General features: G+C 33.7%; 46 protein-coding genes (1 of these 46 running past the window's edge). 24 read left to right on the top strand and 22 right to left on the bottom strand.

Annotated features, from left to right (window positions below; translation table 11 throughout):
* From BMX53_RS15175 to BMX53_RS15130, 10 genes are all read left to right on the top strand, one after another.
* Nucleotides 1-524, top strand: the 3' portion of a protein-coding gene (locus BMX53_RS15175; protein WP_038986630.1) for an ion transporter. Its footprint begins 331 nt before the window's first position; the window shows 524 of its 855 coding nt (coding positions 332-855); its start codon lies beyond the left edge, outside the window; the stop codon is at nt 522-524.
* Nucleotides 508-1,425, top strand: coding sequence for a tRNA (adenosine(37)-N6)-dimethylallyltransferase MiaA (gene miaA / locus BMX53_RS15170; protein WP_063176128.1), 918 nt, complete (start codon nt 508-510; stop codon nt 1,423-1,425). The genes BMX53_RS15175 and miaA overlap by 17 nt, the downstream gene beginning before the upstream one ends.
* Nucleotides 1,426-1,546: 121 nt before the next feature.
* Nucleotides 1,547-2,281 (top strand): acyl-[acyl-carrier-protein] thioesterase, encoded by a 735-nt coding sequence (locus tag BMX53_RS15165; RefSeq protein WP_063176129.1) that lies wholly within the window; start codon nt 1,547-1,549, stop codon nt 2,279-2,281.
* 543 nt (nt 2,282-2,824) lie between these two features.
* Complete coding sequence (locus tag BMX53_RS19400) at nt 2,825-4,240, top strand: 7TM diverse intracellular signaling domain-containing protein (RefSeq protein ID WP_083394425.1); 1,416 nt, start codon at nt 2,825-2,827, stop codon at nt 4,238-4,240.
* Between the two features lie 331 nt (nt 4,241-4,571).
* Nucleotides 4,572-5,849 carry a hypothetical protein gene (locus BMX53_RS15155; RefSeq protein WP_074747348.1) on the top strand — a complete coding sequence of 426 codons (1,278 nt, stop codon included), beginning with the start codon at nt 4,572-4,574 and terminating at the stop codon, nt 5,847-5,849.
* Between the two features lie 81 nt (nt 5,850-5,930).
* Complete coding sequence (locus BMX53_RS15150; RefSeq protein WP_074747346.1) at nt 5,931-6,425, top strand: hypothetical protein; 495 nt, start codon at nt 5,931-5,933, stop codon at nt 6,423-6,425.
* 10 nt (nt 6,426-6,435) lie between these two features.
* Nucleotides 6,436-7,230, top strand: coding sequence for a CsgE family curli-type amyloid fiber assembly protein (locus BMX53_RS15145; RefSeq protein WP_074747343.1), 795 nt, complete (start codon nt 6,436-6,438; stop codon nt 7,228-7,230).
* 5 nt (nt 7,231-7,235) lie between these two features.
* The gene (locus BMX53_RS15140; protein ID WP_038986635.1) at nt 7,236-7,637 is read left to right on the top strand and encodes a curli assembly protein CsgF; all 402 of its coding nucleotides are present in this window, start codon (nt 7,236-7,238) and stop codon (nt 7,635-7,637) included.
* Between the two features lie 7 nt (nt 7,638-7,644).
* Nucleotides 7,645-9,021, top strand: a complete 1,377-nt coding sequence (locus BMX53_RS15135) for a CsgG/HfaB family protein (protein ID WP_074747340.1) — start codon at nt 7,645-7,647, stop codon at nt 9,019-9,021.
* A 12-nt stretch (nt 9,022-9,033) separates the two neighbouring features.
* Nucleotides 9,034-10,533, top strand: coding sequence for a carboxypeptidase-like regulatory domain-containing protein (locus BMX53_RS15130; protein WP_074747337.1), 1,500 nt, complete (start codon nt 9,034-9,036; stop codon nt 10,531-10,533).
* A 112-nt stretch (nt 10,534-10,645) separates the two neighbouring features.
* Here BMX53_RS15130 and BMX53_RS19445 read toward each other — a convergent pair whose 3' ends face one another.
* Both BMX53_RS19445 and BMX53_RS15120 read right to left on the bottom strand, forming a co-directional pair.
* Complete coding sequence (locus BMX53_RS19445; protein ID WP_074747334.1) at nt 10,646-10,786, bottom strand: helix-turn-helix transcriptional regulator; 141 nt, start codon at nt 10,784-10,786, stop codon at nt 10,646-10,648.
* A complete protein-coding gene (locus tag BMX53_RS15120; RefSeq protein ID WP_133145901.1) occupies nt 10,774-11,529 on the bottom strand; it encodes a tetratricopeptide repeat protein in 756 nt (251 codons plus the stop codon). The genes BMX53_RS19445 and BMX53_RS15120 overlap by 13 nt, the downstream gene beginning before the upstream one ends.
* A gap of 456 nt (nt 11,530-11,985) precedes the next feature.
* Between BMX53_RS15120 and BMX53_RS15115 the strand changes: the two genes are divergently transcribed.
* The 3 genes from BMX53_RS15115 to BMX53_RS15105 all read left to right on the top strand — a co-directional run bounded on the left by BMX53_RS15115 (nt 11,986) and on the right by BMX53_RS15105 (nt 14,906).
* Nucleotides 11,986-12,687: a LuxR C-terminal-related transcriptional regulator gene (locus BMX53_RS15115; protein WP_063176137.1), complete on the top strand. Its 702-nt coding sequence runs from the start codon at nt 11,986-11,988 to the stop codon at nt 12,685-12,687.
* A 127-nt stretch (nt 12,688-12,814) separates the two neighbouring features.
* On the top strand, nt 12,815-13,654 hold the full coding sequence (locus BMX53_RS15110; protein ID WP_063176138.1) for a helix-turn-helix domain-containing protein: 840 nt from the start codon (nt 12,815-12,817) through the stop codon (nt 13,652-13,654).
* Between the two features lie 67 nt (nt 13,655-13,721).
* Nucleotides 13,722-14,906, top strand: coding sequence for a multidrug effflux MFS transporter (locus BMX53_RS15105; RefSeq protein WP_063176139.1), 1,185 nt, complete (start codon nt 13,722-13,724; stop codon nt 14,904-14,906).
* A gap of 219 nt (nt 14,907-15,125) precedes the next feature.
* On the opposite strand, the gene BMX53_RS15100 is transcribed toward BMX53_RS15105, so the two are convergent.
* The 3 genes from BMX53_RS15100 to BMX53_RS15090 form a co-directional block, all read right to left on the bottom strand.
* The gene (locus BMX53_RS15100; RefSeq protein WP_063176140.1) at nt 15,126-16,577 is read right to left on the bottom strand and encodes an ATP-binding protein; all 1,452 of its coding nucleotides are present in this window, start codon (nt 16,575-16,577) and stop codon (nt 15,126-15,128) included.
* 348 nt (nt 16,578-16,925) lie between these two features.
* A complete protein-coding gene (locus BMX53_RS15095; protein WP_063176141.1) occupies nt 16,926-17,651 on the bottom strand; it encodes a DUF6796 family protein in 726 nt (241 codons plus the stop codon).
* A gap of 61 nt (nt 17,652-17,712) precedes the next feature.
* Nucleotides 17,713-19,056, bottom strand: a complete 1,344-nt coding sequence (locus tag BMX53_RS15090) for an MATE family efflux transporter (protein WP_074747331.1) — start codon at nt 19,054-19,056, stop codon at nt 17,713-17,715.
* A 192-nt stretch (nt 19,057-19,248) separates the two neighbouring features.
* On the opposite strand from BMX53_RS15090, the gene BMX53_RS15085 reads away from it, so the two are divergent.
* The 6 genes from BMX53_RS15085 to BMX53_RS15060 all read left to right on the top strand — a co-directional run bounded on the left by BMX53_RS15085 (nt 19,249) and on the right by BMX53_RS15060 (nt 26,499).
* The gene (locus tag BMX53_RS15085; RefSeq protein WP_074747328.1) at nt 19,249-20,232 is read left to right on the top strand and encodes a helix-turn-helix domain-containing protein; all 984 of its coding nucleotides are present in this window, start codon (nt 19,249-19,251) and stop codon (nt 20,230-20,232) included.
* Between the two features lie 138 nt (nt 20,233-20,370).
* Nucleotides 20,371-21,102, top strand: coding sequence for a hypothetical protein (locus tag BMX53_RS15080; RefSeq protein WP_074747325.1), 732 nt, complete (start codon nt 20,371-20,373; stop codon nt 21,100-21,102).
* 109 nt (nt 21,103-21,211) lie between these two features.
* The gene (locus tag BMX53_RS15075) at nt 21,212-22,078 is read left to right on the top strand and encodes a helix-turn-helix domain-containing protein (protein ID WP_038986645.1); all 867 of its coding nucleotides are present in this window, start codon (nt 21,212-21,214) and stop codon (nt 22,076-22,078) included.
* 92 nt (nt 22,079-22,170) lie between these two features.
* On the top strand, nt 22,171-23,490 hold the full coding sequence (locus BMX53_RS15070; RefSeq protein WP_038986646.1) for a TolC family protein: 1,320 nt from the start codon (nt 22,171-22,173) through the stop codon (nt 23,488-23,490).
* 117 nt (nt 23,491-23,607) lie between these two features.
* Nucleotides 23,608-24,729: an HlyD family secretion protein gene (locus BMX53_RS15065; RefSeq protein WP_038986647.1), complete on the top strand. Its 1,122-nt coding sequence runs from the start codon at nt 23,608-23,610 to the stop codon at nt 24,727-24,729.
* 189 nt (nt 24,730-24,918) lie between these two features.
* Complete coding sequence (locus tag BMX53_RS15060; RefSeq protein ID WP_074747323.1) at nt 24,919-26,499, top strand: MFS transporter; 1,581 nt, start codon at nt 24,919-24,921, stop codon at nt 26,497-26,499.
* Between the two features lie 149 nt (nt 26,500-26,648).
* Here the strand turns inward: BMX53_RS15060 and BMX53_RS15055 are convergent, their stop codons facing one another.
* The 6 genes from BMX53_RS15055 to BMX53_RS15030 all read right to left on the bottom strand — a co-directional run bounded on the left by BMX53_RS15055 (nt 26,649) and on the right by BMX53_RS15030 (nt 31,833).
* The gene (locus BMX53_RS15055) at nt 26,649-27,005 is read right to left on the bottom strand and encodes a helix-turn-helix domain-containing protein (protein WP_074747363.1); all 357 of its coding nucleotides are present in this window, start codon (nt 27,003-27,005) and stop codon (nt 26,649-26,651) included.
* Between the two features lie 4 nt (nt 27,006-27,009).
* Complete coding sequence (locus BMX53_RS15050; protein WP_063176148.1) at nt 27,010-27,303, bottom strand: type II toxin-antitoxin system HigB family toxin; 294 nt, start codon at nt 27,301-27,303, stop codon at nt 27,010-27,012.
* Between the two features lie 400 nt (nt 27,304-27,703).
* Nucleotides 27,704-28,564, bottom strand: a complete 861-nt coding sequence (locus BMX53_RS15045) for an SDR family oxidoreductase (protein WP_074747320.1) — start codon at nt 28,562-28,564, stop codon at nt 27,704-27,706.
* 77 nt (nt 28,565-28,641) lie between these two features.
* A complete protein-coding gene (locus BMX53_RS15040) occupies nt 28,642-29,214 on the bottom strand; it encodes a Crp/Fnr family transcriptional regulator (RefSeq protein ID WP_074747360.1) in 573 nt (190 codons plus the stop codon).
* A gap of 602 nt (nt 29,215-29,816) precedes the next feature.
* Complete coding sequence (locus tag BMX53_RS15035; protein WP_074747317.1) at nt 29,817-30,875, bottom strand: NAD(P)-dependent alcohol dehydrogenase; 1,059 nt, start codon at nt 30,873-30,875, stop codon at nt 29,817-29,819.
* Nucleotides 30,876-31,011: 136 nt separating this feature from the next.
* A complete protein-coding gene (locus tag BMX53_RS15030) occupies nt 31,012-31,833 on the bottom strand; it encodes an AraC family transcriptional regulator (protein ID WP_074747316.1) in 822 nt (273 codons plus the stop codon).
* 309 nt (nt 31,834-32,142) lie between these two features.
* Here BMX53_RS15030 and BMX53_RS15025 point away from each other — a divergent pair, with 309 nt between their 5' ends.
* The 5 genes from BMX53_RS15025 (at nt 32,143) to BMX53_RS15005 (ending at nt 40,685) form a co-directional block, all read left to right on the top strand.
* Nucleotides 32,143-32,571: a hypothetical protein gene (locus tag BMX53_RS15025; protein WP_074747313.1), complete on the top strand. Its 429-nt coding sequence runs from the start codon at nt 32,143-32,145 to the stop codon at nt 32,569-32,571.
* A 382-nt stretch (nt 32,572-32,953) separates the two neighbouring features.
* The gene (locus BMX53_RS15020; protein WP_074747311.1) at nt 32,954-36,853 is read left to right on the top strand and encodes an efflux RND transporter permease subunit; all 3,900 of its coding nucleotides are present in this window, start codon (nt 32,954-32,956) and stop codon (nt 36,851-36,853) included.
* Nucleotides 36,840-38,330 carry a TolC family protein gene (locus BMX53_RS15015; protein WP_074747309.1) on the top strand — a complete coding sequence of 497 codons (1,491 nt, stop codon included), beginning with the start codon at nt 36,840-36,842 and terminating at the stop codon, nt 38,328-38,330. Before BMX53_RS15020 ends, BMX53_RS15015 begins: the two co-directional genes overlap by 14 nt.
* A 1-nt stretch (nt 38,331) precedes the next feature.
* On the top strand, nt 38,332-39,918 hold the full coding sequence (locus BMX53_RS15010) for an efflux RND transporter periplasmic adaptor subunit (RefSeq protein ID WP_074747307.1): 1,587 nt from the start codon (nt 38,332-38,334) through the stop codon (nt 39,916-39,918).
* Nucleotides 39,919-40,094: 176 nt separating this feature from the next.
* Nucleotides 40,095-40,685, top strand: a complete 591-nt coding sequence (locus tag BMX53_RS15005; protein ID WP_074747305.1) for a DUF3347 domain-containing protein — start codon at nt 40,095-40,097, stop codon at nt 40,683-40,685.
* A gap of 286 nt (nt 40,686-40,971) precedes the next feature.
* On the opposite strand, the gene BMX53_RS15000 is transcribed toward BMX53_RS15005, so the two are convergent.
* From BMX53_RS15000 to BMX53_RS19140, 11 genes are all read right to left on the bottom strand, one after another.
* Nucleotides 40,972-41,214 carry a hypothetical protein gene (locus tag BMX53_RS15000; RefSeq protein WP_074747303.1) on the bottom strand — a complete coding sequence of 81 codons (243 nt, stop codon included), beginning with the start codon at nt 41,212-41,214 and terminating at the stop codon, nt 40,972-40,974.
* A 193-nt stretch (nt 41,215-41,407) separates the two neighbouring features.
* Complete coding sequence (locus BMX53_RS14995; RefSeq protein ID WP_074747301.1) at nt 41,408-43,420, bottom strand: OmpA family protein; 2,013 nt, start codon at nt 43,418-43,420, stop codon at nt 41,408-41,410.
* Nucleotides 43,421-43,451: 31 nt separating this feature from the next.
* Nucleotides 43,452-44,384, bottom strand: coding sequence for a PorP/SprF family type IX secretion system membrane protein (locus tag BMX53_RS14990; RefSeq protein WP_074747299.1), 933 nt, complete (start codon nt 44,382-44,384; stop codon nt 43,452-43,454).
* A 561-nt stretch (nt 44,385-44,945) separates the two neighbouring features.
* Complete coding sequence (locus BMX53_RS14985; protein ID WP_074747357.1) at nt 44,946-45,395, bottom strand: hypothetical protein; 450 nt, start codon at nt 45,393-45,395, stop codon at nt 44,946-44,948.
* Nucleotides 45,396-45,666: 271 nt separating this feature from the next.
* Nucleotides 45,667-47,730, bottom strand: a complete 2,064-nt coding sequence (locus tag BMX53_RS14980) for a S8 family peptidase (protein WP_074747298.1) — start codon at nt 47,728-47,730, stop codon at nt 45,667-45,669.
* A 486-nt stretch (nt 47,731-48,216) separates the two neighbouring features.
* Nucleotides 48,217-48,936, bottom strand: coding sequence for an ATPase (locus BMX53_RS14975; protein ID WP_074747296.1), 720 nt, complete (start codon nt 48,934-48,936; stop codon nt 48,217-48,219).
* Between the two features lie 14 nt (nt 48,937-48,950).
* Nucleotides 48,951-49,175: a hypothetical protein gene (locus BMX53_RS14970; protein ID WP_038988497.1), complete on the bottom strand. Its 225-nt coding sequence runs from the start codon at nt 49,173-49,175 to the stop codon at nt 48,951-48,953.
* A 383-nt stretch (nt 49,176-49,558) separates the two neighbouring features.
* On the bottom strand, nt 49,559-50,353 hold the full coding sequence (gene nagB, locus BMX53_RS14965; protein ID WP_074747294.1) for a glucosamine-6-phosphate deaminase: 795 nt from the start codon (nt 50,351-50,353) through the stop codon (nt 49,559-49,561).
* Nucleotides 50,354-50,747: 394 nt separating this feature from the next.
* Nucleotides 50,748-53,468, bottom strand: coding sequence for a hypothetical protein (locus tag BMX53_RS14960; protein WP_074747292.1), 2,721 nt, complete (start codon nt 53,466-53,468; stop codon nt 50,748-50,750).
* Between the two features lie 55 nt (nt 53,469-53,523).
* Nucleotides 53,524-56,031, bottom strand: coding sequence for a carbohydrate-binding protein (locus tag BMX53_RS14955; RefSeq protein ID WP_074747290.1), 2,508 nt, complete (start codon nt 56,029-56,031; stop codon nt 53,524-53,526).
* A 26-nt stretch (nt 56,032-56,057) separates the two neighbouring features.
* Nucleotides 56,058-57,422, bottom strand: a complete 1,365-nt coding sequence (locus BMX53_RS19140) for a hypothetical protein (RefSeq protein ID WP_449406553.1) — start codon at nt 57,420-57,422, stop codon at nt 56,058-56,060.
* Nucleotides 57,423-57,671 lie beyond the last annotated feature (249 nt).

Below are 57,671 nucleotides of genomic sequence, written 5' to 3'. Positions count from 1 at the left end.
TTATTCCAGGCTCTAGAGTTCTTACTGTAGTGAGAGCACTTCGTCTATTGCGTCTATTTGGTATCCTTAATTTGGTACCTTACTTAGGACAACAATCACACTTAAAACTAGCATTGAAATCTAGTAGAACTAAGATTATTGTATTTGTTTACTTTGTCGTGGTTGTTTCTATTTTATTAGGTGCGTTGATGTATGTAATTGAAAGCAAAGAAAGTGGCTTTACGAGTATCCCTAGAAGTATCTATTGGTGTATCGTAACACTTACTACTGTAGGTTATGGAGATATTGCTCCACAAACTACGCTAGGTCAAATGATAGCATCTTTTATCATGATTATGGGGTACGGTATTATCGCCGTTCCTACTGGTATTGTGACAGCAGAATTCTCTAATATCAAACGAGGAAATCGCCTTGATGCAAAGAGAAGAAGAAACTGTTCTACTTGTACTACTACAATCTATGATGACGATGCAAACTACTGCTATAACTGCGGTCAAAAATTAGGAGATGTCTACGAAAAATAACAATTATCTTATTGTTGTGGTTGGTCCTACTGCTATCGGTAAGACTGCATTAGGAATCAAAATAGCACAACACTTTAATACCCATATTATATCATGTGATAGCCGCCAATTCTACAAAGAAATGGCTATTGGAACTGCTGTACCTTCTAAAGAAGAACTAGATGCAGCTCCACATCACTTTATTCAGAATATCAGCATTCACGACTCTTACTCTGTAGGAGATTTCGAAAGAGATGCTCTAACTAAACTAGATCAGCTCTTTAAAGAGAACCCTGTCCAAGTAATGGTAGGTGGATCTGGTTTGTTTGTCAATGCTATACTAAATGGACTTGATGATTTCCCTGATGTAGATCCTAGTATCAGAGAAGGATTAAATAAAGACTTAGAAGAAAAAGGTCTTCCTTACTTGCAGAATATGCTGAAGGAACTAGACCCAATACACTATGAAAAAGTAGCTATAGATAACCCTCAAAGAGTTACTAGAGCTCTAGAAATTTGTATTGGTACAGGTAAGCCTTATTCTAGTTTCTTAAATATCAAAAAACATATACGCAACTTCACTCCTATCGTTATTGGCCTAGAGGCTGATAGAGAGAAGATGTATGAACGCATCAATAAACGCGTGGATATTATGATGGATAATGGTCTTTTAAAAGAAGCTGAAGCATTATATCCTCACCGTGCCAATAATGCATTACAAACAGTTGGCTACCGTGAATTGTTTTCGTATTTTGACAAAGAGTTCACACTAGAGTTTGCTTTAGAAGAGATTAAAAAGAATACACGTCGTTTTGCTAAACGCCAAATTACTTGGTTTAAACGTACTCCAGATGTAATGTGGTTTGATTATATGACCGCTTCAGAAGAGATTATGTTGGCCATTGAAGAGAAGATGGGGTAATGATGTTGTTTCGTTTTTTTGTTTTTTGTATTTATGAAACTTAATTTTCTTACAGAAAGACAAAATAACGAAATCACAAAAAGACAGAACAATAGAATAACAAACCACAAAAAACAAAGCCATGCCTATATCACCAGACTTTACATCTATTTATACACAGAGTTTTGACATTGATTATTTTGATTGTGATACCAATGCACAATTAAAAGTTGTTGACTTGTGTAAGATGATACAGATGGCTTCTTCTACACATGCTGTATTAGGAGGTATTAGTTTTTGGGATTTACAAGAAGCTAACCAATCGTGGGTAGTTTATAAATTTAGAGTAGAGATAGCTAGAATGCCTAAATGGCAAGAACGCATTGATATCACTACTTGGATAGAGACACTAGATGGTATTCGCTCTGTGCGTAACTTTGAGGTACGTTGTAAAGGAGAACTTATCGCAAGTGCTAGTTCAATGTGGGTGATTATGAATACAGTAAGACGTCGTCCTGAGATGATGGCTATCCCTTCTGAGCACTTTACTAAACACGAGGGTAAAACAAGTATCAGTGGAGAGTTTTCCACATTTGACAAAAAGCCTGAGACTAACCACCTTGTAACAGATACCGTAAGATACTCTGATTTAGACATGGTTAATCACGTGACTAATATCAAGTACCTAGAATGGGTTATTAATGCCTTAAAAGCTAATAATACAGCTCCTGAGAGTATCTCTATTATAGATATGCACTTTAATAAAGAGCTTCGCTTTAATCAGCAGTATTCTATTGAACAATCTACTAATCAAAATAACCATTACTTAATTAGTTCAGAAGAAGGTAACCTTAGCTTTCAGTGTGTGATTGAGTAGTTCTAAATATAAAATCGCCTTAGTGACAGTCACTAAGGCGATTTTGTTTATATCTATATTATTACATAAACGATGGTTTATCACCATATACTCCTGGTTTATGTACACCAACATTAATTCTTAAGTCTTTCTTGAGTAGTCTCATAACTATCTTCTCCTTTAACTGAATTCTCATAGAAACATGGTAATAAAAGGATATTATCAATGCTATATATTTCATTTATTTAAAGCTTATATTTTGATTTTCTCTAATGGGTAAAAAACGATCCTAAAGCTCTTTTACTCACTAAAAAGTGATAAATATTTAAACAATAGATAACCTTTTAAAAAAAAGACATTAAACGGCATAAAAAATATTACTCAAAATAACTAACATCAAGCTATTAAAAATAAAACAAATGTTATTTAAATAACATTTGTACAAACATTTTTCATTTCTAAAGAATGAAAAGCAAAACTATTTTATGCTTTTAAAATTAAATATTATAAGTATAGTTGAATCAAATATTCTTTATTTTTAAACACCTAACTAATACTTTATTAATGAATTATAAATACATACAAGGATTTGTACTAAATCTTATAGTATTCATTTGTTTATTAACAACGTTAAAAAACCATGCACAAGTACCTTCGGTCAATCAAAAACAAATTGAATCATTAGTTTATCGTCCTTTAGAAAATAGCAATCTACATATAGCAACAGACTCTTTAAACAATACTTGGATTAGAGGTCATTTTAACCCAAATCAGTTACACTCACCAATTATTTTTCAAATACCAAATGCTCATATCTACTCTTACGATATGTATATTTACAATTTTGAAAAACTCCATCTAATACAACCTAATTTAGACAGTAGTGGTAACTTTGTAGAAACACGTTTCGCTCAACATTATATTATCACTGACAATCTGGTTTATTATTTAAATCTTCATCAAAACCAAGAAGATCATTTAAAGATATTAATTGCTGAGAGAGGTCAATTTGGAGCTCAAGAGGCTAAACAGCTATTGTTTTTAGGGCTTTACTATGGTATAGCATTCTTGTCTATTATCTTTAATATATTGTTTTACTTTATATTCAAAGACAAGCGCTTTTTATTTTATTCATTACTACAGATAGGAATATTTATTTCCTTATTCTATGAGGATGGAATGTTTTACTATATATCAGATGCTCAATGGCAAATGAAATATCTTCTTGCCTGGAATATGCCTTTAACTTCAATGCTAGCCTGTTTATTTACTATCCATTTTTTAGATATAAAATCAATCTATCAACATTATAAAATAGTTTTTGTCTCATTATTTATATTTAGTTTTTTAACCTCTTTACTATATACCTTCTACCCTAGCTATATTGTTTTTAGTATTACAATAGTACTTAGCTTTATTGCTCCACTATTTTGTTTGATACTTTCAGCTACACAGTTTAGAAAAAATATCTATGCCCGTTTTTTACTAATTACTTTTAGCGCTATAGTTATATTTGGTGTAGGTTATACCTTACAGGTAAATACAAATATTGATCAATTTAGCTATTTTAGCATTAATGTATTTAGACTTATCAGCGCAGCTGAAATAATCATTATTACTTTTGCTATTATATACAAAGTAAGGGATTTACAAAACCAAAACTCGGAATACCGTTTAGAAATAGAAAACTATCTACAAATCCTAGATCAGAAAAACTCTGAGGAGCTAACCCAAGAAAACATAGAATACAAAACAAAACATACTAATACATTAAACTCACTAAAAGAAAAATACAATCTTACCACAAGAGAAATAGAGGTTTTAGAATGTCTATGGCAAGGGTTAAGTAATAGCCAAATATCAGAAAAGTTATTTATTTCACTCAGTACTACTAAATATCATGTTAGTAATCTTTATACCAAACTAGAGATAAATAGCCGTACAGAAATCCAACAACTAAAAAAAGAAACTATAGATTAACCTCTTAATAAAGGTAAACCCCATATCAACCTTAGAGTAATGACTTAAAAAAACTAAAGTTATAATGTTTTAAAAAATCATTACCAATCAAACATAAAAAACTAAAAACCAACATAATAACCAAAAATTAATAGTGATAAAAAACTCCCTAAAGAGGCACTTTTAAGATAAAAAATCATAATTTTTTCTAAAAATCACCTAAAAAGGGTATTTCAAGAAATGATTTGTAATCCCAAATTTGCATAGTATCAAAAACGTATTTAATGTTTCGGTACAGTAAAGCATTTTAAAACAATCATTTTTTTAATAACACTTATTAATTTTTTTATTTATGAAAAAAGTAGTTTTAAGCCTAGCTGCGCTAGCAATCGGACTTACTGCAAATGCCCAAGAGAACAACAAGGCAACAGTAAAACAAAAAGGAGATACTAACTTATCTACAGGTATTCAGTTAGGAGAAAGAAATAGCCTTGAAGTTACTCAAACTAACGACAGAAACGTAAGTATGGTTTCTCAATTAGGTAATGAGAACACATCTACAGTTGATCAAGAAGGTGATAAAAACTTAGTAGGTAATGTTATCACTGGAGATTCAAACAGAACAATTACAGAACAACTAGGAGACGATAACGCATCTTTCATTGATATAAATGGAGATAATAACCTAAGCGTTGCATTTCAAAATGGTGATAGTAACACGGCTGTTGCATCAGTTAATGGAGGATCAAATGCTTCTCAAGTAGTTCAAGTTGGAACATTAAACGAGGCTGAGATCACTCAAGATGGTAATTCAAACTATGGTGTTACTTATCAAATTGGAGATGAGAATAAAGGTTTAACAGTACAGTATGGATCTGAAAACGAAGCTATTGCTTTCCAAACAGGAGATTCAAACAACTTTATAGCTGCACAAAATGGAGAAGCAAACTCTAATAATCTTACTCAAAACGGAGATTACAATGGAGCATATGCGTATCAATCAGGTACTGAAAACGTTATAGAAACAACTCAAACTGGAGAATACAACTATAATGTAACTGAGCAAGAAGGAGAAAGATCATATTCTTGGGTTAATCAAGAGGGATTCTTAAACATCAGTGATGTAAAACAAGAGGGAACAATCAACTATTCTACTATTAGTCAAGCAGGTGATCTTAACCAGGCTTACGTTGATCAATCAGGAGTAAGAAACATCTCTACAATTGACCAGTTAGGAGACGATAACTACGCTAAAGTTTCTCAAGCTCATGGTAGTACTTCTGATATCAAACAATTAGAAGGTGGAAACTACGCTGAAGTTACTCAAGTTGGACTTGGAAATAACAGTACTGTTAGACAAGAATCTGAGAACTTCGCTTTAGTATCTCAAAATGGTGAATTAAACACTAGTTTAGTAGATCAAAGATTATCTGGAAACTTTGCTAATATCGTTCAAGAAGGAGGTAGAAATAACTCTGTAGCATTACAAACTGGTGCTGAAAACTTGGTAGATGTACTACAAGATGGTATGGCTAATACAAGTGTAATTTCACAAATGTCTAACCAAAACAGTGGTATTGTTTCACAAATTGGAAACCATAATACTTCAGTTGTTGTACAAGGTAGATAATTACTATATACTATTAGTTGTCGCTACTTTGTTAGCGACAACTTCTTTTATTTTTTTAGAGATAATTTTATTGTTTACAAGATGAAAAACACAGTTTTATTATACATCTTATTGTTTTTAACTCCTTGTTCATTTATATGGGCTCAGAAAGAAAGAAACAATATTGTTCGTGATGAAAATTCATTTTTGATTAATCAAATTACAATCAGAAATGATAAAGCTATGCTTCAAGATCAGAAACAAGTCTATGTCACACAAATAGGAGATGATAATATTCTTATGTCTAATCTTTCAAACTCTACTTCAAGTGATGTCAATTACATGCAAATAGGAAATCATAATAATATAGATATCTTAACTAAAAGTCAGGAGTCAAACCAAACAATAAATCAGATAGGAGATCAAAACAAATACTCTAATTACAATTACAATTCGACGAAAGTAGAAAACATTAATATAATACAAAAAGGAAACAATCAAAATATAGATGTCTTTGGACAAAACTCAATGTCACAAGACTTAAAAATTACAATCATTGGTAGTGATAAATCACTTATAATAAGAAATTACAACTAGTATCTTCATTATGAGAAAGCTTGGGCAATCACATTTTCAGACTCTTTTGTTAGTTGTGTGCATTTTACTTACTTACTCTATAAATGCTCAAATCTTAAACACTAAGATTAAAGCTGATTTGAGTATTCAAGAAATCCCTGAGGATATAGTAATTACAGGTATTGCACATAATAAAACAGAAGTAACACAGAGTATTTCTTATAAGCTCTCTGTTATAAAATCAAATCTAGAAGATCCTAATGCTAATAAAGCTACCAATGTTCAAACAGGTCGAAAAGTATTAGAGGGATTTCAGACGATGAATCTATCTACAACTAGAATAAATAGAAATACAAAAGACAGGCTTATTATTTTATTACTTATCTATGATGAGAATGAAAAATTAGTAGGCACAAATAGACATGTTATCAATGATAATAAAGATAAGGAATTAATCAAACAAGAGTTTACAACCATGCTTGACTCTGATCTTGAGCAAGAAGATATTTCTTACAATAAAATAGAGCTCAAAGGAATAGTTGTTGATCAAACAAAAACCAAAGCAGGTAGAGATTTTTACCAAATCTTTTATTCAAACTACTTATCTTATAACATAAACTCTGAACATATTATAACTATTTCAGAGCTTATCACTCTTGGTAATAATACTAAAATCAATGTCAGTATTTTAGATCAAATCATTTTCACCTTTTTCGTTAAAACTCAATATGATTACTTAAGATCAATGAGCGATAGTACCTTAAATAGAACTATGAGGTACTTAGAAAGCTTAAAAAGAGATGAACAACGAATCAAAACATTTTAAAAATCATGAAAAATATATTCTATATAATTATACTGCTAGTCTCTACTATTTGTAGTGCCCAGCAATTAACCTATAAACCTATGAATCCTTTCTTTGGAGGAGAGGTGTTTAACTATCAAATGATGCTTGCTTCTGCCTCAGCTCAGAATTCATTCAAAGATCCTTCCGCTAGTAAATCAAACTCTGGTTCAAGCTTAGATCAGTTCTCAGAACGACTTAATAGTCAACTTCTGAGTCAAATATCAAGAAAAATATTCAATGATCAATTTGGTGGCGATCTAAAGGAAGGTACTTTTTCCCTAGGAAGTTTATCTGTTGAAATCTATGAGTCGAGTGAAGGAATGGTTATAAATATTCTGAACACTCAAACCGGGGAGCAAACACAAATTATAATGCCTACTTATTAAGCTAGCTATGAGTTTATTAAGATTCGCATTTATAGCACTCCCGGCTAGTTTACTAATAACTAGCTGTGGAGCCTACTTAAATCAACCGTATGCCAAACAGGTGGCAAGAACTGGTGAGACAAGTAGTACAAATAAGAACTTAAAAAATCTACCTAAACCATTAGAGCCTATTGTAGCTGGAATCTATAACTTTAGAGACCAAACTGGGCAATATAAAAATGTAGATGTTGGTAGTTCCTTTAGCACGGCTGTTCCTCAAGGAGGAACAACAATCCTTGCAAAAGCATTAGAAGATAGTGGTTGGTTTACAATTGTAGAGCGAGAGAATTTAGGCAATCTATTAAATGAGCGCAATATTATAAATACAACTCGTGAACAGTTCAGACAAGCAGGAGATAAGACTCAATCAGCACTACCTCCCCTATTATTTGCAGGTATTTTACTTGAAGGAGGTATAACCTCTTATGATTCTAATATTATCACAGGTGGAACTGGTGCTAGGTATTTTGGTGTAGGAGGTTCTACCCAATATAGAGAAGATCGGTTAACAGTTTACCTAAGAGCAGTTTCTACCACAAATGGTAAAGTATTAAAAACAGTATATGTATCTAAGACAATACTTTCTCAGGCCGTATCTGCTAATTTATTCAGGTATGTGAACTTTCAACGTCTCTTAGAGGTTGAGACTGGTTTTACATCTAATGAGCCTGTTCAATTAGCTCTTAAAGAAGCTATCGAGAAAGCTGTAGAAAGCTTAATTATAGAAGGTATCGCAGCTGATTTATGGAAATCTAAAGAAGAGAAATCTATCGATGATCAATTAGTTACTCAATACAATAAGCTTAAAGAGCAAGAAGAGTCAACATTATTATACAACAGAGAGCAATTCAACAGGACACAAAAAAATGAAGTTAGTGCTTCTAGTGGTGTGAATGTCCTTTTTGGAGATTATAAACAAAAAAAAGCAGGATACTCTTTTAGAATAAGCTATGCTAGAGAATTATCTAAGATATTTTCTGGTGAGATAAATTTCAATGCTTTTGAATTAGTAACTGGTAAAAGTTTTAAAAATCATGCCTTTAGTTTAGATCTTAATCTAAGAGCTAATCTACTGCCTAATGATAAGATATCTCCGTATGTTTATTTAGGCCCTGGTATGATTGGAACAAATACCTTGTTTGAAAGTAAAAGTGAAAAAGACAATCCAATATTTTGGAAAATGCAGTATGGTTTAGGACTAAACTATAACATCTCCAATTCATGGGGAGTGTTTGGTTTTGCTGAGCACAATCTTAGTTTTACCGATAAATTAGATAATTTAAAACTAGGAAAAAGAAACGACTACTATTTTAATTTTGGATTAGGTCTTAAATACTACTTTTAATACAATTGATAGATGAAAAATGTACTAACTAAATTTATATATTCCATTGCGATACTACTCGTATTTTACTCTTGTCAAGAAGATTATTTACAAGAAAGTACAACAGGAATACTCATTGGTAAGGTAGTTGCTTCTGATACCAACATACCTCTTGCTAATGTAAAAATAGAAACATCACCAGTATCTACTACTGTATTTACTGATGAGAATGGAGATTTTACAATTGATCAAATAAGTGTAGCTGAGTATTCGGTAAAAGCTGAATTAAAAGGATATACTACTTTGTTTAAACCTGCTGTAATTTACCAAGATAGAAAAACAAATATCGTTTTTGAACTTAAAACAGCTAAGGGCAGCGTAAAACCACCATCTAAACCTGTTCTTATAAGTCCATCAAGTAATGAAGTACTCAAAGGTATTGTCACTACTTTTAAATGGTCAGTAGAGAATCCTAGTGAATCAGAGCTTACCTATACTCTTAAACTTTATAATGACAAGGACTCTAATGTTGAGATATATGATAAATTAACGCAAAATTCATTTACGCATGAAAATCTAAAACTAGGAGTAAAATACTTCTGGCAAATAATAGTTGATGACAGTCATAATACACCAGTACAGAGTGAGGTAAGTAGTTTTCAAGTTTATAGTGCACCTAAAAACAATAGATATTTTTATACAAAGAACATTGATGGAAATTTTGCTATTTTCTCTTCGGATGAATCAAATACAACCGAATTTCAATTAACTAGCGAAAAGGTAAATAGTTTCAGACCTAAAAAGAATCCAACTGCTAACAAGGTTGCGTATTTACAAACCTCTGGATCTTATACCGACCTTTATACCATGGATACTGATGGGACAAACAAACAAAAAATTACATCAAATGTAAAACCTGGAGGTTTTAACTTAAATGAGTTAAGCTTTAGCTGGCCTGCAAATAGTAATAAAATCTATTTCCCTAGCTTTAATAAACTATATAGCATAAGCTCTAATGGTCAGGATTTAACTCTAGTGTATCAAACACCTGATAACTCCTTTATCTCAGAGGTAGATGTAAATATTGAGTATAACACAATAGCCTTAAAAACAAATAATGCTAATGGATATGATATTGCTATTTACTGTATAGACCTTAAGGGTAAATTCTTATTCAACGTCTTAACTAACGTAAAAGGAGCTAGTAGTGGTTTACATTTATCTAATGATGCCACAAAGATTCTGTATAGTTTAGATGATCAAGGTGCTCAAAATATGGAGTACAGAAGAATTGATTCCAATATCTATTTATTTGATAAGGCAACTAACAAGCACACTAAAATCTCAAGTGATAAAGAAAAAGGTACCAATGATTTAGATCCTAGGTTCTCACCTAATGAAGCCTCAGTTATCTTTACAAATACCTCTAATGACAATAGATCCGCTAAAAACATTTATACAAAGGAAACAAATACTGCAACAAAAACTAGGGTTTTAAAATATTTTAATGCGTTTATGCCCGAATGGATTTAGTAGGATAAAAATGTGATGCGAATCACACTATATTTTGATCACGATTTACACGTTTCCTATTTATAATGTAAATCACTTTCAAGTGGAAGGGCCGTCTTAAAGACGGCTTTTTCTATTTTAATAAATCTGCTTTTCCCTTTATCTGTAATATCTCATAGATAATTTTCAAGTGGTACTTTACTGTATTTTCTGAAATAAACAATGTCTCCCCTATTTCTTTATTTGTTTTACCTTTTTGAACTAAGTCAACAATCTGTTTTTGTCTTTCAGATAATCTCCAATATCTTTATAATAACGGCCTAATCCAGCATACATATTTAGTATATAGATATCCATATTGTGCTGTTTGGCGTAAGACAACCCCTTTTGAAAGCTCTCTAAAGCTTGCTCATGCTTATTCATCTTTTGATATAAATCAATCATCTTACTATATACCAAGGGTAAATGCTCCGAATCTTTCTTAGTTAATACCGCTATAGCATTATTATACACCTTCTCTGCTTCTTGAAAAAGACCTTCTCTGGTATGCATTGTACCTTTTACGATAAACCAAAAGGCAAGAGTACTTGAATCTACAAGTTCTAAATCCCTATCCTTGATAAGGTGTTGAAGTTTAGCTACTTTATCAAACTCCAATAAGTCAAAAGCAATAAATAACTCTTCAAATCTAATTTGAGCAATTATTTGTTCTTTATATTCAGTTTTAATTCCCTCTTTCAAAGCCAGATGTAAGTTATCTTCTGCATCCTTATAACTAAACACTCTTTTATAAGTAAGGTACTTTAAATAATAAGCACTATATCTATCATATGATGTTGATTGTTTATCTAATAAAACAGATTCTAAAAAAACAATGGTCTTCTCATACTCTGCTTGATTGTTATATTCACTAACCTTACTTGATAACTTTTTGTAATCATAAGCCTGAGCTATAGTTACAAAATATGATAACAAGCATAGCAAAAAAATACAATTATTGAGAAGTTTTTTCTTCATAATTTCTTAAAACTAGACTCAAAGTACTACTTTTTACTGTCAAATAAACATGTGGGGGTAAATTATCCCCTACCTTATGCCATATACTATTTAATAATGTAACAAATTGTCCACTTTATTATGTTAACATATCAAATAGCTTAATACATTTTTAAAATTCAAACCTAAACCTTTCAATAAATCACAAAAAAAACAAAAGCATTAAAAATCAATACATTACAATCAAAAAAAACTAAAAGTATAGGTAAAAGTATAGGTAAAAACAAGCGGGTAGGCACAAGGTAGGACAGCTTAATACTAGGGGACAAAAATCTCACTACCCATAATACTACCTGTCTTAAATTGTGAACTTTTTGGGGTTTTACACATCTTTGTAAATGACAACCAATAGCTTTTACAAGGCCCTGTATTTGTTAAAAGCTAACCTTTTTAACAAAACTCAAAAACTCAAAAAGTATGGAAACCATTAAAAACACCACATGGTTAAATCTGTATAATAACCATAGTACAAAAAACAATGTAAAACATAAAGAAACAGAAGAGCAATCTGTCTATTTCTTTATTTTGGATTATTCAAAAAATACTGTATTATTTGTTAATTCAGCTTTCACTACTATTACAGGTTACAACAATGAAAATTTTGATTTGAATTTCTTAACTGAGATTATTCATAAAGATGACTTGGACTATTTTTTAGAAAAAGAAGAGCAAGGAATAAATTTCACTAGTAAGATTCAATACAACGATCATTTCAGGTATATCAAAAAATATAGTTATAGAATAATTAAAGCTGATGGTAGTAGTGTAAGAGTCGCTCAAGAGAGTCAAGCTCTAGAGATAAATGAACACGGAAATCTATCAAAAGCTCTTATTATGCATAAGATTATTAATCCAGATGCGTTTTGTAAACATACGGACTATAAAATATTTGACAAGGTTCAAAATATGTACTTAGATTTAAATAACAATTTTAATTTAACAAATAGAGAATTAGAAATCCTCACTTTAATCAAACAAGGACTCTCCAGTAAACAAATTTCAGATTTATTAAACGTTAGCAATAATACTATTCAAACACATCGCAAAAATATACTAGCAAAAACTAATAGTAATAGTTTCATAGAACTAGTAAAAAAACTAAGTTATTCTGACTACTAATGACTAACTGGCTAAATAAAATTAAAACTGATAAATTCATTAAAAGATTCTGTATGCAAAAAGGGTATTGGTTATATCTGTTAAAACAAACCCTTATCTTTGTAAAACTAAAAAAACAAACCCTATAATGCCTAAACAAAAGATTGTAAAAGCTGAGCAATTCGACAAGGATGTGCCTATCGAATTCTTTATGATAGAAGATAATATCGAGCTATTTAATCTTGATTATCACTATCAGTGCAACTTTTATCAAATCTATTGGTTTACTAAGGCTAATAATACCCTGCAGCAAGTTGACTTTAAATCCTATGAGATCACTAAGGATCAAATCTGGGTTATCTACCCTGGTCAGATGCACAATATCAACCCTACAGGGGTAGAAGGATATTTCCTATCTATTAATAAGGATTACTTTAATCGAATCATTACACAAGAATTTAAAGAGCAATCCTTTAGGCTTAATCCTCCACTATGGTTTGAGTTATCCGAAGATAAAAAAGAGCTCTTTAAAGCGATAATGTTTTTGTTTAAACAAGAGTGGGATTCACAAAAACGCACTTTGGTATTAGAGAAATACCTAAGTATATACATCACTCATATCCAAGATCTAAAAGAACTTTCTAAAGAAAATCCACTGATAGACACTAGAGTGCACAAACTCCTTGAGCTTGTAGAGAAACATTACGCTAGTCACTCCCCTACCTCTTTCTATGCGGATAAAATAGCCCTATCAGTAAAACGCATGAATGAATTAGTAGTAAAGTCCACTGAATCAACACTAAACCAACACATTCATAATAGACTACTCTTAGAAGCCAAAAGGTTAATAGGATATTCTGAACTAAATATTCAACAAATCGCAGAGGAATTAGGCTATAGCGAGGTCAACTACTTTAACCGTTTCTTTAAAAAGAACAGTGGCCTTACTCCTCTTGAATTTAGAAAACAGGTGAAAAAAGTCCAATAATATACTCTCTTAAGATAATGTTTTGACCAGACTAGCAAACTACTTTTGCCCCTGTCAAAACAAGAATATGAATAAGTTAACAAAAGCTCAGTTTATAGTAGTGATAATATTGTCGTTACTATCTGCTATAGAACCCTTTAGTATTGATTTATACTTACCTGGGTTTCTAAAGATTTCACAGACCTTTAATACGGATCTAAAAAATGTCCAACTATCCCTTTCTTTCTTTTTAGGGGGATTTGCTGCTGGACAGTTATTTTGGGGAATTATCTCAGACCGCTATGGTCGTAAACTCCCTACTATAGCCTCACTGATCATCTTTATACTAGCTTCTGTAGCCTGTATTTACTCTGAGACTATCGAACAATTCTGGACAGCTCGTTTCTTTCAAGCCTTTGCAGGATGTGCAGGTGTGGTTATCGCCAGAGCAGTGGTAAACGAGTACTACTCAGCAGATCAGAGTATGAATGTATTCTCACTACTTGCTATTATCGCTGGTGTAGCACCTATTGTAGGCCCTGTAGCTGGTAACTTCTTAATTAGCCACTTTGTATGGCAATCTACTTTTGTAACACTTGTGGTCTTAGGGATTATTTGTTTGCTAGCTGTTATTTTCTTCTTACCAGAAACGCGTATTGTTACAGAGAAGGTAAACACTAATCTAATGGCTGACTTTAAAGAGATAGTAAAGAACAGTATTTTTGTTAAGTATACTCTTATCGGGAGTTTAACCTATAGTATCTTAATGATTTATCTAGCGAATGCTCCTTATCTGATTATGGAATACGGAGGTCTTTCTTCTAATACCTTTAGCTCTATATTTGCCTTTAATGCCATAGGGTTAATCTTAGGAGCATGGCTTGCCAATTCTGTATTATCGCGTTGGTGGACAGTAGAGCAGATTATTAAATACACTATCTATTTTGGTTTAGCTTGGACAGCAGCTTTTGTAGTAATGTGTCTACTTAAAGAGCCTATACAGGCATTATTAGTACCACTATTTTTTATTGTACTAACTCTAGGAGTGTTATTCCCTACTACGACTAAACTAGCACTAGCACCATTTACTACTAATAGTGGGTCAGCCTCTGCTCTTTTAGGAACCTTACAACTGTTATTAACCTTTATTATCTCAGCAGTGACTAATCTTATCCCATCTGATATTATGAGCTTAACAGCTTACTCCTTGCTAGCTTGTCATATATTATACTTGGCTTGCTACTTTATCAAAGAAAAGAAACAGAATATTTAATAAAACAAAAGGGCTTAACTGTGATGGTTAAGCCCTTATTCTTTTAAATAGTACTATGTAATAATAAGCTATACTTTCTTCAAGAGACTTCTTATTTGAACATAAAGTGTATAAATAAGCACATTCAAACCTATCTATTTATACATTTTTGTGCCTAATAAGCTTTTTTTATATCTATTTACTGCTTATTTATACATCACGTACTCCTACTATTGTTGTTTAATAACTTGTTGACTTCATTTTTAAGGTATTCTCTCCAATATTATATGCATAAACTGAGGCTGGCAGAAATGTAAGGCTTACTTCTCCTACTACTTTTTGTCCTTGTTTGTCTATTGAAGTTACTAATGCACTATTGAATTTATTTGCTTCACAGAATTGTATCAAGCTTTTCAACTCTTGGGGTTTATCGTAGTATCTATTACTCCATTTTATTTCCACTCCCCATACAGGCTTAAACTTCTTATCATCTACTAAAACTAAATCTACTTCTCCCTCAAACCTACCGTCTTTCCATCTAGCATAAGTTAAATCTAAATTCTCACGGTGCATCCATTGAGACAAAATAGCAGTCTCAACCATATTTCCCATTTCACTATCTAATTCTTTCACAGGAGAAAAAAGAGCAGTTCTCAAAGAAGGATTAGTTAGATATACTTTAAAACTTGTAATACGTTTTAATCTTTTAGCAACGACATCTACTTTGTTTAATACTTTAATTAAAAAAGCTGCCTCAAGATATTCGAGATATCTTCTAAGTGTCTCTTTTTGTATGCCACTTTCTCTAGACATTGTCTCATAAGAAAACTCATTACCTGTATTATAGGCTATGTAAGAAAAGAATCGATTTAACTCTTGTACATCTTTTACTCCATATAAACTTGGTAAATCACGCAATAGCACTTTGTCTACAATATCATTTTTTATATACCTTCCCATATCTTGTTGGATCTTCTCAGACATCACCACCTCTGGATATCCCCCAAAGTTTAGATACTGTACAAACTCTTTATTTAACTCTTCAATATTATGTGTTAAACAATGAGCTACTTTCATATCTCCATAATCAACCGTCCCTTTATGTATTAAATGATCTTTTGATTTTAGATGAATAAACTCTTGAAAAGTCAATGGTGGCAACATAAAATCTGTAAATCTACCTGCTCCACTCTCGGTACTATGCCACTTTAATGCTGCTGCTGCAGATCCAGATACAATGAATTTGGTATCAGAATAAGAATCAACCAAAACTTTAAGATGTCTTTCCCAATCTTTTAAATATTGTATTTCATCAAAAAAAACGTAACAATCTTCTAAACTCTCACTTTGTAAAGCCTCTTTACACAAAGAAAGAATCTCGTCTAAGCTTAAGTGAATATAGATAGGGTTATCTATACCAATAAAGAAAATACGTTGAGGATCTACCCCTTCTTCGATTAGCTTATCTATGCTATGAAACATCATCACAGTCTTTCCTACACGTCTAGGTCCCATTAATACTACAGCTCTCTTTACATCATGCTCTACAATAAATGGATAAAAGAGATCAAAATATAATCTCCTTGACATATCTTGATAAACATGAGGTATTTCTCTAGTCACCCACCAAGGGTTCTCAAACTGTAATCTCTCTATAATTTTATCTGTCGGAATAAGTCTTGATTTGTTCATAAAACTTCTTATTTGTACAAAAATAGTAAAAATAAGAATATCATAACATGCTTATTTTTACATTTTTGTACCTAATAAGCTTTTTTCATATCTATTCACTTCTTATTTGTACATAATTAAAAAGGGTTATTTCATCTATTTAAAAAAAGGGCTTAACCATCACAGTTAAGCCCTTTTGTTATATATAATGCCTTGTAATAATAAGCTATTTTTTATTCAAAAAACTTCTTATTTGAACATAATATGTACAAATAAACACATCACAGCATACTTATTTTTACATTTTTGTACCTAATAAGCTTTTTTTATACCTATTTACTGCTTATTTGTACATACTAAAAGAAGTCTTTACTTTTCTACTTCTTGCAACTGCTTTCTAAACAAGATAGCTAAGAGAATAAAGAAGATTAAGTAAGACAGATTAAATCCTGCTGAGATAAGATACCCTCTAAGTTCAGATTGAGGTAATGCCATGCGAATAGGCAATTGAAATATCGTTAAGAATACTGGTGATAACAGCCCCGCCCATCTTGGAAGTTTTGTCTTATTCATAAACACCAAAATAGAAAACATCAACCATCCTGCCAGCAATACAATAATAGCTGTTCCCCAAGCGATGTATAATACCTTAGTAAAACCTCTAGACATCTCAAGTAAATAAGGATGAGCAATAGGATCTGTATGATAGATTGCTTTAAATAACTCTCCACTATAATAAAAGTCAGAATGTCCTAAAGGCATTAATACTACACTTATAATTAACACAAAGTATGTAATCCATGCGTAAGGCTTAGTTTGATCTTTAAAATACTGAAACGCCAACCACACTCCTGGCAAAAACAAGAAAGCCGACATAGAAGCTATTAATCCTCCAAACATCAATCGATTGGTTGATCCCTCTAACATAAGCACTGCTAAATTCACATCTAACTCATTGGCATAAGTCTCAGAAAACAGCGGATAATCTGCTGGATTCACATCAAATCCTGCTACAAAAACATCTCCAATAACCCATAAAATGGAAGCAATAATACTTGAAATAAAAGACCATTTGATCTTCGTCGAATAATTCATTTTAAAATTTATTATGTTTAACTTATTTACTTTATATATAAACTCCTAACAACAAGCCTCCTTAGCTAACTGCTCTTAGTTTATTTGTACTTCTGTACACAGCATATAGAACCATAGCCAAAACTACCCAGTCAATAATTGCACTGGCCAAATAGATACTGCGAATACCATACAAAGAAGGTACAATAAGCATCACTGGAATATAAAACACGACTTGACGTAGAATACTAATTACAGTAGCTGGTTTGGCTTGTTCTACAGCTGGAAACCACACCATAGCCATAAACACAAAGGGCAAGCCTAAGAGTACACTCATATAGATTCTAAAGTCCATTAGTTGTGTAGGTAGAAACGTAACATGTGGTATCATCACTGAAAGAACACCTGAAGGATAACACATCACAATAAACCAAAACGGCAATAAGAAGGCTAAACCTACAAGAGAAAATAAGCGATATGCACTTATACTACGCTTGTATTGTTTGGCACCATAATTCATTCCTGCCACTGGCTGTAAAGCGCGCATTAACCCCCATAAAGGAGTATTGAGTAGAATATAAAAACGATTAACTGCAGTAAAGAAAGTAATATCCGAGGCTGAACCATATTTAGCTAAGGCATTAAACACTACAATATTCTGAATCACAATCATTACCATCATAATAAAACCTGGCATTCCTAAAGAAAGTGTCTCTTTTAAGATAGCCTTATCGCGTTTTAAAGACCAAAATTTAGTTTGAAAAGAAGCTTTTCCTTTTGCATAGTACCACACTCCTAAAGCAGTGTAAATTACCATCGAAATATTAGTCGCCCAAGCAGCTCCTGCCACTCCCCATCCTAAAGTATCAATAAAGACAGGTTTTAAAGCTAAATCAACTAATAAACCTACTGCTATCATCCAAGCCGCTGTTTTCATTCTTCCCTCAGCTCTAATAATCATATTTAAAGCCAGTCCATGAATCCAAAAGAAGCTCCCTATAATAGTAACCTTAAAATACTCTACTCCCGTAATTAGTATCTCATCACGCCCTCCCATCATATAGACTAATTCTTCTGCAAATACATAACATGGGACAGTAATTAACAAGGAGAAAACAAGAGTTAAGAAGTTAACCGTTCCAAAGGCTTTGTTTAGTTTTTCGGTATCCTTTGCTCCTATCCAAATACTAATAGCAGAACCTATACCTGTACCGATTAACGTCCCGAAACCTTGAGCGAACTGAGCCAAGGGATAAGCTATACCTACTGCTGCCAAAGCCGTATTACTTATCAGATGCCCTACAAATATTCCATCCAAGAAATTGTTTAATCCGTATAAGACCATCGCTACAATGGCAGGCCAAGAAAGTTGCCACATCACTTTGGGCAATCTATCGTTTAATATCATTTGCTTTTGCTGATTCATACAAGTAGTTACATTGAGTTTTATTTAGCTTATTCTAATATTTGTCCTTTTTTAAAAAGAAGAAAAACGCACACTTATTAAGAACAATTCTAAACAATTAATATATTTGTGCAAATGTAAACGACTCATTGTCTATCAATGTCTGTTAAACGGAGTAAAAAGTCCGCATAAAATGTTTTCAATACAAGAGCTATGAATTTACGATTATATGATATCAAGCACCAATATACCTTAGTAGATAAACAGTATCCTACTTCTTATTTTGACACAGATAATCTCCCTGTAAAAGAGAGCACAACTTATCTGGATACTTTTATGGGAAAGGGATATTATAAAGAAATATACTTTGAAGGCGTACACATTGGCTTTGGAGATGTCTCGTTAGCTAAGCCTATACTATTGGGGTTTGAAAGTGATTTTCAGACTATTGAGATGCATTTTACCTTAAAAGGAAAAAGTACAGCTACATCAACTAATTTCAATAAGGATATATCTTTTGGAGCACATTCTCATAATATTATTTATGCCAATAATATGACAGGTAAAATGCAATGGGAAGCTAATGATTTTCAGCTTTGTGAAATCAACTTAACCCCTACTTTTTTCAAAAAGTTCTTACCTTTAGATAATCATTTATTCGATGCCTTTAGAAATACAATAGAAAAGGGTAACTCTAGTCTGCTGCATCCAAATCACCAGTTTATTAGCCAACAGATGTATGATATTGTGCACCAGATTATCAAATGCGAGCGTCAAGGTCTTTTCAAAAAGATGTTCTTAGAAGCCAAAGTCATTGAGTTATTGCTCTTACAATTAGAGCAATTTAATACTGACACAACACCGAAAAGCACTATAAGCAAAAAAGATATAGATAAAGTCTATGCTGTTAGAGACTTTATATTAAACAATATAGATAGCACACATTCCTTAGCCGATTTAGCACATCAGGTAGGTACTAATGACTTTATTTTAAAGAAAGGTTTTAAAGAGCTATTCGGTACAACAGTATTCTCTTTTTGGGCAGATCAAAAGATGCAACACGCTAAAGAGTTACTTGAAAACAAAGAACTAAACATTAGCGAGATATCTGATATTATAGGATATAAAAATCCTCGTCACTTCTCCTCTGCCTTTAAAAAGAAGTATGGAGTATCTCCAAGTATGTGGATGAAGTAAAGTATTAAAGCCGTAATACTATTTCTTACATGAACACTATTAACAGATTTTGAGTAAGTTTCTCTAATTTTTCTAACCAACAATATATTACTACCTTAAGTAGTTAATATACATAACACAATTAATTAAATCTGTTATATGAAAAATCTACTATTGAGTATCACAGCCTTATTAGCTATTTGTTTTAGTTCAAAAGCTCAAATAAAAGAATTGGAAAAGAATCCTAACTGGAAGAAATACACTACAGTAATAGAGAAAACGCCTTATGGCAAAGATTATTGGAAAACGGAGTATACTTTAAAAGATGGACAAATTGATACCTTTAAGACTTTCTCTAAAGAAGAGTTAAGAGGGACTTTTAAATATGTTTATGATCAGCATGCTAACGTTTCACAAATGATAGTTATTGATACTGACAAAAAAACAAAAACTGTCGACATAGAAACAAAATATAATAGTGAAGGACTAAAAATAAAAAGTCAAAATACTAAATATAGCTATAACCAAAACAAGCAAATAGCTAAAGAAACTTCTAAAGAGTTTGAAGAATCTATTGGCAAAGAAGGTTGGTCAGTTTCTTATCAGTATGATGATAAGGGAAATATAGCACGCGCTGAACGCACAAGTTTTATAAAGAATAACAGACAAATAGATGTCGAAGAATTTACTTATGATAGTTGTGGTAATGTCTTAACTATAGATAGAAGTTCTACTCCAACAAGAAAATATCCTCTTATTGGGATTGGAGGTAGAAGTTTAGACCAACATGAAACATTCGAATATGAATACAATGATGACTGCCTTTGGACAAAGAAATACTTAGTCAAAAAAGGTAAGAAGATTCTACTTTTTGAGAGAGAAATCAAATAATATACAAGAGCCTTGGTTATACATCAAGGCTCTTTTTATTCACTCCTATTTCTATATGCTTTTTTAGTATCCTTTAGATTTACTACCTTGCCATATCTAAACCTACCCTATGATTCAAGGAGATATCGCGGCAGCTAACGCATCATTTATACACGTACAGATCTATGATCAACAAAACATCTTTGATCAGGCTAACTTTGGTCACCCTTATAGACCAACGCGCTCGTCATTCTTATTTGTCAAAAAAGGAAGGTTAAGAGTTAGAGAGCAGATTAATGAGTTTGAGATTATAGAGAATTCAATATTTCTTATTGATGTCAAGTATGTATATGAAATTATCGAGATTACTCCTGATGCAGAACTTCGTCTTTTGAGTTATGATAGAAACTTCTTAGAGACCTCATCCTTTAAGCTACACCGCCTAAAGGTATATAGAGATCTAAAAACGCAATTGCAACGCAACTTTCACCTTACTCAATCCGAGATAGATATCTTCTGGACTAACGTAGAGTCATTAGGTTACTATCTAAAGAACTTTAATGATGTAGAATACGGGCAATATATCATAGAAAATTACTTTAATATTATCTTATACCACCTAGTAAGTGTTGCCACACCTAGAAATGAGGAATCTATCAATCAAATGACCTCTCAACAAAAGATTACCTATAAGTTCGTCATGCTTGTCTCTGATCATTATCTAGAGACCAAGTCTGTACAGTTCTACGCAGATAGCTTACAGCTTTCTATCAGACATTTAAGTAGTGTGGTTAAAGAGACCTCTGGAAAAACCCCTAATGAGATCATCAATGAGTTTATCTTTAACGAGGCAAAAGCCCAGCTTTCTACTACCACTATTCCTATCAAACAACTGGCTAGTAAACTGAATTTCAGCGATCAATACGCTTTTGCTCATTTCTTTAAAAAACATCAAAGCATCAGCCCAACCCAATACAGAGGAATGTTTAAACTATAAAATCGTACTTTTAAACATCTTATTTGTAAATATCAATCATTTTATACCGTGTACTACTGACCTAACTTTGTCCTTTATAAAGTACAAATAAAATGAACAATACTATTCACAAATACTTCTGTGGATTAGGCTTACTTCTACTCTCATATACCTCAATGTATAGCCAGGTAAACCAACAATCTCTTAGTATAGAAGAAGCGGTAAACTTAGCCATGCAGAATCACCAGCAGCTAAAGGTTACTGCATTAAACAAAGATATTAGTGAAGGACAAACACAACTATTAAAACAACAAAGACTACCAAACCTTGCCTTTACAGCAAATGCCTCTTATATCGGGGATGCTCTTATATTAGACAAGGACTTTAGCAAGGTAATGACTAAAGACATGCCTCACTTTGGTAATAGCTATGCCCTGCAAGCTTCTGAGCTTTTGTTTAAAGGTGGTGCTATTAACAAGAATATTGAACTTGCCAAGATTGGAGAACAACTTGCTTCTTTAGACCTAGTGCAAGATCAGCAATCGATAAAGTTCTTAGTCGTTTCTAACTACCTAGACATGTACAAACTAGTGCATCAGGAGCAAGTATATCAAAACAATAAGAAACTCGCTCAAATCCGCTTAAAAAACGTTAATCGATACTATAAGGAAGGAATGATGACACGCAACGAAGTTATAAGAGGAGAATTAGTCTTGCAGAACATGGATCAAGCCTTATTAAGTGTAGATAACAATTTGTCTATCCTAAACTACAATCTTGCCATTGCCTTAGGACTGCCTACCTCAACAAAGATTGCCCCTAACGAAGCCTTAATACACAAAGCTTTAGAAGGAGATTATGCCTACTACTTAGACCTTGCTTATGCACAGCATCCTATGGTGCAAAAAGTAGAGAAAACCGTAGAAGCTGCTCAAAAAAAAGTAGAGATAGCTAATACGGACAAATACCCAAGTCTTGCAGCTGTAGGTGGATATAATATGGCAAGACCTATTACCACTACTAATCCTGTGATGGATATGTATTCTAACGCTTGGCAAGTGGGAGTTTCGCTTTCTTACAATATAGACAACCTATACAAGACTCCTAAAAAGGTAAAGCTGGAGAAACTGCAAAAATCAAAAGCTAAGGAAACACTAACTCTTGTAGAACAACAAATAGAAATGGGAGTTAATGCTGCTTATACAAAGTATGATGAAGCAATACAAAACGCCAATCTATTAAAGAAAAGTCAACAGTTAGCACAGGAAAACTACAAAATCATAGAAGCTAAATACCTCAACCAATTAGCTATACAAGCAGAAATGACTGATGCTACCAATGCAAAGCTTGAAGCAGAACTTCAATACGCCAATGCAGAGATTAATGTATTATACCAATATTATAATTTACTAAAAGCAACCGGAACGCTATAGTTAATTACTAATCTCAAATTACGCTACAGCTTGTGTACGCTCTTTGTGTGACAGTGCATATATGTAATTGTGTAAGCGTAGCAAGTACCCCATCATTACCTTACTAAAAAGTACAACATGGAAAATAAAGAAAATACAACCACTGAACCTCAAACAGTGCAGGCTCCAACTGAGCCAACAGCTACTGATAAAGCAAAACAAGAAAAGAAGAAGAAAGCAAAAGTGCTTTTAGTAAACACACTTACCTTTTTAGTAATCGGGATAGCCTTCTTTTGGTTATTAACCAAATACTTTCACATCAATGATAAGGACTATACCGAATCTGCACAAGTAGAAGAATACATCAATCCTATCAATACTCGTGTATCTGCGTATATTAAAGACATTCGCTTTATAGAACACCAACAAGTCAAAAAAGGAGACACTTTAGTTATCCTTGACAACAGAGAAATACTAACTCAGGTAGAACAAGCCGAGGCGGCTTATCTAAGCGCTTTAGCGGCTAAGAATGTTACAGCTTCATCTGTACAGACTGCCTCTAATAATATCGGTGTGTTTAGTTCTAATATCGAAGGAGCTAAAGCAAGATTGTGGAATGCAGAACAAAACAGCAAAAGATATGAGAACTTGCTTCAAGCTGAGGCAGTAACTCAACAACAATATGATCAAGTAAAAACAGAATACCAAGCAGCTAAATCTGCTTATGAAGGTCTAATCAAACAACAAAATACAACTAAACTTTCGGTATCAGAGATTCAAACTCGTATTGCGTTAAATGAAGCAGATATCAAACGTACCAAAGCAATGCTTGATATGGCTAATTTAAACTTGTCTTATACGATTATCACTGCTCCTTATGATGGAGTAATGGGAAGACGCTTAATTAATGAAGGTCAACTTCTTTCTCCAAGTCAACAGATAACAACAATCGTAAGAGATAACGAAAAATGGGTAACAGCTAACTTTTTGGAATCTCAGATGAACAATATACAAATAGGCGCTGTGATAGAAATGACAGCTGATGCGATAAAAGGAAAGCGCTTTATCGGTAAAGTAACTGCTATCTCTGCCGCTACAGGTTCGAGATACTCAAGCGTTCCTACAGACAATTCTACAGGAAACTTTGTCAAAGTACAACAGCGAATTCCTGTGCGTATCGAATTTACAGAAGAAAACGCTCAAGGAGATATCGCTGAACTTAAAGCGGGAATGAATATGAATATACAGTTAGCGAATTAGGAAACAGGGAATATAGGTAATAGGGAGCAGGAAGCAGAGAACGGGAAATAGGAAGTGCTGAGCGTAAATAAAATATCCATTGGATATTTTTAGTGATGGAACCAAGAGACGTATAAGGGCTTCAAACATAAAACCAGATTATCTAAATCTCCCTCTCTCCCTATTCCCTCTAAAAATGTAAACTCAAAAATGTACAACAAAGGACTTTTTCACTCTTGGGTACCTAAACCTGTGATGCTTTTGCTCATAGTGCTTATAGCAGCCTTATACTGTGGTATAAGTGGTATATATACTACTAATATCACTTATATAACAGGAAGTACTGGTGCGATGACAGAGTACTACCTATGGGCAAACTATGCCTATGCTATAGGTTTAGGTACAGTGATGCCGCTTATTGTAAGGATAAAAGCGCGCTTTAGAACCAAGGAACTACTTGTCACATCATTAACTATGTGTGGCGTACTGTTTATTATACAAGGAACTTCATACCAACCTTTTATCATCATTGCCTGTTCTTATTTGATCGGGGTATTTAAGATGATTGGGATGATGGAGGTAGTATTACCCCTAATGATGTTATTAAGCACAGGGGGAAACAGAGGAATATTCTACAGTATCTACTACTCTGCCCTACTGGTTATTACTCAACTATCAGGATATTACGTAGCGAAGATCTCTCATTTATACAACTGGCAAATAAGCTATATGTACATCGCGATGATTTGCTTTGTAGGAGCGATGATCTGTATTATCTTTCAGCATAATCAGCGCTTTATGCGCAAGGTTCCGTTTATCTATATCGATTGGATTAGTGTATTGCTATTCAATACCACATTTATGATCCTAGCCTACATTTTAGCCTTTGGGAAACAACAAGCCTGGTTTGAATCAGAGACTATTGGGTATGCCGCTCTTTCATTCTTTATTCTATTATTTGTTTTTGTGGTCAGACAGCAACTCATTAGAAGACCCTTCTTGCCCTTAAACGCATTTAAGAAAAACAATGTAAGACACGGAACCATTATGCTACTCTGCTTAGGTATGTACTTAGCCACAGCTACGATACAAAACATCTTTGCGGTAGGAATATTAGGTTATAATCCAGAGACAAATGCGTCTTTAAACCTACTTTTAATACCAGGACTGGTCTCTGCAGCTATTGTCTGTTATAAGTGGTTTAAGAATGAGATACCACTGCGCATGCTTGTTTTTTCTGGTTTCTCAGCCTTTTTGATGTACTCCATTATGATGTATTTATCCATGAGTACTACATTTAGCTACTCGATGTGGTATCTACCTATGTTCTTTAAAGGCTATGGTATGGGAGTCATCTTTGTTGCTACGTGGTATTATACCTTAGACAAATTAGACTTAGCCAGTATGCTTGGGCTTATCGGGTTTGCTATCCTTTGGCGTACGTTTATCGCAGTAGGGATATTCAGCGCTACTTACTCTTGGGTACAGTACCAATTCCAGATCCAAAGCTTAAACAACTTAGCGGTGTATTTAGACGACGCCATGCTATTAAGAGCAGGATCAGGTATTAGTCTGCCATTAGTTCAGCTAAACGGTGTGCTATCTGCTACTAAGTTAATCTATGGATATATCAACATAGCTGGTATAGGAGTATTACTCTATGTACTGTTCCATCACTACGGTAGAATACGCACCCTAAAAACACGTGTGTATATCAATAAACTCGGAACATTAATGATGAGCAAAAAAGACAAGGAAAGTATTGAAAAACAACTTCCTGATCATATATAAGGTTTGTACTTTTGAATCTCTAGGAACTTGGTGTTAATGGTTTAAGTGAGGTAACAAACCGTATTCTAACACATCGAACCCCTAGAGATTCTTTCTTAATAATACAAAAGGCCTTACACTAAAAATAGTGTAAGGCCTTCTATTTACTGTTAGTAATTTTGAATTAATACCTCTGAAGAAATATGCATTTTTTCTGCTATTTTTCTAATCATGTCAAGAGATAATTTTCTTTTTCGATTTAGAACCTCACTGGCACGACTTTTCTGCCCAATGATTTCTGCTAAATCATTTTGAGAAAAGCCCATTTGATCCATTCTAAATTTAATTGCTTCTATAGGATCTGGAAAATCAATAAAAAAGTGTTCATTCTCATATTTTTCAATTAAAACACCTAAAATCTCTAATTCATCTCCTTGCTCCGTACCTGGAATTGCATCAAAAATATCCTCTAATCTAATTAGAGCTTCTTGATAATCCTTTTCTGTTTTTAATAGTCTTAATTTCATATCTCTAAATATTATTTGCATCTATTTTATCATACTCAGCATGAGTTCCTATAAACCTAATCCACATCATTTGATAGTTAAAATTAATTCTAACAATTAACCGATAACTATTTCCTTTTATATTAAAGCAGATTCTATTAGTAGCTAAAATACTTGCACTAGGGTAATCTACTTTTAATTCATTAATATTTTTCCAAGTGCCTTTTTCACTTTCAAGATACCATGACTTTAATTGTTGTTCACAATCACCATGTTTTTCCCAAAAATCTCTTAGTATTTTCTTAGCTATAACCCTCATAATTAATTATTTCTATGCAAATATATGATTTTATTCCCAATACGGGAACTTTATTTATTATTTATCATTAATAAAAATCCTACTAAGCAATATTTGGACTAAATGGGAGTAAATGACCTAAATTCGGACTGTAGTCAAATCTAAAAAAACAACATTAAAATACTAAATACCAATACATTACATTGAATTAATTTCACTCATCTTTTACTTTTGTTTCCGAGTTCTTCCCAAAATCTCTGTATTTGCGGAACCTAATGGGATAAAAATGGGATAAAACCCGAACAAGACTCGAACAAGACTGCAACTGAGACAGAACAGAATTTTAAAAAAATACCTCGTTTTATGAAGATAATCTTCTATAAACATATAAGTATCTACCCTATTAATTTAGTATGTTAAACTAGATACTATTCTTTACTACCTGTTCGTTAAAGTAGTCCTTTAAATGGTATTCTCCATAAGTAGGAGCGATATTATCACTAGCCATCGCCGTTAAGAAAAATTCATAAGGGCCATAAGTCTTAGATGAGGTAAACAAGCGCAATAAAGCTATAATCCAAACTCTTATAAAGTCTGGCAAACACACTATCTTTTCCTTCTTATTAAGTGCTTTTAACGCTAAAGTAGCAAGTTCTCTTTGGCTCATCACATCAGGACCTCCTACAGAACATTCCTTCTTGTTACCTTCCATTTTATCAATACACACTTTGGCTAGATCTCTACCATCAATTGGGTTTAGTTTTTTATCTCCTTTCCCAAATAGAAACACTCTACCAGAGTTAGCCATCTTTAAGAAGTCTTTCATATCAGAAAAGAAACCATTGGGTCTTATCACTCTATAATCTAACCCCGATTCTTTTAGTTTGTCTACAAAACCTTCCTTAGCCTTAAAGATCTCAAGGTGACGGAGTTTATCTCCACCAATAGCTGATACATACAAAAAACGCTCTACATCTGTAATACACGCTTGATGAAGAAGATTAAGATTTCCCTTATAATCCACATCCATATACGTCATCCCTTCTTTCTGTCTAGTGATACCAATGGTAGAAAATACGTAATTTATACTAGCCATGCATCCAAGTAATGTTTCTGGTTTAGTCACCTCTGCGATAAAAACCTCATCTGCTAGAGATATTAATTCCTTTTGTTTTTCTGAACGAATAAGTGCTCTTACCCAATATCCTCTGTATTTTAACTCTTTTACTAGTTCTCCACCTAAATATCCTGTGGCTCCAGCCACTAGTACTCTCTTAGTCATAATCTTACTGCTTTATTTGATTAAGACAAAGTTAGAAGCTGTAATGGGTAAACACACTTGACAATCGTCAAGAAAACTTATTTGAACACTCTAGCTTTAATACGACTAAGCGTCTCTGGGGATACTCCTAAGAAAGTAGCAATATACTGCTGAGGTACTCTTAAGAACAAATCTCCTTGATGGGATAATAAATCTTTATATCGCTCTTCTGCTGACTGGGTTACAAAAGAGGCAATAATACGCTGAGCAGTCAAGAGTTCATTCTCTACTGCTATACGAGCAATAACTTCAAATACTGGTGATATAGATAATAGCTCTTCTATGGCTTCTCTAGAGAGTACACAAATCTCTGTATCTTCTAGTGCCTGATAATTCTCCTTAGCGGCTACCTTATAGGTGTAACTCTCTCCCGCACAGATAAACTGTCCTTCAGTATAAAAGAAAGCTGTTTTATCACTCTCCTCTACATTGTAATAAAGTCTAACACACCCCTTGATGACAAAGTATATCTCATTAGATATACTCCCACTAGAGAATATTGTCTCTTGTTTTACAAACTGCTTATACTGAGCTAATCTTTTTAGGTGTCCTTCTTCTTCTAAAGTTAAGGCTGTATATTGCTTTATATGATGGATGAAATTGTCTTGCATAATAAAAGATAACATTTTGAGCACTTAAGATAAAAAAAGCTACTCTAAAAAGAATAGCTTTTTTTTGTTTTATACAGACGGCATAGTTAGGGTTGGCGTCTTTATAAATGAAAAGAAAAAAATTTGTCTAGGCTACTTGATATTCATACTACTATAAATAGTAGTTTATAAATACTTATAGAAATGAAAACGAACTATAATGCATTGCTTATCACACCACCTTTAAACTTGATTAAAAATAATATTAATTAACATAATTCATTATGATATATTTACTTATTGTTTATTTTTTGATTTAATTTCATATAAAATACTTCAATCAACTAAATAAACGTATAATATTATTCTTTCATTAACAATTAAGCAACAATCAAGGTACTTTATTATTGCTTTTAATTTCTCATATTGTCACTTAGTAGCACTTTTTACCAATACCTATTAAAAAGCAACAACAATAATGACAACTATTGTCTTTTTCCCTTAATTAATCTTTCATATTCCCTTATAAAATAGTAAATCTTATAGACTATAACAAAATACTATTACCTCCCTTATTATAAAATAAAAAAGGGTGACCTTCTCAGGACACCCTCTTTATAGCTTTAATTATTCTTAAGCGAAGCCATATCGATCACAAAACGGTATTTTACATCCCCTTTTAACAAGCGATCATATGCTTTATTAATATCCTGCATTTGAATAAGTTCAATATCTGAGGTAATATTGTGTTTACCACAGAAATCTAGCATTTCTTGTGTTTCTTTAATACCTCCGATTAAAGACCCTGAAAAGCTAATTCTATTTAATATCAAACTAAAAGCAGATACAGGAAGTGGATGTTCAGGAGCTCCTACAAGAGTTAAACCTCCATCTCTTTTAATCAGTGATAAATATGCGTTAATATCATGCTGAGCAGATACACAGTCTAGGATAAAATCAAGCGTTCTAGCATTGTTTTTCATTTGATTTGCATCTGTTGATAGAACTACATCATCAGCACCAAGACGTTTTGCATCTTCTACTTTCGATTGTGAAGTTGTAATCACAACTACATAAGCTCCCATAGCTTTTGCAATCTTTACTGCCATATGTCCTAAACCACCTATTCCTACAATACCTACTTTTTTTCCTGGCCCTACATTAGCATGTCTAAGTGGTGAAAAAGTAGTTATCCCTGCACATAAAAGTGGAGCTGTTGCAGCTAAATCTAAATTACTAGGTACACTTAAAACAAAATCTTCATCTACAACTACACTCTCTGAGTATCCCCCAAATGTTTGCATATTTAAGTGTTTATCATGGCTATTATAGGTTTGGATATTATCGTGTTCACAGTACTGCTCTAACCCTTCTTTACAACTAGCACACTCACGACAACTATCTACCATACATCCTACTCCGACTAAATCTCCTACTTTATACTTAGTAACTCCACTACCAACCTTCACTACTTTTCCTACAATCTCATGCCCTGGAACATTAGGATACTGTGTTCCTCCCCACTCATTTCTTGCTGTATGAAGATCAGAGTGACATACCCCACAGTATAGAATATCAATCTCAACATCCTTAGCTGTTACTTCTCTACGGCTAATGCTCATTTGTTTTAAATCTGCCTCTGGTGCTTCTGTACCAAATGCTTTTACATTTTTTGTATTCATCTTTTTAAAGGTATTTTTATTAATATTGTTTTTACTATAGATACATTATGTATAACTCTTGGCAAAAGTAAATTATCAGTTAAACAAAGACTTTACTAAAAAGTTCAATTTACTTTTTTAAGAAGCTCATTATCTATTACACTTCCGTAGGAGAAATACCGAATTGCTTCTTAAAAGCTGTTGAAAAGTGAGAAGGGTTTTTAAAGCCTACTTCCAAATAAACATCTTGAACTTTTTCTCCTTTTTCTTTTAGTTTCACATAAGCTGATTCTAATCGCTTTTGTATAATCCACCTTTGTGGGGTTAGATTACTTATCTTCTTAAAATCTCTTTTAAAAGTGGCTAGGCTTCTTCCTGTATAGATTGCTATCTCATCCATGGTTAACTCGTCCATATAATGATCATTTAGAAACTCCATTATATCTATCTTCCAAGGTTGGGTAAAATCAAATAATAAAGGATAGAATATATCAGAGTTATTAAGTAGTGCATAAATACCTTCAAGTAATTTTAAGTGAATTACCTGATCCGAAGGTTTAACATTCTGATTAAAATAAGGAGTTAAGGATTCGAATAGACTAGTTATATCAACTTTCTGTTCAATCGGGAATACATTTTTATCAGATACAGCTACTCCCTTGGGAATATCACTCTTTTTTAATTTACTATAAAACTCTCTTAGTACATTTCTATTAAAAGTTAGTGATATTCCCTTATAGTTATCTTTACCCTTACCATTTTTGTACATTGTCAATTGGTGATTACGACGTATAAAAACGCATTGACCTGCCCCAACCTTTATTTTCTTATTTCTATCTTCAATGATTTGTTCACCTGAATACACATATACTAAGACATGCTCAGGAGTAGCATGAATACACTTTTGATTATTATCTGTGTAACAAGAAAGAAAAATACCTGAGTAACTAATAGTTTGCAAAGTATTGTTTGTTTTCATTTTCTATTATTTTCTAAAGATAAAGATACAGAACTACAGTCTTATTACTTTGCTATAAAGCTCATTTATATTTTCTAAAAAGCTCATTTTAATATTAATTATACTTAAATGATTATTTAGTCAATAAGAAAATACGCTATGCCTATGTCCCTAATTACCCTAAAGTGATTAATTATACAACAAAAACAAATAATTGTATAAGTGATTAATTAAAAGTGCTTTTACCTGCATAAAAAACCTTTAAAACTATAGTCTAGGTGTAAAAAATAAGTATCTTTGTCACATCAATTAGAACAATTCAGACATTAAGTGAAGAAATATCTATCCATATTACTTTTATTACTATCTACTTTAGTTACAGCCAGTCCGATTATAGAATGGACTTGTACTGAAGAGGTAATGGTATGTGGTATGGAGATGAGTGGCAATAGTAATATGTCATGCTGTTCAGGTGAGATGGAGCAAAACTCACGCAGTATGGATCTAAATATGCCATGTTGTAATGTAGCTTCTCGTGTATTAGTTACTTCTACTGAATTAAAAGTTCAATCACCAAAGGTTGTTCAAGATACAAAGGCAAAAACAGCTAACATTAAATCGAGATGGTTTAACTCTAATTACTTAGAGAACTTATCATCTATTGATTTAGTTTCTGTAACTCCTCTATCTGTATCTTCTTCTGGATTTAAGTATAAAGATATAGATCCCTTATCTTATATCTGTATTTATCGTATATGATACCCTTTTAAACAAGTAACTTGCTAATACACCTTATTATCTATATGTGTATTGATCTTATATAGTTACTTTGTCCTAACCGTATTTTTATTGTCTATAGTCATTACCTTTCTTATATAATAAGGTATTGTTGTGATATAAATTACACTATATCAAATAGCTAAAAATCATATACGCTTAGGTCTAATGATGATTACCTATTTATTCATCATCGCTAATCTTTTTATTTATCGTTTATGCACTAATCCTGGATAGAATAGGATTACAACTTATTGTTGTATCCCTTTAGGATGTGGCATATAAGTTGTGGTTCTATCCTTATCCGATCGATAATAGTAAAGTATTAGCAGGTGTCATTTTTTAATACAGAAAAATACTTCTTATGCTTAATAAAATCATTAAGTACTTCTTACACAATAGAGTGATTACTCTATTGCTGTTGGGTGTTGTGATTATTTGGGGACTTGTAACAGCTCCATTTAACTGGCATCAAAACATATTGCCGAGCGATCCTGTACCAGTGGACGCGATACCTGATATTGGTGAAAACCAACAGATTGTTGCAACTGAGTGGATGGGACGTTCGCCTAAAGATATCCAAGAACAAATCACTTACCCCCTTACTACTTCTCTACTTGGGATACCAGGGGTAAAAACAGTGCGTAGTAGTTCTATGTTTGGGATGTCATTTATCTATATCATTTTCGAAGAGAACGTGGAGTTCTACTGGAGCCGTTCACGTATCTTAGAAAAGTTAAATTCACTACCTGCAGGGACACTTCCAGAAGGAGTTATTCCATCACTTGGGCCTGATGCTACTGCTTTAGGGCAAGTGTATTGGTACACCCTTGAAGGGCGTAATCCAGAAACAGGAGAACCTACAGGTGGATGGGACCCAGATGAATTGCGTACTATTCAGGACTTCTATGCCAAGTATAGTTTATCAGCAGCTGAGGGAGTATCTGAGGTGGCTTCTATCGGTGGATATGTAAAGGAATACCAAGTAGAGGTAAATCCTGATGCTATGCGCGCGTATAACGTTTCTGTAATGGATGTAATGTCTGCTATACAGAAGAGCAACTTGGACATTGGAGCTGAAACGATAGAGATCAACAAAGCTGAATACTTAGTTCGAGGTCTTGGATATATCAAGAATGTAAAAGACTTAGAGGACGCTGTGGTTACTGTGCGTCAGAACGTTCCTGTAAAGATAAAAGATGTTGCCTTTGTAAACCTTGGTCCTGCTACACGTCGTGGAGGATTAGACAAAGAAGGTATAGATGCTGTGGGAGGTGTAGTTGTGGCTCGTTATGGCGCTAATCCGATGCATGTGATTAACAATGTAAAGGATAAAATAAAAGAAATGGAAGCTGGTCTTCCGCAAAAGACTTTAGCTGATGGTACTATATCTAAAGTTACAGTTGTACCCTTCTATGACCGCTCTGGATTAATCCAAGAAACTATTGGTACCTTAGAAACGGCCTTAGCTCATGAGATATTAATCTGTATTATCGTAGTGATAGTACTGGTTATAAACCTTCGCGCTTCGGTAATTATCTCAAGTATCTTACCTATTGGAGTACTGGCTACTTTTATCATTATGCGATATATGGGTATAGAGGCTAATATTGTAGCTCTATCTGGTATTGCCATTGCCATTGGAGTAATGGTCGATGTGGGAGTCGTCTTTGTCGAGAGTATCCTAAGGTACATGGAAGAGGAAAAAGAAAAGGGGATTCAAAGCAAAGGAATGGCTTTTGTCAATCTTATTACTAAAGCGGTATCAGAGGTATCAGGAGCTTTATCTACGGCTATGCTTACCACTATTATCAGTTTCTTACCTGTTTTTGCAATGGAAGCGCAAGAAGGTAAACTGTTTAAGCCCTTAGCTTATACCAAGACCTTCGCCTTATTATCAGCATTTATCTTGGGAATTATCGTACTTCCGACTATTGCATACTACGTGTATTCTATTAAAATAGACGGTAAGAAAATGCGTAAAATAGCTAATTATATATTAGGCGTTTTAGGTATTGGATTGTGGATCTATACAGGAGAGTTTATAGCAGTTACTTTAACTTTAGTAGCTGTAAATAACCTATTTACACCTTTGTGGAAAGGAGAAAAAATAGCCAATTATATCAATGTAACTTTAACTCTATTTGTCGCTTTATACTACTTAACTGTAGAATGGCTACCTCTGGGGACTGGGCAAAGCACAGGATTAAACTTCGTATTTGTATTCTTAGCCATTGGTTCTATTTTAGGTGTTCTGTGGCTGCTTGTTATCTACTATGAGCAAATCCTAAGATGGGCACTTACTCACCGCTGGAAGTTTATGAGTATTCCGATTATCACTTTGCTATTTGGTATGCTGGTATGGTTAGGTGTGGATAAGAGTTTTGGATTTGTAGCTAAAGGATTTGAAACTGTTGGATGGAAATCATTTAGAGAGACTGCTTTTTGGCAAAAATCAACTACTACCTTCCCAGGTATTGGACAGGAGTTTATGCCAAGTCTTAATGAAGGATCTTTCCTACTTATGCCAACAAGTATGCCTCACACAGGTATTGAACAAAACTTAAAGTTCATTGGTACGTTAGACAAGCGTATTCAAAACATTCCTGAGGTGGAAATCATCGTAGGTAAATGGGGACGTGTAAACTCAGCCCTTGACCCCGCTCCTACTCAAATGTTTGAAAACACGATTAACTATATCCCTGAGTATATCTTAAATGAAGATGGACACAGAGAGAGATTTAAAGTAAATAAAAATGGAGAATTTGAACTAATCAGCGGTAAAACTTATAACCCTAAAGAAGGTTTTAGAAAAGTACCAAAGGATAGTTTAATCACAGATAAAGATGGTAAGTTCCTGCGTCAATGGCGTCCAGAGATTAAAAAAGCAGATGATATCTGGCAAGAGATTGTCAATGTATCACACTTACCTGGACTAACATCAGCGCCTAAATTACAACCTATCGAGGCAAGACTTGTGATGTTATCTACAGGTATGCGTGCTCCTATGGGACTTAAAGTATCAGGACCAGACCTTGAGTCTATCGAGGCAGGTGGTAAAGCATTAGAAACAGCGCTAAAAGACATTCCTTCTATTATGCCTTCGACTGTGTTTTATGATCGTGCTGTAGGTGCTCCTTATATTGAGATTCATCTAAACCGTAACAATATGGCAAGATACGGTATTACTGTATCTGACTTGCAAGATGTAATCGGAGCAGCTATCGGTGGTATGGCTTTAACTACTACAGTAGAAGGACGTGAGCGTTTCCCAGTAAGATTGCGTTATCCACGTGAGCTTAGAGATAACCCTGATCAGCTGGCTAAAATGCTTATTCCTACTGCTACAGGAGCTCAAATTCCTCTTAGTGAAGTAGCTGATATCGAATATGCTAAAGGATCACAGATGATTCAGAGTGAAAATACGTTCTTGTTAGGATATGTAATCTTTGATAAAATAGAAGGAAAAGCAGAAGTAGATGTAGTACATGAGGCAGATAAGCTATTACAAGCTAAACTTGCCTCAGGAGAACTAACACTTCCGAAAGGAGTGACTTATAAGTTTGCAGGTAATTACGAGCAACAAGAAAGAGCTTCACAGCGATTACTATATGTAGTGCCGATGAGTTTACTAGCTATCTTACTTATTCTGTACTTCCAGTTTAAAACAATAGCAGCATCACTGATCCACTTCTCTGGAGTATTTGTAGCCTTTGCAGGAGGATTTATCCTATTGTGGTTATATGGCCAACCTTGGTTTATGAACTTCTCTATTGGAGATATGAATATGAGAGACCTATTCCAGATGCACAACATCAACTTAAGTATAGCCGTCTGGGTTGGGTTTATTGCCCTGTTTGGATTAGCTACCAACGATGGAGTACTGATGGGAACTTATATTCACGATACCTTTGAGGCAAGAGATCCTAAGACTAAAGAGGAAATTAGAGAAGCAGTAGTTTACGCAGGACTTAAACGTGTAAGACCAGCGGCTATGACTACAGCAACAGCTCTTATTGCACTTCTTCCGGTTATGACCTCGACAGGAAAAGGAGCTGAAATTATGGTACCAATGGCTATTCCTACTTTCGGAGGAATGCTAATTCAGTCCATGACTATGTTTGTGGTACCAGTGTTCCAATGCTGGTGGAGAGAATGGGCCATTAAGAAAGAAAATAGTAAAAAGGGGAATAAAGAGCACGAAACTCAAAATGTGGAATTGGAAGTAACTTCACTAAAAACTACAGATAATGAACAAGAATAAAAGTAACATGTATATATATTTAGCTTCAGCGTTCTTAGCAGTGACTAGTTTCACTGCTACAGCTGTAGCTCAAGAACAACCTAAGGATTCTTTAGCTCATTACTTAAATGTAGCTTTAGAGAATAACCCTGGTGTGAAATCTCAAAAGCTTGCCTATGAAGCATTCCTTCAGAAGATACCACAAGCTGGAGCTTATCAAGACCCTGAATTATCTATGGAGTTTTATACTAAACCTATGGATATTGTAGGGGGAAGAAACATAGGTAATGTAAGTGTGATGCAAATGCTTCCATGGTTTGGAACACGTAAATCTGCTCGTGTTGAGGCTAATCACATGGCCAATATGCAAAACGAACAATACAAAGAAACTATAGATAATTTAACCCTACAGGTTTATACGCAGTGGTATAACTTGCAAAAGTTAAATGAGCAGCTTCAAAATAACCAAGAAAATAGAAAACTATTACAACAGTTAGAACAACTGGCTATACGCAAGTTCTCTGCTCCTTCTAATAGTGCTAAAGTAACTGCCACACCTAAGGTAAGTAGCAATACTGCTTCTGGTGCAACAGCTTCTGCTTCTTCTGGTATGGGAGGTATGAGCATGGGAGGCGTGGCTAAGGCAAGTGCTACTCCATCAGCTTCGATGTCATCCATGTCTTCTGGCTCAGGTATGAGTGAAATGGGAAGCTCAAGCGCTTCGGGAATGTCTGATGTACTTCGTATTGGACTTGAACTAATCGAGATTGAAAACAATATCGAAAGCTTACACTCTCAAATCAAAGCAGAGAAAGCTAAGTTTAATGCCTTATTAGACAGAGATGCTACTAAGGAAGTAGTGTTAGGTCAAATAGAGAAAGTAAACTTTCTTTATAGCGAAGAAGATGCTCTTTTGGCCATAGAGTTAAACAACCCAATGCTTGGGATGATAACTGAAGAAGGATTAGCTTATAAGGCTAAAGCTGAAATGGACAGAAAGATGAGCTATCCGATGATAGGTCTTGGAGTGCAATATATGATTATTGGTAAGACTAATGATATGATGCTGGCTATGGGAGATATGAATGGTAAGGATATGATTATGCCTATGATGACAGTAAGTCTACCTATTTTCCGCAAGAAGTATAAAGCTCAACAAGAAGAAGGTAAACTGTGGTGGAAATCAAGTGATAACAAGTTTCAAGAAACTTATAATACTTTAAAAAGCGAGTATTATGGATATAAAAGCCAACTTGATGATGCTGTGCGTGTAGTGACCCTTTATGAGAAACAAACTACTCTTGCTCAGACTACTTACAACCTTATCATTAAGGAGTTTGTAACAGGTAAGAGTGATTTAACTAATGTTATCCAAGTACAACGACAACTACTGGATTACCAGTTAAAAAAAGCAGAAGCTATTGCCAATTACAACACGATGGTGGCTTCTATCAAGAAATTATTAGCAGTACGTGACAACACACAAAATATTCAGTAAAATGGACAAACTAAAAAATATATTCAAGAATAATATGGTACGCTATGGCGCTATATTATTAGTAGGTTTACTATTAGGATGGATGGTATTCGGAGGAGCAGGATCACATGAGCACAACGGAGAACCAGCCACTACAGAAGAAACAAATACAGTATGGACATGTTCTATGCACCCACAGATTAGAATGGACAAACCAGGTAAATGTCCACTATGTGCTATGGATTTAATTCCGCTTAAATCTGGAGATGGCGGTGATGATGCTATTGATGACCAGGCTATTCAAATGTCTAAAGAAGCTGTAGCACTGGCTAATATTCAGACTACTAAAGTAGGCCATCAAGACGCTATCAAAGACATACAACTCTACGGAACTATACAAGTGGATGAGCGATTACAACAATCACAAACTTCACATGTTAATGGACGTATCGAAAGATTATATGTAAATTTCACTGGGGAGTCAGTAAAACAAGGACAACTAATTGCTACTATCTACTCTCCTGATCTATTAACGGCTCAACAAGAATTATTAGAAGCAGCTAAATTAAGAGACTTACAACCTTTGCTACTTGATGCTGCCAAAGAGAAATTGCGCATCTGGAAGATGTCTGAAGCGCAGATAAACAAAGTGCTAAGCACAGGACAAGTATCTCCTTATGTATCAATACACGCGAATACTAGTGGTATAGTGGTAGAGAAAAGCGTAAACCAAGGTGACTATATCAACCAAGGAACAGTACTTTACAGCATCTCTAACCTATCTAAGCTTTGGGCTGTATTTGATGCTTATGAGAATGATCTTCCGTTTATTAAAGAAGGAGATGTATTAGAATATACACTTCAGAGTTTACCTGGTGAGGTATTTAAAGGAAAGATTGCTTTTATCAACCCAATTATAGATGCTACTTCAAGAACAGCTAAAGTAAGAGTTGAGACAGATAATAGAAAGAACAACTTAAAACCTGAGATGTACGCAAGCGCTAAAATCTCTGCTCCTTTAAAACAATACAACAAAGAGATAGTTATCCCGAAATCAGCAGTACTTTGGACAGGTAAGCGTTCTGTAATCTATGTAAAACAGCCTAATACCTCTACTCCTGCCTTTATGCTAAGAGAGATTGTTTTAGGGCCTTCACTTGGAGAGAACTATGTAGTGATGTCTGGATTAGAGAACGGTGAGGAAATTGTAACTAACGGGGTATTTACAGTAGATGCAAGTGCTCAGTTAGAAGGTAAACGTAGTATGATGAATAATGATGAAGCACCTGCTGCAACAGGACATGCTAACCACGGTGGTGAGCATACAACTACAGCCAATGCTAACTTAGAACACACTATGCTTAAGGTAAAAGGAAACTGTGACTTATGTAAAGAACGTATAGAAACAGCAGCTAAAAAAATAAAAGGAGTATCTTCTGCTACTTGGGATGTAAAAGATAAGGTATTACACCTTAACTTTGATAAAAAGCTAACGTCTAAAGCAGCGATCTCTAAAGCCGTAGCTAAAGTAGGTCACGATACAGAACTTGACAAAGCTACAGATGCTGATTACAAAGCGTTACACAGCTGTTGCCAATTCGAGAGATAAGGTTTTGGTTCACTGTTTACGATTGTAGGGGTAGGACAGAATGAACAATCCCCTGTGGACATTAAAAATGATGGGCCAAAAGATGCAGTGGACATTCACCCACACAAAAACACGATAACGCGGATTTGCAATCTGTGCTTTTAAACGAAAAAACAAATACAAAAAATAACAATCAAATGAAAAAAGTAATTTTAAGCTTTGCAGTATTAGCTCTTACACTTACTGCATGTAATGACAAAAAACAAGACACACAAACTCCAGTTGCAACAGAAGAGCACGCAGGACATGACCACGGTGACCATACTACTGCAGCAGCTGCAGAGAAAGTAACTACAGTAAAAGAATCTAATTTATTACAATCAAGTTTAGATGCTTACTTCTTAGTAAAGAAAGCTCTTCAAGAAGACAACTCAACTGAAGCTACTACAGCTGGTAAAACACTTGTAACTAACTTAAAAGCTATAGTAACAGAAGACGCTGCTGCTAAAGAATTAGTAAAAGAGTTAATCGAAACAGCTACTAAATTAGAATCAACAGATATCAAAGTTCAAAGAAGCGAATTCGAAGACCTTACTGAAGACTTAGTAAAACTAATCAGCATCGTAGGTACAGACAGAGTAGTATTTGAGCAATACTGTCCTATGTTTGACAATGGTGAAGGTGGTAAATGGTTAAGTGATGTAGAAGAATTATCTAACCCATTATATGGTTCTTCAATGCTTAAATGTGGTGCAAACCAAAACAAGATAGCTTTCCAAGCGAAGTAATTAGTCTTTAAAAGCTAAGAATAACCAAACAGGGCATAAAACTTAATTGTTTTATGCCCTATTTTATTTTAATAGTTTCACACAAATAGAATAAGTACTTTCTATATACAGATTTCTAATTATATGCTCTATCCAAATTAAAAAAGCTGTTACCTAAAAGATAACAGCTTTCTTTATAATTTACTATTTCACGTTTACAATACATACAGAAACATTTGTGCTAGGTAACCAAATCACTTCTACCCTTTATTCATTTCATTGAAAAAAGCTTGTTGAACACTCTGGCTTAGAATTGTATCTTATAAACTTTTTCTTTCTTTTTTTGAAATATAAAATGATACCTATATCTAACTATGGGAGTAATTCGATATCCTTTAGCGATAAGTTTATTAATTAATATCTCTGGTAGTTCTTCCATAATAAAAGAACTCTTGCCTTCACTAGCACATTTTTTCAAACTCGATATTATTAAATCATATTTCTCTTCTAGCGCCTTCTCAGCAATAGAGTTAAGTTCATTAGCAGTCATTATTAGTAATAATTATGTTTTTATATAAAGTGTTTTTTACTTTTTACTTCTGATAACATATAGCCTTATTTATGTCTTCATAGCACAATAGGTAAGTATTTATAGGCTATTTTAAACTAGCTAAGCTTCAGTTATAAAATCAAAGGACTGTCTTTATAAGACAGCCCTTTTTTATTGTTTTTTATTACTTGTATTATAACTCTATAATAATAAACTCACTACGTCTATTTTGTTGATGTTCTTTTTCTAAACAAGGAACATTATTCTGACAATGATTAATAATATTGGTCTCACCATATCCTTTTGATTTTAACCTAGAAGGATTAATACCTTGATATATTAACCAATCAACTGTTGCCTGAGCTCTACGCTCAGATAGTCTCATATTATAAGTATCAGGTCCCGTGCTATCTGTATGCGAACGAACCTCTACTTTGATAGTCGGATTATTTTTCATCATCATCGCTACTTTAGCTAGCTCAAACTGAGCATCTGTTCTAATTACAGCACTATCGTGATCAAAGTAAATAGGTGCAAGTGCTAAGCGTTTACCAATATCCTCTCCTTTTTGTATTTCTTTATAAAATTCTGTTGTATCAGAGTTTTTATGCGCTTTAGCAGTATCTGTTGTTACATCATTTAAAAGCTTAAAATTTACAACTATGGCCTCATTAATAACAACATCCTCTACAGATACTTCTTCTGACTTATATCCTTTAGCTTTTACTGAAACGAAATAATCTTTATTTACTTTAACATCCTTAAAGGCATACTCCCCTCTTTTATCTACTTCTATCTCCTCAATTAATCTATGCTTACTATCATATAAGAATACAAAAGCATCTAAAATTGGTTGGTTTGTATTTCTATCAGTAACTTTTCCTCTTATCTCTTGAGCGATATTAAGTTCTGTACCTAATTTCATTCTCACATAATAAAGATCATCTTTCCCTTGTCCATTAGGTCTATTAGAGGTTATAAATCCAAACTTCGCTTCTGGATCTAAATACATAGCAAAATCATCATAAGGACTATTAATTGAGTTTCCTAAATTAACCACCTCTCCAAAGCTTCCATCATCATAAATCTGTACTCCATAAAGATCAAGTCCTCCAAGTCCTGGATGTCCATCTGAGGCGAAGTATAATACATTATCAGAACTCACAAAAGGAAAACTCTCTCTACCTTCTGTGTTTATCTTATTTCCTAAATTCTCTGGAGTACCTAAAGTACCATCTCTAAAAAGGCGTACTCTATATAAATCTGATTGCCCATACCCCCCTGGTCTATCAGAAGAAAAATAAATCCAATCTTGATCTGGTGTTAATGCAGGCGAAGCTGTATTGGCGTGATCGACATTAATACTTAACTTCTCTACATCACCCCATTTTCCTTGTCCAAAACTATAAGCTCTATATAGATTAACCAGTAGTGTTCCATCTTTATACCTTACACTTTTATCCGCTCTGTTGTTACTAGAGAAATACATCGCTCTGCTATCGGCCGAGAAGATAGCATTTGCCTCGTTGTAATTTCCTTCTAACTTTTTAGCAAAAGGTTTGGCCTTTCCTATATATCCATCTATTCTTACTGGAGCTGAATAAAGCTTAGTATAAGGGTCGTTAGTCCAAGAGTGAATCCCTTTTTGCTTTCCTTTTTTAGCAGAAGACGCATAAACAATTTCTCCTTTATATAAAGCTGAACCATACTCCGATCCTGGAGTGTTCACACTATTAAGCTGTTTTACTCTATAGCCATCTCTATTGGTATTAACCTGTTCCAAATAATTAGGATTACTCAAATACTTCTTTACTCTAGAATCATTTGGTGCTTTTTCAGCCAAGATATCCATCTTTTGATTTGCCAAGATATAATCCCCTGTTGTTCTAATGGTCTGAATATATCTATAAAAAGCTTCTATATCCTTTATTTGTTCAGGTGATGTAACTTTAGCAAACAATTTATTGTACCAATGATTAGCCTCTAGATACATACCATTTTCATAATATGCTTTTGCTAGATTCAAAAGGATATCATCTGCTTGTTTCCCCTTTGATATAGCTTTTTCGTAAGTTCCTATAGCCTCAGCATAAGCCATTTTCTCAATCTGTTGATTTGCTTTCTTGACATAACTATTCTGAGCAAAACCAGTAAGAGAAAACAAGCCTAAACATGTTATAAATCCTATTTTGTAAATATTTTTCATTCTTTTTCTTAGTTTATATTGATGCTTTTTTTTAGAAGAAACGAGCCGTAGCTACTCTATTGTACTTATTGAAAATATCAAACCTTAAGAACACCTCGTGAGATCCAGAATTATATCTAGCTAACTTACTTGTATCAGCATCATATGAATACCCTATAAAAAGTCCTTCATTCACTTGGAATCCAGCCAGTGCACTCACTGATGCATCCCATCTGTAAGAAGCTCCTAAAGTAAACTTATCCACAATTAAGAAGTTAGCCGTTAAGTCCACCTGTACAGGTGCTCCAGATACCGTTTTTACTAAGAAAGCAGGCTTAAACTTCAAACTTGGATTAAGCTCAAATACATGTCCTCCCATTAAATAAAAGTGCATTTTTTGACGCATTAGTTTTGTACCATCATGCTCTGATCTATCTGTTGTCATAAAATTAGGAACAGACACCCCTAAATAAGACTTCTCTGAATAAAGAAATAATCCTGCCCCAACATTAGGATTAAACTTATTATTTACATTCTCCCCAAAGGTTGGGTCAGAAGGATCATATATATCAAGTTTTGTGTAATCAACATTTAATAGGTTTGCTGTAGCTTTTAAACCAAATGATAATTTATAATCATCATTTAAATCTACTGCATAAGCAAGGTTTACCGAAAAGTTGTTCTCAGACATAGCTCCTATACGGTCATTTGTATAATTAATACCTCCAGAGAGTCCATTATTTCCAAGTGGAGTATCTATCGATATATTAGCTGTTTGAGGAGCCCCATCAAGTCCTACCCACTGTGCTCTATACATCCCAAAAACATTAAGCACCCCACGACTACCAGAATAAGCGGGGTTAATATTTGTGGTATTATACATATAATGCGTAAACTGAGGGTCTTGTTGAGCGTGCATAGTTGTAACACATCCTAAAGTCAATAAACTCACTCCTATTTTTTTAATATCTACTTTTATTTTCATAACCTTTTGTTTTTTTATTACTAGTATTTACACATAAACAAATAACATACCCAATCCTTATTTTCAAATGTTAAAAAGACAAATAGGATTACTATTATTCTCATTACTTGCCAATACTTTTATGTAAAACAAAATAACAACAAGACTATAAAACAAACAATTAGCTTAATATTATTCAATTAAAAATTACCAAAAGACTTAAAAACAGAAGACCTGAAAAAAAATTACAATATTTTTAGAATAATCACTAATTGACCGCTTTTTCAATTAATCACCAAACATCACAAACACCAAAACACTAAATCACACTAACAGATATTCTTTAAAAAACCAATCCCTTAAAAAAGCTAATATCGCAAACTGCAGAAATTCGCTTTATGTACATATTTTAAAGTATTCTCATCTAACTTTTACTAAATACTATAAGCACTCCCACTAAAACAAGAGAGGTTTCGTCGTATTTTGATTTTATGGGTTCTATTTATTTTAAAAAAGCCCCTTTACTGATAAAAGACTAAAACAAAAAAAGACCACCTAAATCTAGGTGGTCTTTTGTCTTATTTAATCACAATCATCATGTTTGTGTTTGTGATGCTTCTTGTGATGTTTATCCTTGTATTTATTACTCTTTCCATGGTGATGATCATGTTTACGATCATAGTGGTTATGTTTATAATTGTAATTATTCCACTGCTCACGTTGAGATACAGTTAATACATCTCCAATTTCTATACGGATTTCTTTATATAGTTGTTCTCTTTTTCTATTTAGCTCATAATCACTATAACGCTTATTGTAAGCCCAATCATTATAAGTACGCTCATAACGCGCCTGACAATCATTAATCTTTCTCCACTGACTCTTACTTAAGCCTAAAGCTGAAGTATCGTCGTATACCACAGATACAAGTCCCCCAAGGTTTATACCTATACTTGTACTACTAACCCTACTTTGTGCATTAGCAAATGAAGCAATTAATGCAAATGCTCCAATTAAAACTCTCTTTTTCATACTGTTGTTATTTTCTTTGTTTTCTACTTTTGTTAGTAAGGCAAAAAAGTGACAAGAGAAAAACAATCTTTACTCATGTACCATTTTAAATAAAAAGTACGCAACAAATGAAAAGAATTAATAAGTAATTTCCAATTATCTTTAATAAATATTAACAATCTATTTATAAACAAAAACCTAAAGTAACTGAGTATGAACTAGATTAAAACAGTAAAAGCTGTTACCCTAGAACAACAGCTTTTAAGTAATTAACATTATTTAATCTAAACACCTATTTCTTAGCGATACGCGTAGTTTTAGAAGAGTCAAATGTTTTGACCTCTACTATATACACATTAGCATTATGTCCTTGCATATTAACTGATATAGCACCTTGTTCTGCTATCTCAGAAGCAGTAGATACTAGTCTACCATTAATATCGAAAATACGTACATTAACTGTTCTACCATTATACTTTTTACCAACAGTTATAAATAAATTATCCACCACAGGATTAGGCCATAATTTAATATCTGTTGACTCATCATTTTCATCTTCTTTATCCTTCATCTTTCTAAGCTTATCAAACTCTCCAATAGTTGTGATTAATGAATAAGCCTGTGGTTTAGCTCCTTGAAGAGATTTAGAATGTCCTATTTCAATAATATACTTACCAGGTTTAACATCGAAGATTTCTATCTTCTCAATATTATCTACATCATTAACCCCTCTAACAGCTTTTAAATCGTTAAAGTTCTTATTAAGTTTCCATGGAAAATAAACTTCCCCATCTTTTCTAACCACTAAATCAAGATCATTAATAAGAAGAGGATTAGTCTTCATATATTCTTCGTCTGTATTTTTAATAGACACCCCTGCCATTGGATCTGTCCATGCTAGAGTAACCACCATCTTAGTCATAGGTTCTGTCACCTTAATCTCTTGCACATATTTTTGACCATTGTTTAATATATTTTCAGATATATATGCACTTCGCTGATCTTTAGCAGCTAACATTACATCTACACCTGCTTTGGCATTAATTAGTCCCCACCCAAACTTGTGATCAGGGCCAGGGTTAGGGCCAGCTTCATCAGCTGTATGAGCCATTAATGCGCGTATAGTTGCTGATTTATAAGGCATTTTCTTTTCGTTAGCAAATTTAGTAGCCCATTCTTGCCAAAGAATAAATACTCCTGTTATAGCAGGAGCTGCCATTGAAGTACCACTTATACTACCATACACATCATTTCTAGGAGCTGCAGTTATAGGATAAGGTAATTCATAGGCTAAAGAAAAAACGTTAAACCCTTTAGCCGAGATATCAGGCTTTATCCTAAAATCATTAGTAGGGCCTTGACTACTAAATCCAGCAATCTCCACACTAGATGCTCCTGTATAAGAAAGAACATCTTTTACAGCTGCAACCACAACAGTATTTTTAGCTATACTTCCCCCATTTAGCATATCACAATCACAATTAGCCTTATCCGAATTTCTATAAGTCTTACGCTGATAAGTTCCATCATTTCCTGCAGCAAATACAGGCAAATAATACTCATATTCCATTGTTAATGCGTCATAAGATTGACTTGTTTCATCATAAGCTCCTAAGTCTTTTAACCATTCAGGATTTTTAATGTTACCATAATCATCAAAAAAAGCATATCCATATGAGTGGTTACTAGTTAACACTCCTTCAGAAGCCATATAACTCATCTTTTGAATATCATCTTTCCAAGAATAACTCCATATTTTTGCTTTTGGAGCAATTCCTTTAGATTCTTTTTTGACAAAACCACCAGACCCTATAGTCCCCCCAACGTGTGTAGCGTGATAACGTCCATCGTTTAAAAATTGCATTGGAATAGACTCAAGTGGTGGCATAGCCTCTTTTAAAGTTACCCTTGAAGCCCCATTTGTCGCACTAATTCCAAATTCTTGATGTGTATCAAGCATTGGTAAACCATCAATAACACCAACCTGCATCCCCTCTCCTTCTAAAATATCACCAGAGTTTACACCTGATCTAAGATTCTCAGCCCTAGCTGTAACTCTTGAACCTTGGTTAAGAGTAATTTTATATCTTAAAAAACCATTAGCATCCACACCATCTAGCTCAAAGTAATTTCCTCTAGCATTCACCCCTACAGTAGGTAGATTATCTTTAGCAGCAATTGCATAAGCTCTCTGTCGATTCTCTTGAGCTCTTATTGAAAAAGAATTAATTATTTTCGAAGACTTATCTAAGTCATAAGTAGATCTAATAGCATTTCGAGTAGCCATAGTCTGTCCCATAGCATTATGTCCATAAACACAGCACATTACAAGAATAGGGAGTAGTAATTTTTTCATATCCTTAACAGTTTATGAATCTAAAAGTAATAATAATTTAAACTATCCATAATTGATTACTTCATTTACATAACAAATAGTCAGTTTTATTTGAATAACTTCATCATTTTGACAATTTACACTCAAAAAGGGAGTAAAAAAAAGGGATTAAGAAACAGGAAATGGTGGACAGTTGACTGTTAAGGATTGTTGTCTTACAAGCATTATGTATATCACGCTACGCAATAGTCTCCTGACTTTGCATAGCGTCTTTTTGTTGGTGTCACTGATTGCAAATCCGCGCCATAAGGAAAGAGCAGGAGTGTTACCTCAATATTACCATACAGGATGTATATAATGCCGAAAGCAAAACTGTTCCCCGTTTCCCAAAACAACATCACCGAAAAATAAAAGCACAAAAAAAAGCCATAACCTTAAAGTAACAGCTTTACTACATAACGACAATTTTTGTTAATATAATTGATTTTCTTACCAGAAGAATCTTTTCTATATTTTAATTATATGATTAATTAAATAATCTAAAATCCATTGAGGAACAATTTCTTTGTGAAATTTAACCTCTTCTCCATTTTTTTCAAACAAAATACTCTGTTCTTCCCCTTCAATAGAACTATCACATATATATGCTCTATCCACTGCTAAAAAAGCATCTTTTAACAAATCTAAAGAAGCATAATATCTTTTTTCTATCTTATCCTCAGCCACATCATGACCTCCCTTAGATACTCTTAATTTTACTCTACTTTTATTTATCTCAGGATCACTTGTACAAATAAAATAAAGATAAGTTTTAAATCCTTTCTCTTTTGCTTCATGTAAAAAATTCACTTTAGAAGAGTGTGACATTACAGTTTCGAAGGAAAAAGATTTTTCAAGATTTAGAAGTTGATATCTAAAAAATTCAGCAATAAAAGCGGCTACATAGCTATTCAACTCTGTTGATAATACATACAATATATTATTTTTGATAGTTACTTTTGCCGATTTAATATATTCATATCGCATATCGCCTTTATTAGCAGTTATAAAAGTATCCCAATTAACCTGACTAATTTCTTCTGGAATAAAACTACTACAACATAAATTACCTTTTGTCTTTAATAAATACTCAATATCATCTGCATTAATATAAAAACCAATAGAACATTCTTGTTGAATCGCCTTGATAAAAGTTGATTTACCAGAACCATTTGGTCCTGCGAACATTCTAAACCTTTTCATTATTTACCTAATATAAATGTACGATTAACAATATTCAACTTCACTGTCTTAAATCTAGATTGACGAAGTACAGTACGTTTTCCATCCACACCTATCTCTACCAAATTATCATCTTCCACAACTCGATAACTTAAATTCAACTCCTGATTCTCCTTTACAGCATTACTAAAAGCTTCTCGCTGAATAGAGTTCAATTCCTTAATTTTAATATCTACTACTTTCATATCACTACATTATTAATGTATTTAAAGATACAAATATAATTAACAATCAGCAACTTTTACGCACTTCCCTTTTTCCTAGCCTTTTAATATCCTAAAATATCTTTTATAATTATTATCCCATTCTTAAGTTTCCTAAACAAAAAAAGCCATTACCCCAAAGTAACAGCTTATCTATATTTTAATCGTTTACAGTGAATCAGTTGATAGCCCCCGTAATTAGTAATTATTTTTCTATTTCCTCGCCGAAGGCATTCCAGTTCTTTGTTTCCTTCAAAAGCCCTCGCGCGCCTTTTGGCTCCATCATTAAAGATGTCAACAGGACGTTTTCTTAACACTCGGCCCTCTGTTCCCGAATATCAGTTTTCAATTCCCTACAAAGAAACCTATCTTGACAATAAAGACGCAGCCTCACTATCTAAGATATACTCCACATTATTTAAGCGCTGTAAGAATGTAGCAGGAATATCAGCTGTAATGTCCCCTTGTAGAGCTTTCTGGATAATCTCAGCCTTGCGCTGGCTAAGAGCCATTAAGATAACCTCTTTAGCCTGAGTGATTGTTTGTACCCCCATCGTAATAGCCTGAGTAGGTACTTTATCTTTCCCTCCGAAGTCATCCTTAGCGTCCTCACGAGTAATATCGTTTAAAGTAACCAGACGAGTCTTAGACTCTAGCATTGCTCCTGGCTCATTAAAGCCAATATGCCCTGTACGCCCGATACCTAAAAGCTGAATATCAAGACCTCCGAAGTCAATAATCTTCTGCTCATACAAATCACAATAAGCTTGAATCCCCTCTAAAGATAGAGTCCCATCAGGAATATGAACATTTTGGTGATCAATATCAATATGATTAAACAAGTTGTTTTTCATAAACGACACATAACTCTGATCATCCACAGGAAGGATAGGGTAATACTCATCAAGGTTAAAGGTCACTACATTTTTAAAACTCAACCCTTCGTCTTTATGTAAACGGATAAGCTCTTTATATACTCCTTTGGGAGTAGACCCCGTTGCTAATCCTACAATAGCACGCTGTCCTATATTTTGTTTATTCTTGATTATCTTGGCAATTCTATCAGCTACATAAGCCGATGCAGCATCCTTATGCTCATACACCTTTACAGCATCCTTTCTTGTATAAGTTTGATCCTGTATTTTAAATAGTTCGTTCATTTACTTTCTTTCTCTAAAATAGTCATATAACTCCTTTTTCGTGCTATCATCAATTCACATTAGAATCCCCAAGAGATAGCACTACAAATTATAGCAATCAAAAAAACCCCTTATCATTAAAGGGGGGTTCGTTACACTTTGCTAATTTTGTTTTGTAAATATAGCAATTTATAAAATGCGAACTACACCCAATGGGTGAAAGTCTTGCTTTATTGAGTAAAATGTAGAACGATTAACCAAAGACTAGCTTCTAAACAATGTACATCTAAGAAAATGAAACGTCATATTCTGTAACTGTCCCACAATAATCATTAAACATATTAAACTAGTATACAATTAACTACAAAAAAAGAGCTTCCATCACAGAAGCTCTTTTAATACTTATAAGTCTATTTTATTTATTGTGTTTTTGTTCTTGTGCATAGTCTATTGACCAGTGTACTAAGTTTAGCAAGAACCATGCATTATAAACATCTCCTCCATCGTAATTAGTTGTTCTAGGCGTAAAAAAACCAGTAGATTGTACAGGGTGTGTATTACTAGATGAACCACTTCTATATCCACCCATAAAACCAGCACCTCCTACTCCTACAAACCCATATTCATTATGGACAAAACTAAATACATTAGTATTAGCATTAGATGAAGTATTATTCAGATATGCAATTGTTGTGAATCCTTGAGGTAATCGATCTAATGTAAATAATTGTCTTCCATTATATCCTTGACCTAATAACTTATTGTTCAGAGTCACATTTCCATACTTGTAGAAGTGCTGACCTGCTTCCCCTAAAATTAATTTAGTAACTTCAGAAGTTGTTGCTACAACCCTATTTGCACTCTTATTTTCTACACTTCCTCCTGCTTTTGTTGTAGCTGATACACTTTCATTGGTAATTAACTTAATTAATGTCGTCATTTGATTGACATTATTTCCATCCTCTCCATAAACAACAGCTCCTTTTTTCTCTTTGATATAATTTGCTAAGCTTTGTAAACTATTCAAATCCTTACCAAAACCACTTCCATCATTAGCTCCTATAAATACCAAATCAGCTTCTTTAAGAGTATTAGCAAAAGTGCCATTTGTCATATCTCGATAATTATTAAGTCCACTACCATTACTTTGAGGGTTAGACAATCCTATAATTTCCAGTTTATCTATCCTTACTATACCATCCCAACCAAAGTTTTCTAATGCTCTTACTAAAGATGATCCTGCATCCCAAGAAGCTCCTTTATTTCCACCTGGGTGCCATGATTGTCCTCCTGATCCACCAATAGAATACATCTTCATTGACTGATAAACAAAATCTACTGGTGCTGTTAAGGCTGTAGTTTGTCCATCCATATACAATCTATATGTTTGAGTAGGCATATCTACTAGTGATTTCCCCTCTGCATCTAATATGATATCTTGTTGACCTGTCTTATCAGTATACCCTTTTGCAACGAATTTAATACCATTGATCTCCTGTGTTGTAAAATCGTACTCTCCTGCAGAAGTAATATTAATATTTAATACTAGTTTCACTCTACTTTTATTTACTCCTACAGATACATCAAATTTAGGAGGGAAGTAATTCTTACTTGTACTAGTAGAAATAAAATGACTCGTGAAGTATAGTTTACTACCTGTAAAATTAACTTCTGCCTTTCCTTTGATGTTCACTACGTATTCTGGACAATTCAGTGCCTTGCTTACTTTCTCTATCGGATAACTGATATCATAATCACGTCCTGAATTAGACTCAAAAGTTACGATAAGTTTTTGCTGTCCATACACTTTCGGGTTCGGTGTATTCTTCTCAGGTCTTAGTACAACATAAGACATATTATCAGTCTGAGCATTAAAATTTAAATCTACAAGATCTGAGGTAAACACCACATCTCCTGTTCTAGCTTTAAAAATCCCCTTACCTGGAGCTGTCACCCTTATAGGTAATTCTATACTGTGATTATTAGTAAAAGGTTTGTTCATTTCCCACTCACCATTAACTTTAAAAGTATAATAAGGATTATTACACAGAGCATCAATATTTACTAGTTCAACGCGAATGTCGTGTTTGATTATTGTCTCTTTTTCTCCTTTTCCAAAATCAACAAATGAATTAGACTTAAAACTCATCGGAGTAGTCATAGCTATGTTAGCCTTGCCCTCTGCAACTAATTTTAAACTAGCCTTTTTAGTAACAATCTCGTTCTCTGTCAAGTATCTAGACCCCTTAAACTTCATTCCATTTTCTAGTACTCCTGTAACCTCTACTTTACCAGCCGAAGTAATATTAGTCAGTTCAGCTGTTAACAGATCTTCTCTATTTGTTATATCATTTCCTTTATAAATTTTTTGAGAACTCTGATTAATCGTAAAGTCATATTTAAGTCCTACTTGATTTACAAAATTACTTGCCACACAAGTTGAACTCACACCATTTAAAACAAATCTAATATCATCACCAGCTACTGATGGTGCTCCATTAATATTTCTAGGATATCCCTTTTCTGGAGTTCCACTTCCTTTTAAGACCACATTATAAATCCCCGCAGATGGAAAAACTCCACTAGCATAAAACGAATACCCATTGCGCTTATTAGTTCCCATCTGAAATGCTTCTGCTTCTATTTGATAAGATCCTGCCACAGATACATTCACTTGAATATTGATTGTATTAGCACGAGGTTGTAAGAATACCTTCTCAGCATAATTCCCCGTTATTACAATACCTGAACATCCAGCATTTGTAATTTCTACCTCTGCAGGTTCATTTTCATCTCCACATAAACTTAACCACAACTGACGAGTAGCACTAAAAAACTCAACACAATCAATAGTGGTATTAAACACCATTAATCCCGGTTTTATATCCTTCAGAGGTATGGCAGAGCGCTCCTCTGTACTTAATCGTGGTAATACAAATCCCCTTTCTGCAGAACTCAAATCTAGAATACTAAAGCCTAGAGGGTTTAATGTATTAGTTAACACCGTACCATCAGATATCTGTGTCCCTTTAACTGTTTGTTTCTCCTGAGCTAACATATCTACAACTGGTAATAACCATAGTAGACAAGTAAGCAAAGACCACAAACTATATTTAAATATTTTTCTTTTCATCATAAACAATTCTTTTTAGAAACAAGCTAGAGCGTTACCACTCTAGCTTATTTTTCTATTATTTAATTGGTTTATTCACTTTTACATATTCTATAGCCCATGCCATAAGGTTAGCATATAGTACACTGTTATACACTTGAGAACCTCTGTCATAAGGTTTCGCAATAGGCGTACCATCAGCTGTGTATTTAGATGGCCAAATACTAGTATTAGTATTAGTCATCGTTCCTACTATCCATCCACCATCTCCAAAGAATGCAAATCCTAAAGATTTATGTTTTAGTCCCCATATCGCACCTGATCCATCATTTCTAGCAATAAGTGGTGTTAATTGAGAATTATTACTCACACCATCAAAATACCAACCATTCGTTGCATCATTACCGATATACTTGCCTTCTAGATCACCAAATGGTCCTTTTATAATAGACTCATCTTTAGCTGAGTTTAACACAGGATTAATCATTGTAAACTTACCACTTGCACTACCCACACTCTGACCTGTTAGTGATTCTATAAATTGTTTACTAGAGGTATGCACTGTATTTTCATCATTAATAATCAATACTCCTTTTTCTGTTTTCACAAACCAATCAAACACGCTAAGAGTAGCCTGATTAGCATTATAACCAATCACATTAAGGATAATATCTACCTTGTTATTAATAATATAATTTCGCAAATGTTCTCCTTGATATCCCGTAGTTAATACTCTTATACTATTTACATTTACTATTCCATTAGGACTAAAATTCTTCACACTATTTAGAATAGCACTTCCCGCATATGTATTACCTGATGGGCTTGCTCCATAGTTAACATGACCTAGAGTCAACACTACAATATCTCTATTAACTACATTAACTGTAGTCGAACACACAGTGTTTCCTGATTGACTATCTGTACTGATCATATAAGTTAGACGTCCACCTTGTTTGTAATTACCTGATGGTTTTAACTCTACAACGTGTTGACCTGCTCTATCAAAAGTTCCACTAGCAGAGAAACTCACCTCGTTTAAGGTATTTGTACTAATAGAGTACGCACCTGGATAATCTACATTTATTTTTAGCGAAATACTGTTTTGACTAATATCAGTATTTACTAAGTAATTTCCATTTACTACTATACTACTACACTGTACACTATATCGAACTAACTGTTCTACCACCTTAATTTCAGGGAATACATCCCCACACCATTTAGCAGAAGCAGGCGTAATACCAGTAAACTTAATAGAAGTCACTCCTTTTTGAATTATCTGAGTCTTCTCAGGATAAAAAGCTACATATTGTATATCATTTCTAGCGCTATTAAATGTTAGTGTAACATCCTTAGCTACATATTTTATATCTACATTGATACCATTTCCAATAAGCTTTCCATTTAAAGTCATCTCTGGTACAACTCCAGGAGCCTTTACTTTTATAGGTAATAGAATAGCATTGTTTCTATTAATCTCTGTATCTTGTTTGTACTCTCCTCTAAACTCTACAGGATAAGCCGCATTATCACATACCATTTCAAAATCTACTGGCAAGACATGTACTTTTAATTTAAAGGTAGGATTATCTCCTGTAGTAGAATTGGTTTTAAACGAAAACTGCGTTGGTTGATTACTTGGAGTATGCGCCTTAGGCGTCCCTTGTCCTATTAATTCTATCTCGTGTTCTCCAGCACTGTTAAACACACCCGAACCACTAAAAGACATTCCATTAACTACAGAAGGCTCACTCGCTATCTGCCAATATCCCTTATTCGTCACATTCACCTTAACCTTTATCGTATTCTTAGCCGCTGTAAGTGGCACACCAATATATGCCTTCCAACTCGCCTCTATATCTTGACTTACTATTGTAAAGTCTAAGGCAGAAGACTCCACTAAGATTCTAAAGCTATTACATACTGTATTCTCCGTACCATTGATAGTAAACTTCACTAAATCCCCTATCGTTTCATTAGCAGCTAATGGAGTTCCGATACCTTCTAAAGAAATTGTAAAAACACCTGTAGTATTAAAAGTTCCTGATCTTGAAAACGAATATCCGTTATCAGTTCTAGCACTAATGTTATACGTACCTGCTTCCTTTACTGTCACAGTCATATACAGAAGATCAGTATCCTTAAGATATTCACCTTGCTTCAGTTTTTTGACATTAGATCCAGTTTCTAAATAGATATTAGTACAATCCACAATATCTACTGTTGCAGGAGGCAGAGTACCACATAAGCTCAACCATCTACTACTCTTTTTACTCCAGTAATTCACACAGTCCGTGTCAATATTGTAAATAGTTAACCCATTTCCTCTTTCCTTATCAGCGATAGAGATTGCGTTTCTTTGACTGTTTGTAAGCCTAGGTAATAAGAATCCCTTATTTACACTTTCTAACTCTAACACAGCCGTTTTAGATGCAGTTACCTCACTATTAGGCACACTACCATCTTTTATCTTAGTCGTATTTATTCCTCCTTGCCCTAGAGCCGTAGCTATGCTAAAAAACATAGCTACAAACCATAAGACTGCAGAACAATTCCATACTTTATTTAATATTGTATTATTCATCAATATAGTATTTGATTAATATTTAACTACTTTAATAATGCTTCCAATGCCTCTAGGCGCTTAGTAAGATCATTAACATCCTTTTTAAGATCCTTAATCTCGCTATCTTTTGCATTAAGCTCTTTTTGTTGATCAATCACGTGTAAGAATAACTCTTCTGTTTTTTCTAATAATTGAATTGACAACTCAGAAACATTAAATGAATACCCTGTCTCCGTTTTCTCTAGATCACTAATTGGCGTAATACCAGGCAAGTGTCTATTTGATTTGATATAACTATCAACAGAGTTCAAATCATTAAACTTATAATCGTATTTTAAACTAGAATACCCGTCAAAGTAGCTCTCGAACACATAATCCGCATAGTAACTATTCGTAGCAGTAATACTACCATTCACACGTAGTTTCTCATTAGGAGCAGCTGATTTCTCTTTATAACCAATACCTACCCATCCCATAGTATAGATATCCTGATTATTCTTAGTCGCTTGTTGATCCTGACCTGTAAACCAAGGTTGTTGAACTAATACATCATATGATATAAAGTGTTTATTCTTATTTTCATCTATATAGATCAACTCTCGTGTATCAGCATTAGCCTCTAGAGACGTTAATGTTTCAGACGATTGGAAGATTTGATCAATAAAAATTGGCGAAACGTTCTTCTCCTCATCCTTGTACACTAAAGCAGGTCTTCCTACTTGTCCAGTATTTAGATCTTCACCATATTTTGCATCAAACGATAATGTAGTCAATGTCTCTAGACTTGTTGATCCACCGCCTGTTGCTCCAAATAGCTCACTCCCTTTTATCTCTTTCTCTTGCCCTAACTCATTTGTATACACATACTTTGTAGCCTGGTATTCTCTTAAAGCAGTTTCTCCCTCACGCTTAACATCCGTATGCTCCTCTAGAAACTCTCCATTAACCTCCACCATATACACATACATATCATACTTCACCGCCTCTAGCGTAGTCTTAGTCTCTTTGGCTCTGATTTCATTAGTAAGGTTAACCTCTACATTAGACTTATTGTCTTTAATCACGATATCCTCACCTACTTTGATTACAGATACATCACCTGCAGCACTAGAAATAAACTGATTTAAAGTATTCTTCACATTATCAAACTTCACTAGTTTGTCAAACTCCTCTATAATCGTTTCAGAAACCTTGATAATTACATCATCTCTTTCTCTTGTCTCGTCAATAAAGTAATACTCTTTTAAATCAACTTTCTCTCCATTTACATCATGTGTGCGATAACCTTTTTCTAATTCAGTTAAAGTTTCTGCAAACACAACTTCAGCGTTATTTTTTCCATCTTTAAAGACAAACCCTGCTTTAACATCATTAGCATTTCCAGTATCTTTAAGTACTAAACTAGCCACAGTAGAGTTCTCCTTAATTAAGTCAATAAGACCTTTAGTATGCTCTTTTCCGTCTGCATCTTTCCAGTTAAAGATAAAGTCTCCGTCTTTCTCAACTACCGTTACAGTTCCAGGAGCGGCCTCTTTCTCTATCTCTTTGATAATCTCTTTAATCACAGAGTTATCCTCAAAGATCGTTTTACTATTATCAATAACTGACTGTACTACATCTATCTGAGTAACTACATCCTTCTCATTGGTATAAGTGTA

Source organism: Myroides marinus (assembly GCF_900109075.1).
Lineage (GTDB): Bacteria > Bacteroidota > Bacteroidia > Flavobacteriales > Flavobacteriaceae > Flavobacterium > Flavobacterium marinum_A.
This window is presented reverse-complemented; position numbering and strand designations above follow the sequence as displayed.

Coding starts and splice junctions, on each gene's coding strand:
- miaA (WP_063176128.1), top strand. CDS start 508: ATGTCTACGAAAAATAACAATTATCTTATTGTTGTGGTTGGTCCTACT.
- BMX53_RS15165 (WP_063176129.1), top strand. CDS start 1,547: ATGCCTATATCACCAGACTTTACATCTATTTATACACAGAGTTTTGAC.
- BMX53_RS19400 (WP_083394425.1), top strand. CDS start 2,825: ATGAATTATAAATACATACAAGGATTTGTACTAAATCTTATAGTATTC.
- BMX53_RS15155 (WP_074747348.1), top strand. CDS start 4,572: ATGAAAAAAGTAGTTTTAAGCCTAGCTGCGCTAGCAATCGGACTTACT.
- BMX53_RS15150 (WP_074747346.1), top strand. CDS start 5,931: ATGAAAAACACAGTTTTATTATACATCTTATTGTTTTTAACTCCTTGT.
- BMX53_RS15145 (WP_074747343.1), top strand. CDS start 6,436: ATGAGAAAGCTTGGGCAATCACATTTTCAGACTCTTTTGTTAGTTGTG.
- BMX53_RS15140 (WP_038986635.1), top strand. CDS start 7,236: ATGAAAAATATATTCTATATAATTATACTGCTAGTCTCTACTATTTGT.
- BMX53_RS15135 (WP_074747340.1), top strand. CDS start 7,645: ATGAGTTTATTAAGATTCGCATTTATAGCACTCCCGGCTAGTTTACTA.
- BMX53_RS15130 (WP_074747337.1), top strand. CDS start 9,034: ATGAAAAATGTACTAACTAAATTTATATATTCCATTGCGATACTACTC.
- BMX53_RS15120 (WP_133145901.1), bottom strand. CDS start 11,529: ATGAAGAAAAAACTTCTCAATAATTGTATTTTTTTGCTATGCTTGTTA.
- BMX53_RS15115 (WP_063176137.1), top strand. CDS start 11,986: ATGGAAACCATTAAAAACACCACATGGTTAAATCTGTATAATAACCAT.
- BMX53_RS15110 (WP_063176138.1), top strand. CDS start 12,815: ATGCCTAAACAAAAGATTGTAAAAGCTGAGCAATTCGACAAGGATGTG.
- BMX53_RS15105 (WP_063176139.1), top strand. CDS start 13,722: ATGAATAAGTTAACAAAAGCTCAGTTTATAGTAGTGATAATATTGTCG.
- BMX53_RS15100 (WP_063176140.1), bottom strand. CDS start 16,577: ATGAACAAATCAAGACTTATTCCGACAGATAAAATTATAGAGAGATTA.
- BMX53_RS15095 (WP_063176141.1), bottom strand. CDS start 17,651: ATGAATTATTCGACGAAGATCAAATGGTCTTTTATTTCAAGTATTATT.
- BMX53_RS15090 (WP_074747331.1), bottom strand. CDS start 19,056: ATGAATCAGCAAAAGCAAATGATATTAAACGATAGATTGCCCAAAGTG.
- BMX53_RS15085 (WP_074747328.1), top strand. CDS start 19,249: ATGAATTTACGATTATATGATATCAAGCACCAATATACCTTAGTAGAT.
- BMX53_RS15080 (WP_074747325.1), top strand. CDS start 20,371: ATGAAAAATCTACTATTGAGTATCACAGCCTTATTAGCTATTTGTTTT.
- BMX53_RS15075 (WP_038986645.1), top strand. CDS start 21,212: ATGATTCAAGGAGATATCGCGGCAGCTAACGCATCATTTATACACGTA.
- BMX53_RS15070 (WP_038986646.1), top strand. CDS start 22,171: ATGAACAATACTATTCACAAATACTTCTGTGGATTAGGCTTACTTCTA.
- BMX53_RS15065 (WP_038986647.1), top strand. CDS start 23,608: ATGGAAAATAAAGAAAATACAACCACTGAACCTCAAACAGTGCAGGCT.
- BMX53_RS15060 (WP_074747323.1), top strand. CDS start 24,919: ATGTACAACAAAGGACTTTTTCACTCTTGGGTACCTAAACCTGTGATG.
- BMX53_RS15055 (WP_074747363.1), bottom strand. CDS start 27,005: ATGAAATTAAGACTATTAAAAACAGAAAAGGATTATCAAGAAGCTCTA.
- BMX53_RS15050 (WP_063176148.1), bottom strand. CDS start 27,303: ATGAGGGTTATAGCTAAGAAAATACTAAGAGATTTTTGGGAAAAACAT.
- BMX53_RS15045 (WP_074747320.1), bottom strand. CDS start 28,564: ATGACTAAGAGAGTACTAGTGGCTGGAGCCACAGGATATTTAGGTGGA.
- BMX53_RS15040 (WP_074747360.1), bottom strand. CDS start 29,214: ATGCAAGACAATTTCATCCATCATATAAAGCAATATACAGCCTTAACT.
- BMX53_RS15035 (WP_074747317.1), bottom strand. CDS start 30,875: ATGAATACAAAAAATGTAAAAGCATTTGGTACAGAAGCACCAGAGGCA.
- BMX53_RS15030 (WP_074747316.1), bottom strand. CDS start 31,833: ATGAAAACAAACAATACTTTGCAAACTATTAGTTACTCAGGTATTTTT.
- BMX53_RS15020 (WP_074747311.1), top strand. CDS start 32,954: ATGCTTAATAAAATCATTAAGTACTTCTTACACAATAGAGTGATTACT.
- BMX53_RS15015 (WP_074747309.1), top strand. CDS start 36,840: ATGAACAAGAATAAAAGTAACATGTATATATATTTAGCTTCAGCGTTC.
- BMX53_RS15010 (WP_074747307.1), top strand. CDS start 38,332: ATGGACAAACTAAAAAATATATTCAAGAATAATATGGTACGCTATGGC.
- BMX53_RS15005 (WP_074747305.1), top strand. CDS start 40,095: ATGAAAAAAGTAATTTTAAGCTTTGCAGTATTAGCTCTTACACTTACT.
- BMX53_RS15000 (WP_074747303.1), bottom strand. CDS start 41,214: ATGACTGCTAATGAACTTAACTCTATTGCTGAGAAGGCGCTAGAAGAG.
- BMX53_RS14995 (WP_074747301.1), bottom strand. CDS start 43,420: ATGAAAAATATTTACAAAATAGGATTTATAACATGTTTAGGCTTGTTT.
- BMX53_RS14990 (WP_074747299.1), bottom strand. CDS start 44,384: ATGAAAATAAAAGTAGATATTAAAAAAATAGGAGTGAGTTTATTGACT.
- BMX53_RS14985 (WP_074747357.1), bottom strand. CDS start 45,395: ATGAAAAAGAGAGTTTTAATTGGAGCATTTGCATTAATTGCTTCATTT.
- BMX53_RS14980 (WP_074747298.1), bottom strand. CDS start 47,730: ATGAAAAAATTACTACTCCCTATTCTTGTAATGTGCTGTGTTTATGGA.
- BMX53_RS14975 (WP_074747296.1), bottom strand. CDS start 48,936: ATGTTCGCAGGACCAAATGGTTCTGGTAAATCAACTTTTATCAAGGCG.
- BMX53_RS14970 (WP_038988497.1), bottom strand. CDS start 49,175: ATGAAAGTAGTAGATATTAAAATTAAGGAATTGAACTCTATTCAGCGA.
- nagB (WP_074747294.1), bottom strand. CDS start 50,353: ATGAACGAACTATTTAAAATACAGGATCAAACTTATACAAGAAAGGAT.
- BMX53_RS14960 (WP_074747292.1), bottom strand. CDS start 53,468: ATGATGAAAAGAAAAATATTTAAATATAGTTTGTGGTCTTTGCTTACT.
- BMX53_RS14955 (WP_074747290.1), bottom strand. CDS start 56,031: ATGAATAATACAATATTAAATAAAGTATGGAATTGTTCTGCAGTCTTA.